At 39.7% G+C, this 55951-nt stretch carries 72 protein-coding genes and 2 other annotated features (1 of these 74 cut by a window edge); of the genes, 3 read left to right on the forward strand and 69 right to left on the reverse strand.

The features are described 5' to 3' along the window. Positions 1 to 294: 294 nt before the first annotated feature. Complete coding sequence (locus ACNHOZ_RS25950) at positions 295 to 519, reverse strand: hypothetical protein (RefSeq protein WP_230683562.1); 225 nt, start codon at positions 517 to 519, stop codon at positions 295 to 297. Between the two features lie 111 nt (positions 520 to 630). Here ACNHOZ_RS25950 and pdaB point away from each other — a divergent pair, with 111 nt between their 5' ends. Beyond that, on the forward strand, positions 631 to 1395 hold the full coding sequence (gene pdaB, locus ACNHOZ_RS25955) for a polysaccharide deacetylase family sporulation protein PdaB (RefSeq protein WP_048022290.1): 765 nt from the start codon (positions 631 to 633) through the stop codon (positions 1393 to 1395). Positions 1396 to 1439: 44 nt separating this feature from the next. On the opposite strand, the gene ACNHOZ_RS25960 is transcribed toward pdaB, so the two are convergent. Continuing rightward, on the reverse strand, positions 1440 to 2060 hold the full coding sequence (locus ACNHOZ_RS25960) for a KinB-signaling pathway activation protein (RefSeq protein ID WP_048022292.1): 621 nt from the start codon (positions 2058 to 2060) through the stop codon (positions 1440 to 1442). Positions 2061 to 2205: 145 nt separating this feature from the next. Here ACNHOZ_RS25960 and gerD point away from each other — a divergent pair, with 145 nt between their 5' ends. Both gerD and ACNHOZ_RS25970 read left to right on the forward strand, forming a co-directional pair. Continuing rightward, positions 2206 to 2835 (forward strand): spore germination lipoprotein GerD, encoded by a 630-nt coding sequence (gene gerD / locus ACNHOZ_RS25965; protein WP_033580786.1) that lies wholly within the window; start codon positions 2206 to 2208, stop codon positions 2833 to 2835. A gap of 187 nt (positions 2836 to 3022) precedes the next feature. Next, entirely contained in the window at positions 3023 to 3931 is a 909-nt protein-coding gene (locus ACNHOZ_RS25970) for a LysR family transcriptional regulator (protein ID WP_014462003.1), read from the forward strand. A gap of 38 nt (positions 3932 to 3969) precedes the next feature. On the opposite strand, the gene ACNHOZ_RS25975 is transcribed toward ACNHOZ_RS25970, so the two are convergent. The 67 genes from ACNHOZ_RS25975 to clpC all read right to left on the reverse strand — a co-directional run. Further along, on the reverse strand, positions 3970 to 5043 hold the full coding sequence (locus ACNHOZ_RS25975) for an Mrp/NBP35 family ATP-binding protein (RefSeq protein WP_014462004.1): 1074 nt from the start codon (positions 5041 to 5043) through the stop codon (positions 3970 to 3972). 90 nt (positions 5044 to 5133) lie between these two features. Next, positions 5134 to 5841: an N-acetylmuramoyl-L-alanine amidase CwlD gene (cwlD, locus tag ACNHOZ_RS25980; protein WP_014462005.1), complete on the reverse strand. Its 708-nt coding sequence runs from the start codon at positions 5839 to 5841 to the stop codon at positions 5134 to 5136. A gap of 70 nt (positions 5842 to 5911) precedes the next feature. After that, positions 5912 to 6334: a DUF2521 family protein gene (locus ACNHOZ_RS25985; protein WP_028412723.1), complete on the reverse strand. Its 423-nt coding sequence runs from the start codon at positions 6332 to 6334 to the stop codon at positions 5912 to 5914. Positions 6335 to 6445: 111 nt separating this feature from the next. Continuing rightward, positions 6446 to 6838, reverse strand: coding sequence for a 30S ribosomal protein S9 (gene rpsI, locus ACNHOZ_RS25990; protein WP_013054959.1), 393 nt, complete (start codon positions 6836 to 6838; stop codon positions 6446 to 6448). Between the two features lie 22 nt (positions 6839 to 6860). Next, positions 6861 to 7298 (reverse strand): 50S ribosomal protein L13, encoded by a 438-nt coding sequence (gene rplM, locus ACNHOZ_RS25995; protein ID WP_013054958.1) that lies wholly within the window; start codon positions 7296 to 7298, stop codon positions 6861 to 6863. A gap of 156 nt (positions 7299 to 7454) precedes the next feature. After that, complete coding sequence (gene truA / locus ACNHOZ_RS26000) at positions 7455 to 8195, reverse strand: tRNA pseudouridine(38-40) synthase TruA (protein WP_013054957.1); 741 nt, start codon at positions 8193 to 8195, stop codon at positions 7455 to 7457. A gap of 18 nt (positions 8196 to 8213) precedes the next feature. After that, positions 8214 to 9011 (reverse strand): energy-coupling factor transporter transmembrane component T family protein, encoded by a 798-nt coding sequence (locus tag ACNHOZ_RS26005; protein WP_048022294.1) that lies wholly within the window; start codon positions 9009 to 9011, stop codon positions 8214 to 8216. Then, positions 9008 to 9877: an energy-coupling factor ABC transporter ATP-binding protein gene (locus tag ACNHOZ_RS26010; RefSeq protein WP_034263658.1), complete on the reverse strand. Its 870-nt coding sequence runs from the start codon at positions 9875 to 9877 to the stop codon at positions 9008 to 9010. The genes ACNHOZ_RS26005 and ACNHOZ_RS26010 overlap by 4 nt, the downstream gene beginning before the upstream one ends. Beyond that, entirely contained in the window at positions 9853 to 10692 is an 840-nt protein-coding gene (locus ACNHOZ_RS26015) for an energy-coupling factor ABC transporter ATP-binding protein (protein ID WP_013054954.1), read from the reverse strand. The genes ACNHOZ_RS26010 and ACNHOZ_RS26015 overlap by 25 nt, the downstream gene beginning before the upstream one ends. A 138-nt stretch (positions 10693 to 10830) precedes the next feature. Beyond that, entirely contained in the window at positions 10831 to 11193 is a 363-nt protein-coding gene (gene rplQ / locus ACNHOZ_RS26020) for a 50S ribosomal protein L17 (RefSeq protein ID WP_013054953.1), read from the reverse strand. A gap of 44 nt (positions 11194 to 11237) precedes the next feature. Next, on the reverse strand, positions 11238 to 12182 hold the full coding sequence (locus tag ACNHOZ_RS26025) for a DNA-directed RNA polymerase subunit alpha (protein WP_013054952.1): 945 nt from the start codon (positions 12180 to 12182) through the stop codon (positions 11238 to 11240). A gap of 180 nt (positions 12183 to 12362) precedes the next feature. Continuing rightward, complete coding sequence (rpsK, locus tag ACNHOZ_RS26030; RefSeq protein ID WP_028412666.1) at positions 12363 to 12752, reverse strand: 30S ribosomal protein S11; 390 nt, start codon at positions 12750 to 12752, stop codon at positions 12363 to 12365. Between the two features lie 23 nt (positions 12753 to 12775). After that, positions 12776 to 13141: a 30S ribosomal protein S13 gene (rpsM, locus tag ACNHOZ_RS26035; RefSeq protein WP_013054950.1), complete on the reverse strand. Its 366-nt coding sequence runs from the start codon at positions 13139 to 13141 to the stop codon at positions 12776 to 12778. Positions 13142 to 13165: 24 nt separating this feature from the next. After that, the gene (gene rpmJ / locus ACNHOZ_RS26040; protein ID WP_003156543.1) at positions 13166 to 13279 is read right to left on the reverse strand and encodes a 50S ribosomal protein L36; all 114 of its coding nucleotides are present in this window, start codon (positions 13277 to 13279) and stop codon (positions 13166 to 13168) included. A 37-nt stretch (positions 13280 to 13316) separates the two neighbouring features. Continuing rightward, complete coding sequence (infA, locus tag ACNHOZ_RS26045; protein ID WP_010285101.1) at positions 13317 to 13535, reverse strand: translation initiation factor IF-1; 219 nt, start codon at positions 13533 to 13535, stop codon at positions 13317 to 13319. 235 nt (positions 13536 to 13770) lie between these two features. Continuing rightward, positions 13771 to 14517, reverse strand: a complete 747-nt coding sequence (gene map, locus ACNHOZ_RS26050; protein ID WP_028412665.1) for a type I methionyl aminopeptidase — start codon at positions 14515 to 14517, stop codon at positions 13771 to 13773. Further along, the gene (locus tag ACNHOZ_RS26055; protein ID WP_013054948.1) at positions 14514 to 15167 is read right to left on the reverse strand and encodes an adenylate kinase; all 654 of its coding nucleotides are present in this window, start codon (positions 15165 to 15167) and stop codon (positions 14514 to 14516) included. The genes map and ACNHOZ_RS26055 overlap by 4 nt, the downstream gene beginning before the upstream one ends. Positions 15168 to 15233: 66 nt before the next feature. After that, positions 15234 to 16526 carry a preprotein translocase subunit SecY gene (gene secY / locus ACNHOZ_RS26060; RefSeq protein ID WP_013054947.1) on the reverse strand — a complete coding sequence of 431 codons (1293 nt, stop codon included), beginning with the start codon at positions 16524 to 16526 and terminating at the stop codon, positions 15234 to 15236. Beyond that, positions 16526 to 16966: a 50S ribosomal protein L15 gene (rplO, locus tag ACNHOZ_RS26065; RefSeq protein WP_013054946.1), complete on the reverse strand. Its 441-nt coding sequence runs from the start codon at positions 16964 to 16966 to the stop codon at positions 16526 to 16528. The genes secY and rplO overlap by 1 nt, the downstream gene beginning before the upstream one ends. A 33-nt stretch (positions 16967 to 16999) precedes the next feature. Further along, positions 17000 to 17182 (reverse strand): 50S ribosomal protein L30, encoded by a 183-nt coding sequence (gene rpmD / locus ACNHOZ_RS26070; RefSeq protein ID WP_013054945.1) that lies wholly within the window; start codon positions 17180 to 17182, stop codon positions 17000 to 17002. A gap of 14 nt (positions 17183 to 17196) precedes the next feature. Then, positions 17197 to 17697 carry a 30S ribosomal protein S5 gene (gene rpsE, locus ACNHOZ_RS26075; protein ID WP_013054944.1) on the reverse strand — a complete coding sequence of 167 codons (501 nt, stop codon included), beginning with the start codon at positions 17695 to 17697 and terminating at the stop codon, positions 17197 to 17199. Between the two features lie 20 nt (positions 17698 to 17717). Then, the gene (gene rplR, locus ACNHOZ_RS26080; protein WP_013054943.1) at positions 17718 to 18080 is read right to left on the reverse strand and encodes a 50S ribosomal protein L18; all 363 of its coding nucleotides are present in this window, start codon (positions 18078 to 18080) and stop codon (positions 17718 to 17720) included. 32 nt (positions 18081 to 18112) lie between these two features. Next, positions 18113 to 18652, reverse strand: coding sequence for a 50S ribosomal protein L6 (gene rplF / locus ACNHOZ_RS26085; RefSeq protein WP_013054942.1), 540 nt, complete (start codon positions 18650 to 18652; stop codon positions 18113 to 18115). A 30-nt stretch (positions 18653 to 18682) separates the two neighbouring features. Beyond that, positions 18683 to 19081 (reverse strand): 30S ribosomal protein S8, encoded by a 399-nt coding sequence (gene rpsH, locus ACNHOZ_RS26090; protein ID WP_013054941.1) that lies wholly within the window; start codon positions 19079 to 19081, stop codon positions 18683 to 18685. A 30-nt stretch (positions 19082 to 19111) separates the two neighbouring features. After that, the gene (locus ACNHOZ_RS26095; RefSeq protein ID WP_013054940.1) at positions 19112 to 19297 is read right to left on the reverse strand and encodes a type Z 30S ribosomal protein S14; all 186 of its coding nucleotides are present in this window, start codon (positions 19295 to 19297) and stop codon (positions 19112 to 19114) included. A gap of 33 nt (positions 19298 to 19330) precedes the next feature. Next, on the reverse strand, positions 19331 to 19870 hold the full coding sequence (gene rplE / locus ACNHOZ_RS26100; RefSeq protein ID WP_013054939.1) for a 50S ribosomal protein L5: 540 nt from the start codon (positions 19868 to 19870) through the stop codon (positions 19331 to 19333). A gap of 31 nt (positions 19871 to 19901) precedes the next feature. Beyond that, positions 19902 to 20213 (reverse strand): 50S ribosomal protein L24, encoded by a 312-nt coding sequence (rplX, locus tag ACNHOZ_RS26105; protein ID WP_013054938.1) that lies wholly within the window; start codon positions 20211 to 20213, stop codon positions 19902 to 19904. A gap of 49 nt (positions 20214 to 20262) precedes the next feature. Beyond that, on the reverse strand, positions 20263 to 20631 hold the full coding sequence (rplN, locus tag ACNHOZ_RS26110; RefSeq protein WP_013054937.1) for a 50S ribosomal protein L14: 369 nt from the start codon (positions 20629 to 20631) through the stop codon (positions 20263 to 20265). A gap of 51 nt (positions 20632 to 20682) precedes the next feature. After that, positions 20683 to 20946 carry a 30S ribosomal protein S17 gene (gene rpsQ / locus ACNHOZ_RS26115; protein ID WP_013054936.1) on the reverse strand — a complete coding sequence of 88 codons (264 nt, stop codon included), beginning with the start codon at positions 20944 to 20946 and terminating at the stop codon, positions 20683 to 20685. A 25-nt stretch (positions 20947 to 20971) separates the two neighbouring features. Further along, a complete protein-coding gene (gene rpmC / locus ACNHOZ_RS26120) occupies positions 20972 to 21172 on the reverse strand; it encodes a 50S ribosomal protein L29 (protein ID WP_013054935.1) in 201 nt (66 codons plus the stop codon). Next, positions 21162 to 21596 (reverse strand): 50S ribosomal protein L16, encoded by a 435-nt coding sequence (gene rplP / locus ACNHOZ_RS26125; RefSeq protein WP_013054934.1) that lies wholly within the window; start codon positions 21594 to 21596, stop codon positions 21162 to 21164. Before rplP ends, rpmC begins: the two co-directional genes overlap by 11 nt. A 2-nt stretch (positions 21597 to 21598) precedes the next feature. Continuing rightward, positions 21599 to 22255 carry a 30S ribosomal protein S3 gene (gene rpsC, locus ACNHOZ_RS26130; protein ID WP_013054933.1) on the reverse strand — a complete coding sequence of 219 codons (657 nt, stop codon included), beginning with the start codon at positions 22253 to 22255 and terminating at the stop codon, positions 21599 to 21601. Between the two features lie 3 nt (positions 22256 to 22258). Further along, positions 22259 to 22600 carry a 50S ribosomal protein L22 gene (rplV, locus tag ACNHOZ_RS26135; RefSeq protein WP_013054932.1) on the reverse strand — a complete coding sequence of 114 codons (342 nt, stop codon included), beginning with the start codon at positions 22598 to 22600 and terminating at the stop codon, positions 22259 to 22261. 19 nt (positions 22601 to 22619) lie between these two features. Next, positions 22620 to 22898, reverse strand: a complete 279-nt coding sequence (rpsS, locus tag ACNHOZ_RS26140) for a 30S ribosomal protein S19 (protein WP_013054931.1) — start codon at positions 22896 to 22898, stop codon at positions 22620 to 22622. Positions 22899 to 22955: 57 nt separating this feature from the next. Continuing rightward, entirely contained in the window at positions 22956 to 23786 is an 831-nt protein-coding gene (gene rplB, locus ACNHOZ_RS26145; protein WP_013081374.1) for a 50S ribosomal protein L2, read from the reverse strand. Positions 23787 to 23813: 27 nt separating this feature from the next. Next, positions 23814 to 24101: a 50S ribosomal protein L23 gene (gene rplW, locus ACNHOZ_RS26150; RefSeq protein WP_028412664.1), complete on the reverse strand. Its 288-nt coding sequence runs from the start codon at positions 24099 to 24101 to the stop codon at positions 23814 to 23816. Beyond that, positions 24101 to 24724 (reverse strand): 50S ribosomal protein L4, encoded by a 624-nt coding sequence (rplD, locus tag ACNHOZ_RS26155; protein WP_013081372.1) that lies wholly within the window; start codon positions 24722 to 24724, stop codon positions 24101 to 24103. The genes rplW and rplD overlap by 1 nt, the downstream gene beginning before the upstream one ends. A 28-nt stretch (positions 24725 to 24752) precedes the next feature. Further along, positions 24753 to 25382, reverse strand: coding sequence for a 50S ribosomal protein L3 (gene rplC, locus ACNHOZ_RS26160; RefSeq protein ID WP_013054927.1), 630 nt, complete (start codon positions 25380 to 25382; stop codon positions 24753 to 24755). Positions 25383 to 25423: 41 nt separating this feature from the next. Beyond that, positions 25424 to 25732, reverse strand: coding sequence for a 30S ribosomal protein S10 (gene rpsJ, locus ACNHOZ_RS26165; protein ID WP_013054926.1), 309 nt, complete (start codon positions 25730 to 25732; stop codon positions 25424 to 25426). A gap of 315 nt (positions 25733 to 26047) precedes the next feature. Beyond that, positions 26048 to 27238: an elongation factor Tu gene (tuf, locus tag ACNHOZ_RS26170; protein ID WP_013081371.1), complete on the reverse strand. Its 1191-nt coding sequence runs from the start codon at positions 27236 to 27238 to the stop codon at positions 26048 to 26050. A gap of 116 nt (positions 27239 to 27354) precedes the next feature. Beyond that, complete coding sequence (gene fusA, locus ACNHOZ_RS26175) at positions 27355 to 29433, reverse strand: elongation factor G (RefSeq protein ID WP_028412663.1); 2079 nt, start codon at positions 29431 to 29433, stop codon at positions 27355 to 27357. Between the two features lie 57 nt (positions 29434 to 29490). Beyond that, positions 29491 to 29961: a 30S ribosomal protein S7 gene (gene rpsG / locus ACNHOZ_RS26180; RefSeq protein WP_013054923.1), complete on the reverse strand. Its 471-nt coding sequence runs from the start codon at positions 29959 to 29961 to the stop codon at positions 29491 to 29493. A 50-nt stretch (positions 29962 to 30011) separates the two neighbouring features. Continuing rightward, positions 30012 to 30434, reverse strand: a complete 423-nt coding sequence (gene rpsL, locus ACNHOZ_RS26185; RefSeq protein WP_013054922.1) for a 30S ribosomal protein S12 — start codon at positions 30432 to 30434, stop codon at positions 30012 to 30014. A gap of 99 nt (positions 30435 to 30533) precedes the next feature. Beyond that, positions 30534 to 30782 (reverse strand): 50S ribosomal protein L7ae-like protein, encoded by a 249-nt coding sequence (locus tag ACNHOZ_RS26190; protein ID WP_013054921.1) that lies wholly within the window; start codon positions 30780 to 30782, stop codon positions 30534 to 30536. Between the two features lie 131 nt (positions 30783 to 30913). Next, positions 30914 to 34507 carry a DNA-directed RNA polymerase subunit beta' gene (gene rpoC / locus ACNHOZ_RS26195; RefSeq protein WP_013081369.1) on the reverse strand — a complete coding sequence of 1198 codons (3594 nt, stop codon included), beginning with the start codon at positions 34505 to 34507 and terminating at the stop codon, positions 30914 to 30916. 62 nt (positions 34508 to 34569) lie between these two features. Continuing rightward, a complete protein-coding gene (gene rpoB, locus ACNHOZ_RS26200) occupies positions 34570 to 38133 on the reverse strand; it encodes a DNA-directed RNA polymerase subunit beta (protein WP_028412662.1) in 3564 nt (1187 codons plus the stop codon). A gap of 245 nt (positions 38134 to 38378) precedes the next feature. Further along, positions 38379 to 38981, reverse strand: coding sequence for a class I SAM-dependent methyltransferase (locus ACNHOZ_RS26205; protein ID WP_034263652.1), 603 nt, complete (start codon positions 38979 to 38981; stop codon positions 38379 to 38381). 112 nt (positions 38982 to 39093) lie between these two features. Beyond that, positions 39094 to 39456, reverse strand: coding sequence for a 50S ribosomal protein L7/L12 (gene rplL, locus ACNHOZ_RS26210; protein ID WP_013054917.1), 363 nt, complete (start codon positions 39454 to 39456; stop codon positions 39094 to 39096). 44 nt (positions 39457 to 39500) lie between these two features. Then, entirely contained in the window at positions 39501 to 40001 is a 501-nt protein-coding gene (rplJ, locus tag ACNHOZ_RS26215; RefSeq protein ID WP_013054916.1) for a 50S ribosomal protein L10, read from the reverse strand. A gap of 40 nt (positions 40002 to 40041) precedes the next feature. Beyond that, positions 40042 to 40185 (reverse strand) — a sequence feature (ribosomal protein L10 leader region). A 65-nt stretch (positions 40186 to 40250) separates the two neighbouring features. Further along, a complete protein-coding gene (gene rplA, locus ACNHOZ_RS26220) occupies positions 40251 to 40946 on the reverse strand; it encodes a 50S ribosomal protein L1 (protein WP_013054915.1) in 696 nt (231 codons plus the stop codon). 110 nt (positions 40947 to 41056) lie between these two features. Then, complete coding sequence (gene rplK, locus ACNHOZ_RS26225; protein WP_013054914.1) at positions 41057 to 41482, reverse strand: 50S ribosomal protein L11; 426 nt, start codon at positions 41480 to 41482, stop codon at positions 41057 to 41059. Positions 41483 to 41647: 165 nt separating this feature from the next. Further along, on the reverse strand, positions 41648 to 42181 hold the full coding sequence (gene nusG / locus ACNHOZ_RS26230) for a transcription termination/antitermination protein NusG (RefSeq protein ID WP_048022297.1): 534 nt from the start codon (positions 42179 to 42181) through the stop codon (positions 41648 to 41650). Between the two features lie 195 nt (positions 42182 to 42376). Next, positions 42377 to 42556 carry a preprotein translocase subunit SecE gene (gene secE / locus ACNHOZ_RS26235; protein ID WP_013054912.1) on the reverse strand — a complete coding sequence of 60 codons (180 nt, stop codon included), beginning with the start codon at positions 42554 to 42556 and terminating at the stop codon, positions 42377 to 42379. A gap of 53 nt (positions 42557 to 42609) precedes the next feature. Continuing rightward, complete coding sequence (gene rpmG, locus ACNHOZ_RS26240; RefSeq protein ID WP_013081365.1) at positions 42610 to 42759, reverse strand: 50S ribosomal protein L33; 150 nt, start codon at positions 42757 to 42759, stop codon at positions 42610 to 42612. Positions 42760 to 42840: 81 nt separating this feature from the next. Beyond that, the gene (sigH, locus tag ACNHOZ_RS26245; RefSeq protein WP_028412660.1) at positions 42841 to 43491 is read right to left on the reverse strand and encodes an RNA polymerase sporulation sigma factor SigH; all 651 of its coding nucleotides are present in this window, start codon (positions 43489 to 43491) and stop codon (positions 42841 to 42843) included. Positions 43492 to 43559: 68 nt separating this feature from the next. Further along, positions 43560 to 44069: an NYN domain-containing protein gene (locus ACNHOZ_RS26250; protein WP_013081364.1), complete on the reverse strand. Its 510-nt coding sequence runs from the start codon at positions 44067 to 44069 to the stop codon at positions 43560 to 43562. A 2-nt stretch (positions 44070 to 44071) separates the two neighbouring features. Further along, positions 44072 to 44815, reverse strand: a complete 744-nt coding sequence (gene rlmB / locus ACNHOZ_RS26255) for a 23S rRNA (guanosine(2251)-2'-O)-methyltransferase RlmB (protein WP_014462034.1) — start codon at positions 44813 to 44815, stop codon at positions 44072 to 44074. Then, positions 44805 to 45230, reverse strand: coding sequence for a Mini-ribonuclease 3 (locus ACNHOZ_RS26260; RefSeq protein ID WP_048022298.1), 426 nt, complete (start codon positions 45228 to 45230; stop codon positions 44805 to 44807). The genes rlmB and ACNHOZ_RS26260 overlap by 11 nt, the downstream gene beginning before the upstream one ends. A 7-nt stretch (positions 45231 to 45237) precedes the next feature. Beyond that, positions 45238 to 46635, reverse strand: a complete 1398-nt coding sequence (gene cysS, locus ACNHOZ_RS26265; protein WP_048022300.1) for a cysteine--tRNA ligase — start codon at positions 46633 to 46635, stop codon at positions 45238 to 45240. After that, entirely contained in the window at positions 46625 to 47281 is a 657-nt protein-coding gene (cysE, locus tag ACNHOZ_RS26270) for a serine O-acetyltransferase (protein WP_025753192.1), read from the reverse strand. The genes cysS and cysE overlap by 11 nt, the downstream gene beginning before the upstream one ends. A gap of 72 nt (positions 47282 to 47353) precedes the next feature. Continuing rightward, positions 47354 to 47577: a binding site (T-box leader), on the reverse strand. 39 nt (positions 47578 to 47616) lie between these two features. Then, on the reverse strand, positions 47617 to 49074 hold the full coding sequence (gene gltX / locus ACNHOZ_RS26275; protein WP_048022302.1) for a glutamate--tRNA ligase: 1458 nt from the start codon (positions 49072 to 49074) through the stop codon (positions 47617 to 47619). Between the two features lie 105 nt (positions 49075 to 49179). Continuing rightward, positions 49180 to 49659, reverse strand: a complete 480-nt coding sequence (ispF, locus tag ACNHOZ_RS26280; RefSeq protein WP_013054903.1) for a 2-C-methyl-D-erythritol 2,4-cyclodiphosphate synthase — start codon at positions 49657 to 49659, stop codon at positions 49180 to 49182. Beyond that, positions 49656 to 50357 carry a 2-C-methyl-D-erythritol 4-phosphate cytidylyltransferase gene (ispD, locus tag ACNHOZ_RS26285; protein WP_063248112.1) on the reverse strand — a complete coding sequence of 234 codons (702 nt, stop codon included), beginning with the start codon at positions 50355 to 50357 and terminating at the stop codon, positions 49656 to 49658. Before ispD ends, ispF begins: the two co-directional genes overlap by 4 nt. A 25-nt stretch (positions 50358 to 50382) precedes the next feature. After that, positions 50383 to 51480 (reverse strand): PIN/TRAM domain-containing protein, encoded by a 1098-nt coding sequence (locus ACNHOZ_RS26290; protein WP_014462040.1) that lies wholly within the window; start codon positions 51478 to 51480, stop codon positions 50383 to 50385. Positions 51481 to 51627: 147 nt separating this feature from the next. Next, positions 51628 to 52707, reverse strand: a complete 1080-nt coding sequence (gene disA / locus ACNHOZ_RS26295; protein WP_013054900.1) for a DNA integrity scanning diadenylate cyclase DisA — start codon at positions 52705 to 52707, stop codon at positions 51628 to 51630. Positions 52708 to 52710: 3 nt separating this feature from the next. After that, positions 52711 to 54087, reverse strand: coding sequence for a DNA repair protein RadA (gene radA, locus ACNHOZ_RS26300; protein ID WP_013054899.1), 1377 nt, complete (start codon positions 54085 to 54087; stop codon positions 52711 to 52713). A gap of 123 nt (positions 54088 to 54210) precedes the next feature. Then, positions 54211 to 55951, reverse strand: partial view of an ATP-dependent protease ATP-binding subunit ClpC gene (gene clpC, locus ACNHOZ_RS26305; RefSeq protein WP_014462041.1) — the 3' portion only. It continues 701 nt past the right edge of the window; 1741 of the gene's 2442 nt are visible here — the last part of the coding sequence; its start codon lies beyond the right edge, outside the window; its stop codon occupies positions 54211 to 54213.

The raw sequence follows: 55951 nt of genomic DNA on the forward strand, positions 1-55951 counted from the left end.
CGCCAGCGTTCATCCTGAGCCAGGATCAAACTCTCCGAAGAAATGTTTGACTTGCTCATTTAAAAAATAAAAATTAACGTTGACGTTTGTCGCTTTGTTCAGTTTTCAAAGTTCAACCGCCGCTCTTGAGCGACTTTCTTATATTAACAAGTTGTCTTTCATTTGTCAACAACTTTTTAATATTTTATTTCTGATGAATTGCGATTGTTTTCCAATCACTCATCAACGACATTTAATAATTTAACATCTGTGCTGTATAAAAGTCAACACTTTTTGAAAAGTTTTTTTGTTTTATCAAAAAATCTTATTTACTTCCCTGCTTTCGCCGAATCTTAGCAAGATCTTTGAAAGGATTTGATACTTTTCTTGAATGTTTCGTTCAAGAACTACATGATTCAAACTTTGTTGAAAAGCAACGTTTGATCTCTTTATTTCTTCTCTAAGTAGTGCTTCTAACTCTAAACACTCCACCTGATTAAATAAACAAATTTTCATTGATTCACCTGCTTTTTGCGACATTGATTCTCACACATCAAAATAAAATCAGTTGTTCTTTTCCTTACCTGTTATTAATTGTAGACAAAACGCATACAAATTAGACAAGTACTACTTATTAAATGAGGTGACAAAATGAATATGTTTTATACTATTCGAGCCAAAAGAATCAAACAGACCATGCTTATCGTAGTTGCTGCGTTTTTTACAAGTTTTTTTCTCTATGCTCAGCAGACGTTTCACTTTCCCGTGTTTTCAACGGATAACGGTCCAAGAGCTGTTTATAAGGCGGATGATAAAAATCCGGAAGTTGCTCTGACCTTTAACATCAGCTGGGGAGATGAAAGAGCTATTCCCATTCTGAATGAACTAAAAAGACAGCATATTGAACATGCTACTTTCTTTTTATCTGCTTCATGGGCTGAACGTCACCCAGATATTGTAGAGCGCATTAAGAAAGAAGGTCACGAAATTGGCACAATGGGCTATGACTATATTTCTTATACAAGCCTAAAACCTAATGAGATTAGACAGGATCTTGCAAAATCAAAGAAAGTCTTTGATTCTCTAGGCCTTAAAGATGTTCACCTTCTTCGTCCTCCTAACGGGCAATTTAATAAAGACATCTTAAAATTAACAGCAGATATAGGATATACTACTGTTCACTGGAGCATTGATTCTAAAGACTGGACAAATCCAGGGGTTGAAAAAATCGTCTCGAATGTTACAAAGCCTTTAGACGGGGGAGATATTATATTGCTGCACGCGTCTGACTCCGCTCAACAAACAGCAAAGGCTATTCCATATATCAAGAATTCATTACAAAATAAAAAAGTCTCAAACGTAAGTATTTCAACATTAATTTCAAATTCAAAAACCCAAGTAAAAGATATCCGCTAAGATTTATTCCCACTGTATATGGAAAGCAAAAGCAGACAAATATGCTATTTGTCTGCTTTTTCTATTCTTGCGTGCGTAAGAAGTTTCGGCAAAATAAGAAGTTGATACATATTACAAATTAGAAGTGGAAACAACATAAGGTAAAGCCAGCTTTCTTCATTCGTCCGCAGCGCTGGGAACCATTCAATTGTCGTTACAACAATCATAAAAAACAGCGCTGGTACAAAAGCCTCTTTATTCGTCTGCTTTTTCTTTGCATACGCCACTAACAACCCTACCGCTAACAAGAAAACGCTTAACAAAATATACTTACCTATGCCTTCTCCCGCTTGTTGAAAGAACTTATATCGAAAATAAGCAACGTCAAATAATACAAATAAAACAAATACAATTTGAACCGATTTCCAAAGAGATGCAGATTTAAAAATTCCCAACCCAAATCGGTGAATAGTTAAATATGCAAAGAACCCCATTTGGCTAATTAAACTAAAAATAAACCCTACGCCTACGAGCCATGTTAAAACAGCAACAATTTCTCCTATCTTTCCTTGTTGAAATAAGTGACCGTATTCCCCCCAGCGCACCGCAAACCCAACAACAGCTGTACTTATACCCCCAACAGCTAACGTGGTTAGAAATAGACGAACCCAATTTCGACTATTCACTTCCATCTCCCCCATAAGTTACAAAATTGTACCTTTTCATAAATTGTACCAATCACGTTTTGAAAAATCTAGAGCTCTTTTATGAATAAAAAACCTTGATTATCTCATATTAAGCGTAAGCATATTAGGAAAGGAGCTCATTACTATGAAAAAGCGACTCATGCTCCTCATTTATATAGGAATGTGTATGCTTTTAGCTACAGCCTGTGCACCGCAAGATGAAGAGAACAATGGTATGGATTATGATCAAACAAAGAAAATGGTTGTTGATATTTTAAAAACAGATGAAGGAAAAAAAGCAGTCGAGGCAATTATGAAAGACCCTTCTGTTAGACAAGATATTTTAATGGATCAAAACGCGATAAAAGATACAATTTCTCAAACCTTAGTATCAGATAAGGGCGTGGAATTTTGGAAAAAAGCCATGGATGATCCGAAGTTTGCTGAAAGCTTTGCTAAAAGTTTGGAAAAAGAAAATAAGACGGTCATCAAACAACTAATGAAAGATCCTGAATATCAAGGAATGCTTCAAGATGTTTTAAAGGATCCGGCTATGGAAAAAGAAGTACTGACTGTTTTAAAGAGTAAAGAATATCGCACTTATTTACAAAAGATTATGACCGAAACGTTTGATAGCCCTCTTTATCAATCTAAAATTCAAGACATTCTTTTGAAAGCCGCTGAAGAAACACAAGGTGGACAAAAACAAAGCAGCGACGATGGCGGTTCTTCTTCCGCTGGATCTGACTCAGGGGGAGAACAGCAACAGCAGTGATTAAATACGCATCTCACATGAGATGCGTATTTAATTATGTCATTTATTTTTATTAAAAAACCTAAATGACTTCTTTATATTTTTTAATACTTAGTATTTTTATTGGAATTGTAAACTTTAATTCTTAGCTTTATGGTAAAATATTAGAAATTAACACAATCGTTTTATAGCAAAAGGAGGGAATTCGATGGAATTTCGCGTTATTAAAACGTTTCAAACCATTGTTCGTTTAGGAAGCTTTCAATTAGCCGCTGAATATTTAAAGTACTCTCAGCCTACCATTACACTGCACATTCAAAAGTTAGAATCCGAACTAGGATTTAAGCTTTTAGAACGAGGAAAAAGCATTAAACTTACTGAAGCAGGTAAAATCTTTTACGAACGGGCAAATATTTTACTAAAGGAATATGAATATCTAAATAATACCTTAAAGGATTATTCAACAGGCGAAGCTGGCACGATCCGTATAGGTGCTGCAGAGCCTACAGCAAGCAGTCGACTGCCTTCCATTCTCTCATTATTTAAAAAAAGATATCCCAACACAGAAATTAGCTTACTCGTTGCAGACGAAAAGCACCTTCATCAACATATACGCAATCAAGAAATTGATTTCGCGATTGGCACTGTATCAGAATCGTTCAGAGATATAGAGTTTGAGGCATTGCTAACGGAAAAACTTGTGCTGCTACTACCATTCAATCATGCGCTAACAAAAAGAAAAACAATCTTTGCAAAAGATTTAATACACGAAACGCTGATTACAGCTGGGCAATCTTCCGTTCAAAAGAAAATTGAGCAGCTAATCTTTGAACGAACAGGACAGCTGCCTGCTAAAGTCCAGTTAGGCACTATTAGCACACTTCAGCATTTTGTAAAAGAAAACTTAGGAATAGCCGTTGTTCCACAAATAAGCGCAACTCTTCCGCCGGATCAAGTGGTGGTTAAAACGATTCATGACTTACATGAGGGGCCTGCAATCGGCATTTTAAAGCACCAGTCTCACACCGTAAGTACAGCTGGAAAAACATTTTTAGCTCTCTTAAAACAAAACCTCGCATTTGACTTAAAAAAGACGCAGATTGAACTCTCTGTATAATAATAAAAAGCACGCGCTCGAACAGCGCGTGCTTTTTATTATTTTCCTGTTGCTGCTTTTTCATTTTCGCAAATAAATGCAATCTTGCTTGCAATCTCTCCATATATTTGACCTAAACGATGCGATTCGTCGTAAATGGAAGGTGCAAAATCTTCTTCATTCCAATCAGGCTGACTTAACGGAAGCTGTCCTAACAGCTCTGTCTGAAGTTCCTCAGCCAGTTTTGGACCCCCGCCTTTACCAAATACATACTCTTTTTCCCCTGTTAGCTGGCTTTCAAAGTAAGCCATATTTTCTACAACTCCAATGACCTCATGATCGGTTTTCAAAGCCATAGCACCCGCTCTAGCTGCAACAAATGCCGCTGTAGGATGTGGTGTTGTAATAATCACTTCTTTACAAGCAGGAAGCATGGAGTGAACGTCTAATGCGACATCACCTGTTCCTGGGGGTAAGTCTAGTAAAAGATAATCTAATTCTCCCCATTCAACTTCTGTAAAGAAGCTCGTCAACATTTTTCCGAGCATAGGTCCTCGCCAGATAACAGGTGAATTATCTTCTACAAAGAAGCCCATGGAAATAACTTTTACTCCGAAACGATCAACTGGAATAATCTTTTCACCTTCTACTACAGGACGTTGTGTGATTCCCATCATGTCTGGGACGCTGAATCCATAAATGTCAGCATCAATTAAACCAACTTTTTTTCCTAAACGAGCTAGAGAAACGGCTAAGTTAACAGAGACTGTTGATTTACCAACGCCTCCTTTACCGCTGGCAATAGCAATAAATTCAGGTGCATTCGGACTAGTTAGTAAGTTGCCAGTATTCGGCTGCTCAGCTCGGTACTGCTGAAGTTCCTCAGGCGTAAACTCAACAAATCGCAGTCCAACCGACTGTACACCTGCTTTTTTTAATTCTTCTACAATTGTGCCTTGCAGGCTCAACTGTTCACTCGTACCTGTTTTTGCAACAGCAATCTTCAGGCTTATATGCTGTTTTTCAGCTTTGATTGTTATTTCTTTAATCGCATCTGTTTCTGATAGTTTTTTATTTAAAAATGGATCTGTAATTTCCCCTACTACTTCTTTTACTTGCTTTTCCGTTAGCATACTCCCACCACCATGTTAAAATCTATTTATTTATACTATCAAGTATATCATACATATTAGATTTTTCTGAATAGAAGGGTGCTATGCTTTTTATTTAGGCTTTTCTCCAGTAAAATACCGGCTGACTCCTTCATAAATGGATTCAGCTAACTTTTTTTGATAGCGTTTCGATTGAAGCATTTTACGTTCTGTAGGATTTGACAAGAATCCTACTTCAACCAAAGCACCGGGTGGCTTAGAATGCTTAAGAAGGTAAAGAGTTTGAATAGCTTTTGCTTCACGGGTCGTATTGTCCAGATTATTTCTTAGCTCTTGTTGAATGAGTTTGGCCACTTGCTCGTTTTCTTTTAGGGATCCGTAATAGAAAGTTTGAGCCCCTCTCCACGCAGAGGATGGAATAGCATTCAAGTGAATACTTAAGTACAAATCAGCGTTGGATTTATTAATCATCGTTAAGCGATTTTTTAAGTCTTCTACTTTTCTGCGACTGTATCCTCTTGTATCTTTGGCCGCTAGGTCTTCGTCTTTTTCTCTCGTCATAATAACAAGTGCCCCTTGCTCTTGCAGATAGTCTCGAAGCATTAACGAAATTTTAAGAGTTATTTCTTTTTCAAGCACCTCATCCTCTCCTACCGCTCCTCCATCAACACCGCCATGTCCAGGATCTAGTACAATAACTTTCCCGCTAAGAGGAAGTGAAAGCGAACCGGATGATGTTCTATGATCTATTTGATATTGTACAATGACAAAAAGAACGAGAAGCGCTATAATTGTGCTCATTATTTTTACTTTAGACATTTTATCCCTTCCCTTCTTGCCTCACCTATTTATTTCTATATGGGACAAGAACGGGAATTATGAGTACTTTTTAATGCAAACGTAAACGGCGTCTTTTTTCTGCGGTTCGATAACCTTCTTTCCACCAGTCTTGCACATATCCTTGACACAAATAATACAGACCATCTTGATAAAGATCTGTTACAGACATGCTAACGGCTCCGTACAATGTATCAATTAAAAGAGACTCTTCTTGCTTACTGTGCTTCTGAACATCTTCGTAGCCTTTACCACGTTTACTCACCCGGGCACCTAATAAAAATGATTCGATAGCAATGTCAAGACAGTACTCCTCCACATGTTCGTCTCCTAGCATATTCCACTGAAACATTGGATGAAAATAACGGCGCAGCCTCTCTTGAAGCAAATCAAACGATAGTTCCCTTAGGACTTTGCGTTCATATTTCATTTCTTTTTCATAACGTTTTTCTTTTAAATATGTAACCTCGTTCACGATAACGCCTCCCTTTTTTACATATTGTCTGCACAAGCCTTCGTCTCATACGCAAACAACAAATAAAAAAAGCCTTGGTCCAAAGACCAAGGCTTGAAACGTAATATAAAATTAACGTTTTGAGAATTGTGGTGCACGACGAGCGCCTTTAAGACCGTATTTTTTACGTTCTTTCGCACGAGCGTCACGAGTTAATAGACCAGCACGTTTTAATGTTCCACGGTATTCAGGGTCTGCTTCTAATAAAGCACGAGAGATTCCGTGACGAATAGCGCCAGCTTGACCTGCATAACCTCCACCATTAACGTTTACAAATACGTCATAGTTACCTACAGTTTCAGTTAAAGCAAGTGGTTGTTTTACTACTTCACGTAGTGCAGCAAATGGAATGTATTCTTCGATTTCACGACCGTTGATTGTTACGCGACCGTTACCTGGTACTAAACGTACACGAGCAACAGAGCTTTTACGACGACCAGTTCCGTAATATTGTACCTGTGCCAAGATAATAACCTCCTCTTATTAATTATCCGCGAAGTTCGTAAACTTCTGGTTTTTGTGCTTCATGTGGATGTGTTTCACCAGCATACACATGTAATTTTTTGAACATTTGACGGCCTAGGCTACCTTTTGGAAGCATGCCTTTGATTCCTAATTCAAGCATTTTCTCAGAGTAGTTAGTACGCATTTCTAATGCTGTACGTTGTTTCAAACCACCTGGGTGCATGCTGTGACGGTAATAAATTTTATCAGTTAATTTTTTACCTGTTAATTCGATTTTTGACGCATTGATAAGGATCACGTGATCACCAGTATCAACATGTGGTGTAAAAGTTGGTTTATGTTTACCGCGTAAGATTGATGCTACTTCACTTGCTAAACGACCTAAAGTTTTACCTTCAGCATCGACAACATACCATTTACGCTCTACTTCGTTTGCTTTCGCCATGAAAGTTGTACGCATGAGTTTCCCTCCTAATTTTCATCATCAATTATAAAATTATTTCAACCTTCTATTTCAACACGATTAATTTCCGGGGCTAACCGTGGGGTTAAAATACATACCATATGATATATTATATCTTTAAGCTACTAATGTCAAGAAAATGTTACACCAGGTTTAGTTGTCATAGAAAACGCGCCATAAATATAGTCCTTGCGAAGGCGCAGTTTTCCCTGCACGAGGACGTGATTTGCTTTCTAGAATATCTTTTATAGCATCTGGTTCAATACGGCCTTGTCCTACTTCTAAAAGCGTTCCAACAAGAATACGAACCATATTATACAGAAAGCCACTTCCAACGAATCTAAACACAAGCTGACTATTCTCTTCATACATATCAATCTTGTAAATCGTACGAATCTTATCTTCCACTTCTGTCCTCGCTGAACAAAAGCTTGTAAAGTCGTGTGTACCGAGTAAATATGTGATGGCTTTTTTCATTTTTGAGTAGTCTAATGGATAAGGGTAATGGTATGCATAAGAACGAGTGAAAGGATTTCGATCTTCGCCGCGCAAAATATGATAGCGATACTCTTTTGAAGTAACGTCATACCGGGCGTGAAAATGTGCATCAACTTCACATACATTCTTCATTACAATATCATCTGGTAGCATTGAATTCAATGCTTTTTTCCACTTATCACATGGAATATTTAGGTTTGTGTCAAAATGAATGACTTGCCCCTGTGCATGAACATTTGTGTCCGTTCGTCCAGAGGCGTAAATCGGAACTTTTTTGTTATGCATTTTCTCTAAAACGGCTTCAATCTCCAGTTGAACTGTTCGCTTATTGGGCTGAACTTGATAACCTGAAAAGTGTGTGCCGTCGTATGCAACTATACATTTTAAACGTTTCATCTTTTCACCAAACAATCTTTACGTTCTAATCAGCACTAAAACAACTGCTACTGCCAGCAGAAGTAAAAGCATAATTGTATCTATGCTTCCCCATTTTAATTGACGATACTTTGTACGCCCTTCTCCGCCTTTATATCCTCTTGCCTCCATGGCAATAGCTAGCTCTTCAGCACGCTTAAATGAACCTATAAATAAAGGAACAAGCAAAGGAACGACAGCTTTCAACCGATCCGTAACGGGACCGCTGCTAAAGTCCACTCCTCGTGCTGTCTGCGCTTTAATAATTTTATCTGTCTCTTCCATCAATGTAGGAATAAAGCGAAGAGAAATGGACATCATTAAAGCTAATTCATGAACAGGAAGCTTGAGCTTTTTAAATGGATTCAACAAGCTTTCCATTCCATCTGTTACTTCAATGGGCGTAGTCGTTAACGTTAGCATCGTCGTAATTAAAATTAAGAACAAGAAGCGCAAGGAAATTAAAACACCTTGAATAAGGCCGCCTTTATAGACAGAAAACCATCCCCATTCAAACAAAAGAGAACCTTCCTTCGTCATAAAAATGTGCAAAAGAAACGTGATGATAATAATAAATAGAACGGGCTTTAACCCTCTTAAAATAAAGGAAACGGGCACTTTACTCATGGCCACTATCACAAGGGTATACACACCTAAAAAAGCATAGCCGATAGGGTTATTTGCTAAAAACACAATTAATACATACGCAAATACGAGAAGCAGCTTGGCCCGAGGATCCATTCGATGGACAACAGAATGACCCGGGACATACTTACCAATAATGATTGAGTCCATCATATTCGTTCACCTTGCTGCATAAGGTGCTGCACTTTCTCTACCACTTCAGAAAAGGTAATAACCGTATCCGATGCTTCAAGCTGAAATTTCTCTTGCAGCTTCAGCATAAAGCGAAGCGATTCTGGAACATCCAATCCATATTCTTTTAGCTGCGTATGCTGACCGAAAACTTCTCTAGGTGACCCTTTCATCGCAATCGTTCCTTTATTCATTACAATTAGCTCATCAGCGTACATAGCTGCATCTTCCATGCTGTGAGTCACGAGAATCGTCGTCAAGCCTTTTTCTTTATGAAGACGATAAATCATATTCATAATTTCTTGACGGCCTCTAGGGTCCAATCCAGCAGTTGGCTCATCTAAAATTAGCACATTAGGATTCATCGCTAGAATACCTGCTATCGCTACACGACGCATTTGTCCACCACTCAAATCAAAAGGAGATCTGGTGAGAATGTCTTCTGGCAACCCCACTAACTTGATAAGCTCTCGTGCTTTTTGCTTTGCTTCTTCTTCCGAAACGCCATAATTCATTGGTCCAAAAGCTATATCTTTTTCCACCGTTTCTTCAAAAAGCTGATGTTCTGGAAATTGAAACACCACGCCTACTTGCTGACGAATAGCTTTTAAATTCTTTTCTTTTCGATTGGCTTTAATAGTGCGCTCACCGATTTGAATTTCACCAGCAGTTGGCTTCAATAAGGCATTCAGATGCTGTATGATTGTTGATTTCCCAGAACCAGTATGGCCAATAACAGCCAAAAATGTACCTGATTGAATGCTTAAATTTAAGTCATGCAGAGCAATTCGTTCAAATGGTGTATTAACTTGATAACGATGCTCTACTTCTTTGAATATAATGTCCATAGTTCGTCCACCAAGTCCTCATCTGTTAAATGAATTTTTGATAAAGGAATTCCTACGGAAGCAAAACGATGGCTTAGTTTAACGGAAAACGGCAAGTCTAGTCCAATATCCGTTAACTTGGAACCTAATGCAAATACTTCGCGTGGAGTACCTGTTGCATAGATCTTCCCTTTGTTCATCACAACGACTCTGTCAGCCATTGCTACTTCATCTAAATCGTGGGTAATTGAAATAACCGTCAGTTGTTTTTCTTCTTTTAATTTTCTAACAGTTTCAAGTACTTCAGTTCGTCCAATAGGATCTAACATAGATGTTGCTTCATCTAGAATAATAACAGATGGCTGTACGGCAATTATACCCGCAATGGCCACACGCTGTTTTTGTCCACCTGATAGCTGATGAGGCTCTTGATCCAGAAAAGCACTCATATTGACCATTTCGATTGCTTCAGGTATACGTTTTTCCATAATTTCAAATGGAATCCCGTTGTTTTCAAGCCCAAACGCAATATCATCTTGAACGGTTGAGCCAACAAATTGATTATCTGGGTTTTGAAACACCATTCCAATCTGCTTGCGCACATCCCATATTGTTTCTTCAGATAAAAGAGTATCGCCCACTCGAACCGTTCCTTTTTCAGGTAGCAAAAGGCCGTTTAGAATTCGTGCCAGCGTCGATTTCCCAGATCCATTATGTCCAGCTATCGCTAACCATTCACCTTTATAAGCAGAGAGAGAAAGGTGATCTAATGTTAGGTCTGCTTCAGGATCGTATCGAAAGCATAAATCTTTTACCTCTAAAGACATTTCTTTCAACGCTATCTTCCTCTCAGCTTTTTCTATTGCAGCATTGCCTACATTGGTTTTTTACGCTATTTACCCGGTTTAAGGTATAAAAAAAGGGCAACGACTAGTTACACACTGTCTCGCCCTTTTCTATCTGTATTAAAAATATTAAACTAATTCAATGATAACCATTGGAGCACCGTCACCACGGCGAGGTCCAACTTTTAAGATACGAGTGTAACCGCCTTGGCGATCTTCGTAGCGAGTAGCGATATCGCTGAATAGTTTTTGTAAAGCGCTTTGACCAGCTTCCTCGTTAGCTACTTCATTACGGATGTAAGATGCAGCTTGACGACGAGCGTGTAGATCTCCACGTTTACCTAAAGTAATCATTTTTTCAACAGTTGAACGTAATTCTTTTGCACGAGCTTCAGTTGTCTCAATGCGTTCACTGATGATTAAATCAGTTGTTAAATCACGAAGAAGCGCCTTGCGTTGTGCGCTTGTACGACCTAATTTACGGTAAGACATGTGAGGTCCCCTCCTTTGTTAAGTAGTTAAACAGGTAGATATAATCAGTCGTCCTTACGTAGACCCAAACCTAATTCTTCAAGTTTAGCTTTAACTTCTTCTAAAGATTTACGGCCTAAGTTACGAACTTTCATCATATCTTCTTCTGTTTTATTAGCAAGCTCTTGTACAGTATTGATGCCTGCTCGTTTTAAGCAGTTGTAAGAACGAACAGATAAATCCAGTTCCTCGATCGTCATCTCTAGAACTTTTTCTTTCTGGTCTTCTTCTTTTTCTACCATGATCTCTGCTTTTTGAGCTTCATCTGTTAAGTTAACGAAGATATTTAAGTGTTCTGTTAGAATCTTTGCACCTAAAGCAACAGCTTTTTCTGGCTCGATGCTACCGTCAGTCCAAACATCCAACGTTAACTTATCGTAATTTGTCATTTGACCAACACGAGTATTTTCTACATAATACGATACGCGAGTAACAGGCGTATAGATTGAGTCAATTGGAAGTACACCAATTGGTTGGTCTTCACGCTTGTTAGCATCGGCAGGATTATAACCTCGACCTGTGCGAGCAGTAAGTCTCATACGGAAATGAGCATCTGACTCAAGTGTTGCAATATGAAGATCCGGATTTAGAACTTCGATATCACTGTCTGCTTGAATGTCAGCAGCCGTTACTGTACCAGGACCTTTAACATCGATCTCAAGTGTTTTCTCTTCATCAGAGTAAATCTTTAACGCTAACTTTTTAACGTTTAAAATGATGTTTGTTACATCTTCAACAACTCCAGGAACTGTTGAAAATTCATGTAATACACCTTCAATTTGAATAGATGTTACAGCTGCACCAGGGAGTGAGGATAATAGGATACGACGTAAGGAGTTACCCAAAGTAGTACCATATCCACGCTCAAGTGGTTCGACGACGAATTTACCGTACTTTCTATCATCGCTGATTTCTACCGTTTCGATTTTTGGCTTTTCAATCTCTATCAATATAAACCCTCCTTCAAAACGTCGAAACCTCGGCTAGACGGCTGATTTCTCAAATGCCTAACCGAAATTCCCTATTAGACAGTTCCCGAATGTGCACAACAAATGGAAAACATTTCGTTGCATGAATAAATTCTACACCATCATCATTATAGACAACGAAATAGAATCTATACATATTAATTATACACGACGACGTTTTGGTGGGCGGCATCCGTTGTGAGGTACAGGAGTAACATCTCTAATAGCTGTTACTTCTAAACCTGCAGCTTGAAGAGCACGGATAGCTGCTTCACGACCAGCACCAGGGCCTTTAACTGTAACTTCAAGAGTTTTCATTCCGTTATCCATAGAAACTTTTGCAGCAGCTTCAGCAGCCATTTGCGCAGCAAATGGAGTGGATTTACGAGAACCTCTGAAGCCAAGTGCGCCTGCACTAGACCAAGCAATCGCATTACCGTGAACATCTGTAATTGTTACAATAGTGTTATTAAACGTTGAGCGAATATGAGCTACACCAGCTTCAATATTCTTTTTCACGCGACGTTTACGTGTATTAGTTTTACGTGCCATCTGTTAATGACCTCCCTTACTAATTATTTCTTCTTGTTCGCTACAGTACGGCGTGGGCCTTTACGTGTACGAGCATTGTTTTTACTGTTTTGACCACGAACTGGTAAACTACGACGGTGGCGGATACCACGGTATGAACCAATCTCAATTAAACGTTTGATGTTTAAAGAAACTTCACGACGAAGATCGCCTTCTACTTTATAGCTATCTAAAATATCACGAATTTTACCTAATTCTTCTTCTGTTAAGTCACGAACGCGAGTATCTTCAGAAACTCCAGCTTCAGCTAGAACTTTTTCAGCAGTTGGACGACCAATACCGAAAATGTATGTTAATGAAATTACTACACGCTTGTCACGAGGAATATCAACACCAGCAATACGTGCCATATGAATAGTGCACCTCCTTATTGATTAACCTTGTTTTTGTTTATGCTTAGGGTTTTCACAAATTACCATTACTTTACCTTTTCTACGGATAACTTTACATTTTTCGCAGATTGGTTTAACTGATGGTCTGACTTTCATGTTTCATACCTCCTTGATAGTACGGAGTGCATAGGTTTTATTTGAAACGGTACGTAATTCTACCGCGAGTTAAATCGTATGGTGACAATTCTACAGTTACTTTATCACCAGGTAAGATTCGAATGAAATGCATGCGAATTTTTCCTGATACGTGAGCAAGTACTGTATGACCATTTTCTAATTCTACCTTGAACATAGCGTTAGGTAAAGTCTCAGCAACTGTACCTTCAACTTCAATTACATCGTCTTTTGCCATTAAAGTGCTCTCCTTTCTTTGAAACAGTAACAAGCTATCATTAAACGACTTAAAAAGAACCTGTTCTGAACATCCGGAGATCGTAATCATTAAATTCAAGATGATTGACGCTAATATACATCTTTACCATTTTAACAGCAATTCAGACGAAAAACGATCATCGTGAATTTAGATAATTACTGTTTACTGTCCAGTGCATCTAGCGAGGAATGGATAGAGATAACATCCTTTAACATTACAATGCTGTCAGAATTTCATATCCCGTCTCAGTAATTGCAATAGTATGTTCGAAGTGCGCACACATTTTACCATCCACTGTCACAACTGTCCAGTTATCAGGTAATGTTTTTACATATCGCATACCAGCATTCACCATTGGCTCAACTGCCAATACCATGCCTGGACGTAGACGCGGTCCTTTATTCGGTGGACCATAATGAGGTACTTGCGGATCTTCATGTAAGTCTTTGCCGACACCATGGCCAACATATTCTCTTACAATCGAAAAGTTACGTGATTCTGCGTACTGTTGAATAGCATGTGAAATATTCGACAAACGCTCACCCGGCTTCGCTTCTGCTAATCCTTTGTAGAGAGATTGCTCAGTCACATCAAGCAGCTCTTGATTTTCTAATGAAATCTTTCCTACTCCATATGTCCAAGCTGAGTCACCATGATAGCCACCGAATTTAGCTCCGATGTCCAAACTGATGATATCCCCTTCATTAAGCTTGCGTTCTCCCGGAATACCATGAACTAATTCTTCATTCACAGAAGCACATACACTGCCGCGAAAACCATTATACCCTTTAAAAGACGGAATTGCATCATGTTGACGAATAAAATTTTCAGCAATTGCATCCAATTCTATAGTCGTTATACCTGGAACGATATGTTTTTTCAACTCTTGATGAGTTAAAGCCACGATTCGTCCAGCTTCACGCATGACCTCAATTTCCTCTGGTGTCTTGCAAATGATCATTGCTTAACCCCAGCAAGTAATTGACGAACATCCTCAAACACAATGTTAATATCTTGATTACCATTAATATTGCGTAGATAACCTTTTTCTTGATAGAAATCAAGTAGAGGTTGAGATTGTTTAACATTAACTGAAAGTCTAGTTGAAACCGTCTCAGCATTGTCATCTGCACGTTGATAAAGCTCTCCGCCACATTTGTCACAAACTCCTTCTTTCGCAGGAGGATTGAATACTAAGTGGTAAGTAGCTCCGCAATCTTTACAAATGCGGCGTCCAGTAAGACGCTCCATTAAAATGCTTTGATCTACATCAATATTAATCACATAATCAATTTGCTTGTTTAGTTCTTTTGTAATTGTTTCAAGAGCTTCTGCTTGGGCTACTGTTCTCGGGAAGCCATCAAGTAAAAAGCCGTTTTCACAATCTTGTTTGTTTAAACGCTCGCGCACAATTCCAATTGTTACTTCATCAGGAACAAGGTTACCTTGGTCCATAAATGATTTAGCTTTTAAACCTAGTTGCGTTCCTTCTTTAATTGCAGCTCGGAACATATCTCCTGTTGAGATATGAGGGATATCGTAATGCTCAACGATTTTTTCTGCTTGAGTACCTTTCCCAGCACCAGGAAGGCCCATTAACACTAAATTCATTTCTTGCTTCCCCCTCAGTATCTTATCCGTTTAATGGGAAAGCAGCCTGCCTCCCACTAAACAGCTTTACTTAATAAATCCCTTATAATGGCGTTTCACTAATTGACTCTCAAGCTGTTTCATTGTCTCAAGAGCTACACCGACAACAATTAACAAACTAGTACCGCCGATCTGAGCAGATGAGGGTAGGTTTGCAATTTTGATGAACAGAACCGGCAACACAGCAATTAACGCAAGGAATATCGAACCGATTAATGTCAGACGATATAACACTTTCGTTAAATAAGCTTGTGTGCTTTTACCAGGACGAATGCCTGGGATGTAGCCACCTTGCTTTTTCAAGTTCTCTGCTACTTGTTCAGGGTTAACTTGAACAAATGTATAGAAGTAACAAAAAGCAATGATTAACGCTACATACACTATCATACCAATTGGCTTAGTATAGTCAAATGTATTCTGAATCCACGTCGTTACATCATTTGGACCGAAAAATGATGCAATTGTTGGTGGTGTGATAATAAATGAAACTGCAAAGATAACAGGAATAACCCCAGCAGCATTTACTTTTAACGGTAAATGAGTGGATTGACCTCCAACAGGATTACGACCAGCTGAACCCTTTGCATATTGAATAGGAATTTTTCGTAGCGCTTGTTGGAAGTAAATAACCCCAACAATAATAGCTAAAACTGCAATCGCAATTAAAACTACCGTTACGATACGAATGAATAATTGATCCCCAACGTCTTCAAATTGCTGTGCATAAATTTGATTTAATGTTGTCGGAATACCAGCTGCAATCCCAGCAAAGATAATGATAGAAATACCATTACCTACGCCTTTTGCAGTAATCTGTTCTCCTAACCACATTAAGAAGGCAGTACCTGCCGTTAACACTGTAGCAATTAGAAGATACGTAGAAATTCCTGGATTAGCGATCAATTGTCCGCCCGAAATATTGTTGAATCCTATAGACATACCTAAAGCCTGGATAAATCCAAGCACAATTGTTCCATAACGAGTTACTTGAGCTAATTTACGGCGCCCAACATCTCCCTGCTTTGACCATTCTGTAAACTTAGGTACAACATCCATCTGCAATAATTGGACGATGATGGATGCTGTAATATAAGGCATAATGCCCATAGCAAGAATGGAAAAGTTTTTTAACGCGCCGCCGCCAAATGTATTCAGAACTCCGAATACATTTAACCCATCTTGCAATTTTAGTACATCCGTATTAACACTTGGTACAGGAATAAATGTACCAATTCGGAAGACAATTAACATTAACAAAGTGAAAAAGATTTTTTGTCTTATTTCACGCACGCGCATTAAATTGGAGATTGTTTGAAACATTAGATCACCTCAACTGTACCGCCAGCAGCTTCGATAGCTTCTTTAGCAGTTGAAGAGAATTTAGCAGCTTTAACAGTTAGCTTAGAGTTTAATGTACCGTTTCCTAGTACTTTAACGCCAGCTTTTGCTTTGCTTACTAAACCAGTTTCGATTAATAATTCTGGTGTTACTTCAGTTCCATCTTCAAAACGGTTAAGAGCTTCTAAATTAACGATCGCGTATTCTTTGCGATTGATATTAGTGAACCCACGTTTTGGAAGACGACGGAATAAAGGAGTTTGACCACCTTCGAAGCCAGGTCTTACGCCACCGCCAGAGCGAGCGTTTTGCCCTTTGTGACCTTTACCTGAAGTCTTTCCGTTACCTGAACCAGTACCACGACCTACACGGTTACGTACTTTACGTGAACCTTCAGCTGGTTTCAATTCATGAAGTTTCATTCCGGAGCACCTCCTTAGAGTGACAATTTATACTTATTGCTCTTTTACTGTAACAAGGTGAGCTACTTTGTTAATCATTCCGCGAATTGCAGGATTATCGTCTTGAACGACAGTTTGATTTAACTTACGTAGGCCAAGTGTACGAACAGTTACACGTTGATCTTCTGGACGACCAATTACGCTACGAGTAAGGGTAATTGCTAGTTTGTTTGCCATTCCATATCCCTCCCTTATCCTAACAGTTCTTCTACAGTCTTGCCACGTAGTTTTGCAACATCTTCAGCACGTTTTAGGTTAGCTAAACCGTTAAGAGTTGCACGTACCATGTTGATTGGAGTGTTTGAACCTAAAGATTTAGATAGAATATCACTTACTCCACCCAATTCTAGTACCGCACGAACTGGGCCACCAGCGATAACTCCTGTACCTTCAGAAGCAGGTTTTAAGAAAATTTGACCTGCACCAAATTGTCCAAGGATTTCGTGTGGAATAGTTGTACCAACCATAGGTACAGTAATTAAGTTTTTCTTCGCATCTTCAATTGCTTTACGGATTGCATCTGGTACCTCTTGTGCTTTACCAGTACCGAATCCAACGTGACCGTTTTTGTCACCAACTACAACTAATGCAGCGAAGCGGAAACGACGTCCACCTTTCACAACTTTAGCTACGCGGTTAACGGTAACAACACGTTCTTCAAGCTCTAATTTATTTGGATCAATACGACGCATGATTTTCCCTCCTTTTACAATTAGAATTGTAATCCAGCTTCACGAGCAGCGTCAGCTAATGCTTTAACACGGCCATGATATAAATAACCGCCACGGTCGAATACTACTTCGTTTACACCTTTTTCTACTGCGCGTTTAGCGACTAATTCGCCAACTTTGATAGCAGCTTCAGTGTTACCAGTGCTTTCTAAAGTCAGGTCTTTATCTAACGTTGAAGCACTTGCGATTGTTACTGAATTTAAATCGTCGATAACTTGTGCGTAAATATGTTGATTAGAACGGAACACGTTTAAACGCGGACGAGTTGCAGTTCCAGATAACTTCGCACGAACACGAGCATGTCTTTTTTTACGAACTTTGTTTTTATCAAGCTTCGTGATCATTTCGGGCACTCCTTTCTTTTACCTAACCGGCATTACTTCTTAGCAGTTTTACCTTCTTTACGACGTACATATTCGCCTTCGTAACGAATACCTTTACCTTTGTAAGGCTCTGGTGGACGAACGTCACGAATATTTGCAGCTAATGCACCTACGCGTTCTTTATCAATACCTTTAATAACGATCTTAGTTTGAGAAGGAACTTCGATTTCGATTCCTGTTTCAGGAGTAATCTCAACTGGGTGAGAGTATCCAACGCTCAATACTAATTTGCTACCAGATTTTTGTGCACGGTAACCTACACCGACTAATTCTAAACCACGTTCGAATCCTTTAGTAACACCTTCAACCATGTTACCTAAAAGGCTACGAGTAGTTCCATGAAGAGCGCGGTGCTCTTTATTGTCACTAGGACGATTAACAACTAATACGTTGTCTTCAACTTTAATTTCGATTTCAGGGTGGAATGTACGAGTTAATTCACCCTTTGGTCCTTTTACAGTTACAGTGTTGCTCTCGTTCGTAACTGTAACACCTGCTGGAAGTTCTAAAGGCTTTTTACCAACACGTGACATAGTTACACCTCCATTCACATTTAAAACTTATTACCAAACGTACGCTAATACTTCTCCACCAGTTTGCTTTTGACGAGCTTCTTTGTCAGTTAAAACACCTTGAGAAGTAGAAACGATTGCGATACCTAAACCGTTAAGTACACGTGGTACTTCGTTAGTTTTTGCATAAACACGTAGACCAGGTTTACTGATACGTTTTAAGCCTGTAATTACACGTTCGTTATTTGAACCGTATTTTAAGAAGATACGGATAATACCTTGTTTGTTGTCTTCGATGTATTCTACATCACGTACGAAACCCTCACGCTTAAGGATTTCTGCAATTTGCTTCTTAATGTTAGAAGCAGGAACTTCAATTTTCTCATGACGAACCATGTTCGCATTGCGGATACGAGTTAGTAAATCTGCAATAGGATCAGTCATTACCATATTAATTTACCTCCTTCCCAAACTTGGGTTTTACCAACTAGCTTTTTTAACACCAGGAATTTGACCTTTATAAGCAAGCTCACGGAAACAAATACGGCAAAGCTTGAATTTACGTAGTACTGAGTGTGGACGTCCACAACGTTCGCAACGTGTATACTCTTGTACTTGGAATTTTTGCTGGCGTTTTTGCTTCGCAATCATTGATTTTTTAGCCACATTTTCGCCTCCTCTGCTTAACGTTGGCAGTTATTACTTCTGGAATGGCATACCGAACTGAGTTAAAAGCTCACGAGCTTCTTCATCAGTGTTTGCTGTTGTAACAATAACGATATCCATACCACGAACTTTAGTTACTTTATCATAATCGATCTCTGGGAAGATCAATTGTTCTTTAACACCTAACGTGTAGTTTCCACGACCATCAAATGCTTTTTTAGATACACCACGGAAATCGCGCACACGTGGAAGTGATACTGATACTAATTTATCGAAGAATTCGTACATACGCTCGCCGCGTAAAGTAACTTTCGCACCGATTGGCATACCTTCACGAAGACGGAAACCAGCGATAGATTTTTTCGCACGAGTTACAACAGGTTTTTGACCAGTGATTTCAGCTAGTTCTTCAACAGCGTTATCTAAAGCTTTTGAGTTAGAAACAGCATCACCGATACCCATGTTGATTACGATCTTGTCGATTTTTGGCACTTGCATTACAGATTCATAATTAAACTTGCTAACTAGAGCAGGAGTAATCTCTTTTGTAAATTTCTCTTTAAGACGGTTCATGTGAACTAAACCTCCCTTCACATTTCATTAATTATTTATCTAAAGTTTCACCAGATTTTTTTGCTACACGTACCTTTTTGCCATCGATAACTTGGTACCCAACACGAGTTGGCTCACCAGATTTAGGATCCAACGGCATTACGTTTGATACGTGGATAGGTGCCTCTTGGCTAACGATTCCACCTTGTGGATTTACTTGAGAAGGTTTAGAGTGTTTTTTCACAACGTTTACGCCTTCAACAAGTACACGGTCTTTCTTTGGGAAAGCTGCAAGTACTTCACCTTGCTTACCTTTGTCTTTACCAGAGATAACCACTACTTTGTCGCCCTTTTTAACATGCATCCTATTCGCACCTCCTTAAAAGGCATTTTGTATTTGTTCTATATATCAATTAGATAACTTCTGGAGCCAATGATACGATCTTCATGAAGTTGTTATCACGTAATTCACGAGCAACTGGTCCGAAGATACGAGTACCACGTGGTCCTTTGTCGTCACGGATGATTACGCAAGCATTTTCGTCGAAACGGATGTAAGAACCGTCAGTACGGCGAACACCACTTTTTGTACGTACAACAACAGCTTTAACAACGTCACCTTTTTTAACAACGCCTCCTGGTGTTGCTTGTTTCACCGTACAAACGATAACATCACCAATGTTTGCTGTCTTACGACCTGAACCACCAAGTACTTTAATAGTAAGTACCTCACGTGCACCAGAGTTGTCTGCAACTTTTAAACGAGATTCTTGTTGAATCATGTACGAAACCTCCCTTCGGATGAATCATTCTTATCCGATCTATCTTAACTATTAGATGATAACAGCTTTTTCTACAACTTCTACTAGACGGAAACGTTTAGTAGCTGATAACGGACGAGTTTCCATGATCTTCACGATATCGCCTAGTTGAGCTGTATTGTTTTCATCGTGAGCTTTGAATTTCTTTGAGTATTTTACACGCTTGCCATAAAGCGAATGCTTTTTGTAAGTTTCAACAAGAACAGTAACAGTCTTATCCATTTTGTCAGAAACTACGCGGCCAGTGTAAACTTTACGTTGGTTGCGTTCACTCATTCTGAAAGCCTCCTCTCAGACTTAATTATTTATTAGCAGCAATCTCTCTTTCACGAACTACAGTTTTCATACGAGCGATCGATTTGCGCACTTCGCGAATACGAGTAGTATTCTCTAATTGTCCAGTCGCTAATTGGAAACGAAGGTTAAACAACTCTTCTTTTAAAGCCTTAACTTTTTGTTCAATTTCAGCAGTGGTAAGGTCACGAATTTCATTAGCTTTCATTAGAATCACCACCAATTTCTTCACGTTTTACAAACTTACATTTTACAGGTAGCTTGTGTGCAGCTAAACGTAAAGCTTCACGTGCAACCTCTTCAGATACACCTGAAATTTCAAACATTACTTTTCCAGGTTTAACAACTGCTACCCAACCTTCAGGAGCACCTTTACCAGAACCCATTCGGACTTCTAGAGGCTTAGCAGTATAAGGTTTAGAAGGGAAAATTTTAATCCATACTTTACCGCCACGTTTCATGTAACGAGTCATTGCGATACGAGCAGCTTCGATTTGACGGTTTGTAATCCAAGAAGCTTCAGTAGCTTGTAAACCGAATTCACCGAAATGTACTTCCGTACCACCTTTAGCGCGTCCACGCATTTTTCCGCGATGTTCGCGACGATATTTAACGCGTTTTGGTAATAACATAATTATTTTCCTCCTTCCTCAGTTTTCTTTTTAGTAGGAAGAACCTCTCCACGATAGATCCATACTTTCACACCAAGTTTACCATAAGTAGTATCTGCTTCAGCGTGAGCATAGTCAATATCAGCGCGAAGTGTATGAAGTGGAACTGTACCTTCACTGTAATATTCAGAACGAGCAATATCAGCTCCGCCTAAACGACCAGATACCATTGTTTTGATACCTTGTGCGCCAGCACGCATACTACGTTGGATAGCTTGCTTTTGAGCACGACGGAATGATACACGGTTCTCAAGTTGGCGAGCGATGTTTTCAGCTACTAGTTTAGCATCTAAATCTGCTCGTTTAATTTCAAGGATGTTAATGTGTACACGCTTGCCTGTTAATTGGTTAAGAGCTTTACGAAGTGATTCTACTTCAGTACCACCTTTACCAATTACCATACCAGGTTTTGCAGTGTGGATCGTTACGTTTAAGCGGTTAGCAGCGCGTTCGATTTCAACTTTAGAAACAGCTGCATCGTTTAAACGTTTAGCGATATATTCACGTACTTTTAAGTCTTCATGTAATAAGTCAGCGTAGTCTTTGCCAGCGAACCATCTTGATTCCCAATCACGGATGACACCGACGCGAAGACCGACCGGATTTACCTTTTGACCCATGAATTATCCCTCCTTCTTTTCTGATACCACGATTGTGATGTGGCTTGTGCGCTTGTTAATTTGGCTTGCACGTCCCATAGCGCGTGGACGGAAACGTTTTAAAGTTGGACCTTCGTTAACAAAAGCGTCAGTAATAACTAAATTGTTAGCGTCCATTTCATAATTGTGTTCTGCATTGGCAATAGCAGATTTTAATACTTTCTCAACGACTGGAGAAGCAGCCTTTGGCGTGTGAAGTAGCACTGCTAGCGCTTCACCCACTTGCTTACCTCGAATTAAATCTACAACTAAACGAACTTTACGAGGAGCAATACGTACTGTTCTCGCGACAGCTTTAGCTTGCATTTAAAAGCCTCCTCTCATATTAGCGTCTTGTTTTCTTATCATCACTTGCGTGACCTTTGTAAGTACGAGATGGTGCGAATTCACCAAGTTTGTGACCTACCATGTCTTCAGTAACATAAACTGGTACATGTTTACGACCGTCATATACAGCAATTGTATGACCAATGAACTGAGGGAAGATAGTTGAACGACGAGACCAAGTTTTTACTACTTGCTTGCTGTCAGTTTCGTTTAACTTCTCAATTTTGTTGATTAAATGGTCATCTACAAAAGGTCCTTTCTTTAAGCTGCGACCCATAAATGAACCTCCCTTCGTGATTGTCCTACGGTTCGTTTGAACCGTAGCTCAATCCCGTTATTTTTTACGACGACGAACGATAAATTTATCGGATTTGTTTTTCTTCTTACGAGTTTTGTAACCAAGTGTTGGTTTACCCCATGGACTCATTGGAGACTTACGTCCGATTGGAGAACGTCCTTCACCACCACCGTGTGGGTGATCGTTAGGGTTCATTACAGAACCACGTACAGTTGGACGAATACCTAACCAACGAGAACGACCGGCTTTACCGATGTTGATTAACTCGTGTTGTTCGTTACCAACTTGACCTACAGTTGCACGACAAGTTGCAAGGATCATGCGTACTTCACCAGAAGTTAAACGTACTAATACGTATTTACCTTCTTTACCAAGTACTTGAGCAGATGTACCTGCAGAACGAACTAATTGTCCACCTTTACCAGGTTTCAATTCGATGTTGTGTACTACTGTACCAACAGGGATGTTAGCTAAAGGAAGCGCGTTACCTACTTTAATGTCAGCTTCAGGACCTGACATAACTTCTAAACCTACTTTTAGGTTTTTAGGAGCAAGGATGTAACGTTTTTCACCATCAGCATAATGAATTAATGCGATGTTAGCTGAACGGTTTGGATCATATTCGATTGTAGCAACGCGTCCAGGTATTCCATCTTTATCGCGTTTAAAATCGATGATACGGTATTGACGCTTGTGCCCACCACCTTGGTGACGAACAGTCAATTTACCTTGGTTGTTACGACCACCTTTTCTCTTGACAGGTGCAAGTAACGATTTTTCTGGTTTGTCAGTAGTAATTTCAGCGAAATCAGAAACTGACATACCACGACGACCATTTGAGGTTGGTTTATACTTTTTAATCGCCATCTCAATTTCCCTCCTTCTCTAGTAATCTTAAGCTTCGAAGAATTCGATTTCGTTGCTCTCTTGAGTTAGTGTTACTACCGCTTTACGACGACGGTTAGTAAGACCACTGTAGCGACCTACACGCTTGAATTTACCTTTGTAGTTCATGATGTTTACTTTTTCAACTTTTACGTCAAAGATTTTTTCGATAGCATCTTTAACCTCAGTTTTATTAGCTTTTACATCAACATCAAACGTATATTTTTTCTCAGCCATTAAGTCTGTTGAACGTTCTGTAATTACGGGGCGCTTAATAATATCACGAGGATCTTTCATTATGCAAGCACCTCCTCTACTTTTTCAACTGCGTCTTTAGTGATTACAAGCTTATCATGGTTCATAACGTCTAATACGCTTAAACCATTAGCTGCAACAACTGTTACACCAGGAATATTACGTGCTGAAAGTGCAACATTTTCGTTAAGATCAGCAGTTACTACTAATGCTTTGCGTTCTACTGTTAGGTTTTTAAGAACTGCTACCATTTCTTTTGTTTTTGGAGCGTCAAAAGAAAGAGCTTCAAGAACAACGATGCTGTTATCTTGAGCTTTAGTTGATAATGCAGACTTAATTGCTAAACGACGAACTTTTTTAGGTAATTTGTAGCTATAGCTTCTTGGAACTGGACCAAATACTACGCCACCACCACGCCATTGTGGAGAACGGATAGATCCTTGACGAGCACGACCAGTACCTTTTTGACGCCATGGCTTACGGCCACCGCCTCTTACTTCAGAACGATTTTTAACTTTAGAAGTACCTTGACGTTGAGATGCGCGTTGCATTACGATCGCGTCGAAAAGTACTTTGTTGTTTGGTTCGATACCGAAAACGGCATCTTGAAGTTCGATCTCTCCAACGTTTTCACCGTTTTGGTTAAACAATGCTACTTTTGGCATTGGTTATTCCTCCTTTCTCGAAGAATTATTATTTAGATTTAACTGCAGATTTAACAGTAACTAGAGATTTTCTAGCTCCTGGCACGTTACCTTTTACTAATAAAAGATTGCGTTCTGCGTCAACTTTAACGATTGATAAGTTTTGCACAGTGATGCGCTCTCCACCCATGCGTCCTGGTAATAATTTACCTTTAAATACGCGGTTTGGAGCTACAGGACCCATTGAACCTGGGCGACGGTGGTAGCGAGAACCATGAGACATAGGTCCGCGAGATTGTCCGTGGCGTTTGATAGCACCTTGGAAACCTTTACCTTTTGAGATTCCTGTTACATCAATTACATCGCCTTCTGCGAAAATATCAACCTTGACTTCTTGACCAACTTCATATGCTGAAGCGTCCACACCGCGTAACTCACGGATGAAGCGCTTAGGAGCAGTATTAGCTTTAGTAGCATGTCCTTTTGCAGGTTTGTTAGATAGTTTTTCACGGATATCTTCGAAACCTAATTGGATTGCTTCGTAACCGTCTGTCTCAGCGTTTTTAACTTGAAGAACTACGTTAGCAGAAGCTTCAATTACTGTTACTGGGATCAAGTCACCATTTTCAGCAAATACTTGAGTCATACCGATCTTTCTTCCTAAGATTCCTTTGGCCATTAGTCACACCTCCTAAGTATCTTTTCATTCTTTATTTTAAATTAAAGTTTAATTTCGATATCTACACCAGATGGTAAGTCTAAACGCATTAATGAATCAACAGTTTGTGGTGTTGGATTCACGATATCAATTAAGCGTTTATGCGTGCGCATTTCGAACTGCTCACGAGAATCTTTATATTTGTGTACTGCACGTAGAATTGTATAAATTGATTTTTCAGTCGGTAATGGAATCGGACCAGATACAGCCGCACCAGAACGTTTTGCAGTTTCTACGATTTTCTCAGCAGATTGATCAAGAATTCTGTGATCATATGCTTTTAAACGAATGCGAATTTTTTCTTTTGCCATTATTTTCCCTCCTTTTTCGCCTATTTTACAATAGACATTCTCCGCGGAAATTTCCCCACACTCGCCATGGCAAAGCGGCCGGGTGTGTCGGCAACCTTCCGCATCATCGCAGTCAAAGACCAACATTTTTATTATACTAAAAATGGGTTCATATTGCAACAATAAAGTTAAAAAACTTTTTTATGTGTCGCACACTTTTTTCATTATATATAAAAGGAGGTCATTTTGCAAGTGTAATAGTAAAAACTATCTTTACCTTTTATCACCAAATAAAAAAGGAGTAGGTTACCCTACTCCCTTTACTGAAACGAGAAATTACTCGCTGATTTTAGCTACAACGCCAGCGCCTACTGTACGTCCACCTTCACGGATTGAGAATTTAGTACCTTCTTCAATCGCGATTGGAGCGATAAGTTCAACAGTCATTTCGATGTTGTCGCCAGGCATTACCATTTCTACGCCTTCAGGTAAGTTACAAATACCAGTTACATCAGTTGTACGGAAGTAGAACTGTGGACGGTAGTTTGTGAAGAATGGAGTGTGACGTCCACCTTCGTCTTTAGAAAGAACGTATACTTCAGCAGTAAATTTAGTGTGTGGAGTGATTGAGCCTGGTTTAGCTAATACTTGTCCACGTTGGATTTCTTCACGTGCTACACCACGAAGTAAAGCACCGATGTTGTCGCCAGCTTCAGCATAGTCAAGAAGCTTACGGAACATTTCTACACCTGTTACAGTAGTAGATTTTGGCTCTTCAGTTAAACCGATGATGTCGATAACGTCACCAACTTTAACTTGTCCACGCTCTACACGACCTGTAGCAACTGTACCACGACCAGTGATTGAGAATACGTCCTCAACTGGCATCATGAATGGTTTTTCAGTGTCACGTTCTGGAGTTGGGATGTACTCATCAACAGCGTCCATAAGCTCGATGATTTTAGCTTCCCAATCAGCTTCGCCTTCAAGAGCTTTAAGAGCAGAACCTTTGATTACTGGTACATCGTCACCAGGGAAGTCGTATTCAGAAAGAAGGTCACGTACTTCCATTTCTACTAATTCAAGTAGCTCTTCGTCGTCTACCATGTCACATTTGTTTAAGAATACAACTAGGTAAGGTACACCTACTTGACGAGAAAGAAGGATGTGCTCACGAGTTTGTGGCATTGGACCATCAGCAGCAGATACTACTAAGATACCGCCATCCATTTGAGCAGCACCAGTGATCATGTTTTTAACATAGTCAGCATGTCCTGGGCAGTCAACGTGTGCATAGTGACGAGTGTCAGTTTCATACTCAACGTGTGCAGTTGAGATTGTGATTCCACGCTCGCGCTCTTCTGGAGCAGCGTCGATCATGTCGTAAGCCATTGCTGCACCTTTACCACTTTTCTTAGCAAGAACAGTAGTGATAGCAGCTGTTAAAGTTGTTTTACCATGGTCAACGTGACCAATTGTACCGATATTGGCATGTGTTTTTGAACGGTCGAATTTTTCCTTAGCCATTCGAAAATCCTCCTTAAAATTCATGTAGTTTATGGTTTATGAGGCCGTGAAAGGGAATGAGCTCCACTTTCACAGCGTACATAAGTAGTTATACTTCAATAAAGAGTGAAAATCAATTATTCACCTTTATTTTTTTTAATAATTTCTTCTGAAATTGATTTAGGAACTTCTTCGTAGTGATCGAAGTGCATAGAATATGTTCCGCGACCTTGAGTGTTTGAACGTAATGCAGTTGCATAACCAAACATTTCAGAAAGTGGAACGAATGCACGTACAACTTGAGCGTTACCGCGTGCTTCCATACCTTCTACACGTCCACGACGAGACGTAACGTCACCCATGATATCTCCTAAGTATTCGTCAGGGATAACAACTTCAACCTTCATCATTGGTTCAAGGATAGCTGGGTTACATTTTGATACTGCGTTTTTAAGAGCCATAGAAGCGGCAATTTTAAACGCCATCTCACTTGAGTCAACGTCATGGTAAGATCCATCAACTAAAGCAGCTTTGATATCGATTAATGGATAACCAGCAAGAACACCGTTTTGTAATGCATCTTCAAGACCAGCTTGAACTGCAGGGATGTATTCACGTGGAACTACACCACCAACGATTTTGTTCTCAAATTCAAAGCCTTTTCCTTCTTCGTTAGGTTCGAACTCAATCCAAACGTGACCGAATTGTCCACGACCACCAGATTGACGAGCGAATTTACCTTCAACTTTCGCACCAGCGCGGAAAGTTTCACGGTAAGCTACTTGAGGAGCACCAACGTTTGCTTCTACTTTGAATTCGCGACGCATACGGTCAACGATGATATCAAGGTGAAGCTCACCCATACCAGAGATGATGATTTGACCAGTCTCTGTATTAGTTTCCGCACGGAAAGTTGGATCTTCTTCTTGTAACTTTTGAAGAGCTGTCGTCATTTTATCTTGGTCAGCTTTTGATTTTGGCTCAACAGATAAAGAGATAACTGGCTCTGGGAATTCCATAGACTCAAGAATTACAAGACTCTTTTCGTCACATAGAGTATCACCAGTAGAAGTATCTTTTAATCCTACAGCTGCCGCGATATCTCCAGCGTATACTTCAGAAATCTCTTCACGAGAGTTAGCATGCATTTGTAGGATACGACCTACACGCTCACGCTTACCTTTTGTAGAGTTTTTGATGTATGAACCAGAGCTTAGTACACCAGAGTACACACGGAAGAACGTTAATTTACCAACATAAGGGTCCGTCATAACTTTGAACGCTAATGCTGAGAAAGGAGCGTTGTCGCTAGACTCACGCGTAACTTCTTCTTCTGTGTCAGGTACGATACCTTGGATTGCTGGTACATCAACTGGAGATGGTAGGTAATCAATTACCGCATCTAGCATTAATTGTACACCTTTGTTTTTGAATGCTGAACCACAGATAACTGGGTAGAATTCAACGTCACAAGTACCTTTACGGATACCAGCTTTTAGTTCTTCAACTGTAAGCTCGCCTTCGTCTAAGTACTTCATCATTAATTCTTCGTCAAGTTCTGCAACAGCTTCTACTAGGCTTGCACGGTATTCTTCAGCTTGCTCTTTGTATTCCTCAGGAATTTCACGAGATTCTGAACGAGTACCTAAGTCATCTTCGTAGAAGTATGCTTTCATTTCCACAAGGTCAATGATTGCTTCGAAGTCATCTTCAGCACCGATTGGCAACTGAATTGGGTGAGCATTTGCACCTAAACGATCGTGGATCGTTTTTACAGAGTACAAGAAGTCAGCACCAATTTTGTCCATTTTGTTAACGAATACGACACGGGGAACACCGTACGTAGTCGCCTGACGCCATACTGTTTCTGTTTGAGGCTCAACACCAGATTGAGCATCAAGAACTGCCACAGCGCCATCAAGTACACGTAATGAACGCTCAACTTCAACAGTGAAGTCTACGTGTCCAGGAGTATCGATGATGTTAACGCGGTGACCTTTCCAAGAAGCAGTTGTCGCAGCAGACGTGATAGTGATACCACGTTCTTGCTCTTGCTCCATCCAGTCCATTTGTGAAGCTCCTTCATGAGTTTCACCAATTTTATGGATACGGCCAGTATAATAAAGAACACGCTCAGTTGTTGTTGTTTTACCAGCATCAATGTGAGCCATGATCCCAATATTACGAGTGTTTTCTAAGGAGAACTCTCTTGCCATCTTAGGTATTTCTCCTTCCATATTATAATTTGTTTTTTTAAAAGTTTCGTTAAAAGATTACCAACGGTAATGAGCAAATGCTTTATTAGCTTCTGCCATTTTGTGAGTATCTTCACGTTTCTTAACTGCAGCACCAGTGTTGTTAGCTGCGTCAAGGATTTCGTTAGCTAAACGCTCTTCCATCGTTTTTTCTCCACGAAGACGAGCATAGTTTACTAACCAACGAAGACCTAAAGTAGTACGACGCTCTGGACGTACTTCTACAGGAACTTGGTAGTTAGAACCCCCTACACGGCGTGCTCTAACTTCTAGTACAGGCATGATGTTTTTAAGAGCTTGGTCGAATACTTCCATAGCTTCTTTACCACTGCGCTCTTGTACTAAATCGAATGCTCTATAAAGAATAGCTTGTGACTTACCGCGCTTTCCATCAAGCATCATTTTGTTGATTAAGCGAGATACAAGCTTAGAATTGTAAATCGGATCTGGTAATACGTCTCTTTTTGCAACAGGTCCCTTACGTGGCATTCTACTTCCTCCTTTCACTTTTAAAAGTTTATCTATTAATTGTTAAGCTATTATTTTTTAGCTGCTTTTGGTCGCTTAGTACCATATTTAGAACGACCTTGCATACGGCCATCCACACCAGCAGTATCAAGTGCACCACGTACGATATGGTAACGTACCCCTGGTAAATCTTTTACACGTCCACCGCGGATAAGTACCACGCTGTGTTCTTGTAAGTTGTGACCAATACCTGGGATATAAGCTGTTACCTCGATACCGTTTGTTAAACGTACACGAGCATATTTACGAAGAGCCGAGTTCGGTTTCTTCGGTGTCATAGTACCCACACGTGTACATACACCACGTTTTTGTGGAGAAGATTGGTTAGTTTGAGCTTTCTTGAAGCTGTTGTAACCTCTGTTTAAAGCAGGTGAGTCAGATTTTTTACCTTTACTCACACGACCATTACGGATTAATTGGTTAATAGTAGGCATTTAATTTTTCCTCCTTTCGCCTTTTGTAAGACCACACATCCAGGTGGTTCATTTTTTAGCAAAAAACAAAGTCTTTGAAACTAAAAGTTCAAAAACGTGTTAACTAATAATTGCAACAGTTGCAGCGTTAACTTCTATCCTACAAGCTTGACCAAGCTTTCGCATAGAAGGGACATACGTATACGGAACGTTTTCTTGCTGTGCCGTTTTTGCCACAATGGATGTGACATAAAAATCAGCGTCTTCAGCAATGATGACTTCCTTTACTGTACCTTTTTTTAATGCTTTCACCGTCTGCTTTGTTCCTACAATAATATGATCAGCCTGTAATACTTTTTCATAAGACATTATCATATCCTCCAAAGTAACAGGTAGTTTATAGGAGCACCTTTGATATAGTATCATTCCCTAGAATGGATGTCAACTAACGTTTCGTAGTTTTTTTTAAAAACATCCATTCTAGAGTAATGATTTTATAATTAGTCGATTGTTACCGTTTCTTCAGCTTGATTTTTGATTGGTTCAGCATTACGATATCTCGTCATACCTGTACCAGCCGGAACTAGCTTACCAATGATAACATTCTCTTTAAGTCCAAGCAACTCATCACGTTTTCCTTTGATTGCAGCATCTGTAAGAACACGAGTTGTTTCTTGGAATGACGCAGCAGATAAGAAGGAATCAGTTTCAAGAGATGCTTTTGTAATACCAAGTAATACAGGACGGCCTGTCGCTGGACGATTGCCTTCAAGTAATACTTTTTCATTAGCATCAGTGAATTGGTGAATATCAAGTAATGAACCTGGTAATACATCTGTATCTCCTGAATCCATTACGCGCACTTTACGAAGCATTTGGCGAACCATTACCTCTACGTGTTTATCTCCAATTTCTACCCCTTGCATACGGTATACTTTTTGCACCTCACGAAGCAAGTACTCTTGTACAGCCGTGATGTCTTTTACTTTTAGTAATTCTTTAGGATCAATTGAACCTTCCGTTAATTCTTGACCACGTGCAATGCGCTGTCCTTCAATAACTTTCAGGCGTGCACTGTACGGAGCTGTGTAAGAACGAGTTTCAATCTCTCCTTGAACAGTAATTTCGTGCTGACGATCGCGTCCTTCAGAAATGCCGGCAATTGTACCTTCAATTTCAGAAATAACGGCTTGACCTTTAGGGTTACGCGCTTCGAAGATCTCTTGGATACGCGGTAAACCTTGAGTGATATCGTCTCCAGCAACCCCACCTGTATGGAATGTACGCATCGTTAACTGTGTACCTGGCTCACCGATAGATTGAGCAGCGATGATACCAACTGCCTCACCCACTTCAACTTCTGAACCAGTTGCAAGGTTACGACCGTAACATTTTTTACATACACCGTGGCGAGTGTTACATGTGAATGCAGAACGAATCCATACTTCTTCAACACCAGCATCCACAATTGTTTCAGCTAGGTCTTCTGTAATTAGTTCGTTTTCTTTCACTAACACTTCGTTTGTTCCTGGGTGAAGTAGTGTTTTTCTTGCATAACGTCCAATTAGACGCTCATCAAGTTTCTCAATTTCTTCTGTTCCTTCTTTGATTGCAACAGCCAGAATACCGCGGTCTGTACCACAGTCGTCATCACGTACGATAACGTCTTGTGCCACGTCAACCAGACGACGAGTAAGGTAACCTGAGTCAGCTGTTTTAAGAGCCGTATCGGCAAGACCTTTACGTGCACCATGGGTAGAGATAAAGTACTCTAATACTGTTAAACCTTCACGGAAACTAGATTTGATTGGTAACTCAATGATACGACCAGACGGGTTGGCCATTAGTCCACGCATACCTGCAAGCTGAGTGAAGTTAGATGCGTTACCACGGGCACCAGAGTCACTCATCATGAAGATTGGGTTGCGTTTGTCTAATGACGCCATCAATTTACCTTGGATAACGTCTTTCGCGCTACTCCATACAGAGATAACACGCTCATAACGCTCATCTTCAGTAATTAAACCGCGACGGAATTGTTTTAGTACGTTATCTACTTTAGCTTGCGCTTCTGTTAAGATAACTTCTTTTTCTCCTAAAACCACGATATCAGCTACACCAACTGTAATACCAGCTTTAGTAGAATATTTGAAACCTAGGTCTTTCATACGGTCAAGCATTTTAGAAGTCTCAGTAATTTTGAAACGTTTAAATACTTCAGCGATAATATTACCTAAGATTTTTTTCTTAAACGGTGCGATAGCCGGTTGATTCTTGATGAATTCCTTCACATCTGCACCTTTTTCAACAAAGTACTTCTCAGGAGTTTTCACTTCTAAGTTTTCTCTTGTTGGTTCGTTAATGTATGGGAACGATTTTGGTAAAATTTCGTTGAAAACTAATTTACCAACCGTTGTAACAAGCAACTGTTGATTTTGTGCTTCTGTAAACGTTTCGTTGTTTAAAGAACCTGCATACACACCTACACGTGTATGAAGATGCACATAACCGTTTTGGTACGCTAATAGTGCTTCATTTGTATCCTTGAACACCATGCCTTCTCCAACTGCCTCTTCACGCTCAAGCGTTAAGTAGTAGTTACCTAATACCATATCCTGTGAAGGTGTAACAACTGGTTTACCATCTTTAGGGTTCAAGATATTTTGAGCAGCAAGCATTAAGATACGTGCTTCTGCTTGTGCTTCCGCAGATAATGGAACGTGAACCGCCATTTGGTCACCGTCAAAGTCAGCGTTATATGCTGTACATACAAGCGGATGAAGACGAATAGCGCGACCTTCTACAAGCGTAGGCTCAAATGCTTGAATACCTAGTCTGTGTAGCGTTGGTGCACGGTTTAAAAGAACTGGATGCTCTTTAATAACCGATTCTAATACGTCCCATACTTCAGGTTGCACACGTTCAATTTTACGTTTTGCACTCTTGATGTTATGAGCTAAACCGCGTTCAACAAGCTCTTTCATTACGAAAGGTTTGAAAAGCTCTAACGCCATTTCTTTTGGAAGACCACATTGATACATCTTTAAGTTCGGACCTACAACGATTACCGAACGGCCAGAGTAGTCAACACGTTTACCTAATAAGTTTTGACGGAAGCGACCTTGCTTACCTTTTAACATGTGAGAAAGAGATTTTAATGGACGGTTACCTGGTCCTGTTACCGGACGGCCACGACGACCATTATCGATTAATGCATCTACAGCTTCTTGAAGCATACGCTTTTCGTTTTGAACGATAATGCTAGGAGCTCCAAGGTCTAATAAACGCTTTAAGCGGTTGTTACGGTTAATTACACGGCGATATAAATCATTTAGATCAGACGTAGCAAAGCGTCCACCATCTAATTGAACCATTGGACGAAGTTCTGGCGGAATAACCGGTAGAACGTCTAAAATCATCCAAGAAGGTTCGTTACCAGAATGACGGAAAGCCTCTAGTACCTCTAAACGTTTAATAGCACGTGTACGACGTTGACCTTGAGCAGTTTTCAATTCTTCTTTCAAAGCATCTACTTCTTTATCAAGATCGATGTCATGCAATAATTTTTTAACAGCTTCAGCACCCATTGCTGCATGGAAAGTTTGTCCGTACTTCTCACGATACGCACGGTATTCTTTCTCTGATAAAAGCTGTTTCTTTTCAAGTGGTGTATCACCAGCATCTGTTACTACATAAGAAGCAAAATAAATGATTTCCTCTAGCGCACGAGGGGACATGTCTAAGACAAGTCCCATGCGGCTAGGAATACCTTTGAAGTACCAAATATGTGAAACAGGTGCAGCTAGTTCGATGTGACCCATGCGTTCACGACGAACTTTTGCGCGCGTAACTTCTACGCCACAACGATCACATACAACACCTTTATAACGAACGCGCTTATATTTTCCGCAGTGACATTCCCAGTCCTTTTGTGGACCAAAAATACGCTCACAGAATAAGCCGTCTTTTTCAGGTTTTAACGTACGATAGTTGATCGTTTCAGGTTTTTTTACCTCACCGTACGACCAAGAACGAATTTTATCTGGCGAAGCTAGACCGATTTTCATATACTCAAAGTTATTTACATCTAGCAAGGAGCCTACCTCCCTTTTAATCTACAGGTTTTTTCCCTTAACGTTTATATGAAAGTAATTCCTTACTCTTTTGTGACAGGATCTTTTTGTCCTTCAGAAAGGCTTTCTTCGTTATCTGCAATAATTGATTCTGTTGGTTGCTCATGGTCCTCTTCTGAGTCCATGATATCAATTTCTTGCTCGTCAGCAGAAAGCATCTTCACATCCATACCTAAACTTTGTAGTTCTTTGATTAATACTTTGAACGATTCAGGTATGCCAGGTTCTGGAATGTTTTCACCTTTAACAATTGCTTCGTATGTTTTCACACGACCTACTACGTCGTCTGATTTCACTGTTAAGATCTCTTGTAATGTATAAGCAGCACCGTATGCTTCAAGTGCCCATACTTCCATCTCACCAAAACGCTGTCCACCGAACTGCGCTTTACCACCAAGTGGTTGTTGTGTAACAAGTGAGTATGGTCCAGTAGAACGAGCGTGAAGTTTATCGTCTACCATGTGAGCAAGTTTGATCATGTACATGATTCCTACTGATACACGGTTATCGAATGGTTCACCTGTTCGACCATCATATAGAACTGTTTTAGCATCACGAGACATGCCAGCTTCTTCAATTGTTGCCCAAACATCTTCCTCACGCGCACCATCAAATACTGGAGACGCAACGTGAATGCCAAGCTTACGAGCAGCCATACCTAAATGAAGCTCTAGCACCTGACCGATGTTCATACGAGATGGTACCCCTAATGGGTTTAACATGATGTCAATTGGCGTACCGTCTGGTAGGTAAGGCATATCTTCTTCCGGTAAAATACGTGAAATTACACCTTTGTTACCGTGACGACCGGCCATTTTGTCACCTTCAGAAATTTTACGCTTCTGAACAATGTATACACGGACTAATTGGTTTACACCTGGTGGTAATTCGTCGCCATCTTCACGGTTGAAGACTTTAACATCAAGGATAATTCCACCGCCGCCGTGCGGTACACGAAGAGAAGTATCACGAACTTCACGCGCTTTTTCACCGAAAATAGCGTGTAGAAGACGTTCTTCAGCTGTTAGTTCTGTTACACCTTTTGGCGTTACTTTACCAACTAAAAGATCTCCATCTTTTACTTCTGCACCAATGCGGATGATTCCACGCTCATCTAAGTTGCGAAGCGCATCTTCACCTACGTTTGGAATGTCACGCGTAATTTCTTCAGGTCCAAGTTTCGTATCACGAGACTCAGATTCATATTCTTCAATATGAACAGACGTATATACATCGTCTTTCACAAGGCGTTCACTCATGATGATGGCATCCTCATAGTTGTAACCATCCCATGTCATGAAACCAACCATTACGTTTCGTCCTAAAGCAAGCTCACCTTTTTCCATTGAAGGACCGTCGGCTAAGATCTCACCTTTTACTACTTCGTCGCCAACTGAAACAATTGGACGCTGGTTGTAACAAGTACCTTGGTTAGAACGAACGAATTTTAATAATTTGTATTGATCTAAGTTACCTTTAACTTTTTGTCCGTCTACTTCTTCATAGCGGCGAACAAAAATTTGTTTTGCTTCTACGCGCTCTACAACGCCAGGGTATTTACAAATCACGGCTGCACCAGAGTCTTTACCAGATACATATTCCATACCTGTACCTACGATTGGTGCTTCAGGATTTAATAAAGGTACTGCTTGACGTTGCATGTTCGCACCCATTAATGCACGGTTAGAATCATCGTTCTCTAAGAATGGGATACATGCTGTAGCGGCAGATACAACTTGTTTTGGTGATACATCCATATAGTCTAAACGATCGCGACGGATAACCGTGTTTTCTCCACGGAAACGTGCAACGACATTTTCATCTAAGAATGAACCATCATCACCTAGACGAGCGTTCGCTTGGGCTACAACATAGTTATCTTCTTCATCAGCTGTTAAGTAGTCAATTCGCTCTGTCACTTTACCTGTTTCAGGATCGATACGACGGTAAGGTGTTTCGATGAAACCGAATTTGTTTACTTTCGCATAAGAAGAAAGTGAGTTGATTAACCCGATATTCGGACCCTCTGGCGTTTCAATAGGACACATACGGCCATAGTGGGAGTAGTGAACGTCACGCACTTCGAAACCAGCGCGTTCACGCGTTAAACCACCAGGTCCTAGAGCTGAAAGACGACGTTTGTGCGTCAATTCGCCTAATGGATTCGTTTGATCCATGAACTGTGATAATTGAGAACTTCCAAAGAACTCTTTAATCGCCGCAATAACTGGACGAATATTAATTAATTGTTGAGGTGTGATTGTATTCGTGTCTTGAATTGACATTCTTTCACGAACAACACGTTCCATACGAGATAAACCGATACGGAATTGGTTTTGTAACAATTCACCTACAGAACGCAGACGACGGTTACCTAAGTGGTCGATATCATCTGTGTCTCCTACTTGATGAAGCAAGTTAAAGAAGTAACTGATTGATGCTAAAATATCAGCAGGTGTGATATTTTTAACTTCTTCTGTTACATAAGCGTTGCCTGATACAGTGATGACTTTTTCACCTTCTGGATCATTTGGCGCATAAATCTTAATAGATTGTAATGTAACATCGTCTTCTACTACTCCACCAACCGGACTATAAGTTTTGAAGTTTACTCCACCTTCAAGCATCGGAATCAAGCGATCTAGCAGACGGCGATCAATCATTGCGCCTTTTTCTGCAATAATTTCACCTGTTTCAGGATCAACTAATGTTTCAGCTAGCTTTTGATTAAATAAGCGATGTTTGATATGAAGCTTTTTATTAATTTTATAGCGACCTACGTTCGCTAAGTCATATCGTTTTGGATCAAAGAAGCGAGATACTAATAGAGACTTCGCATTCTCAACTGTCGGTGGTTCACCCGGACGTAAACGCTCATAGATTTCTAATAGCGCTTTTTCCGTTGTTTCCGTATTATCTTTTTCAAGCGTATTACGGATGTATTCATTATCACCGATTAAATCGATAATCTCTTGGTCAGAACCGAAACCTAGCGCGCGTAACAGCACTGTTACTGGCAGTTTACGAGTACGATCAATACGCACGTATACTACATCTTTTGCATCAGTTTCATATTCTAGCCATGCACCACGGTTAGGGATAACAGTTGCTGTATATCCTTTTTTACCGTTTTTATCAAGCTTTCCACTATAGTAAACACTTGGTGAACGAACCAACTGTGATACGATAACACGCTCAGCACCATTAATTACAAAGGTACCTGTTTCGGTCATCAATGGGAAATCTCCCATGAACACATCTTGGTCTTTTACTTCACCTGTTTCTTTATTAATTAACCGCACCTTAACACGAAGAGGTGCTGCATAAGTTACATCACGTTCTTTAGACTCTCCTACTGAATACTTTGGCTCACCTAAGCTGTAATCAATAAATTCTAGTGATAAGTTACCTGTAAAATCATCAATTGGAGAAATATCTTGGAACATTTCTCGTAAACCTTCATCTAAAAACCATTGGTATGAAGCCGTTTGAATCTCGATTAAGTTCGGTAACTCTAAAACTTCACTAATACGAGCATAACTTCTGCGTTGGCGGTGGCGTCCATACTGAACTAGTTGACCTGTCAACTGATTCACCCCTCAAATCAAGCGTTATTATTCAAAATATATAATAAACCATATGTTTATTATTGAACAAAAGAAAAATGGTCTCTTTAAATAGAAAACCACAATTTCATAAAAACGTACTATTGATTTTATTAGTTTTTCCCATATAATTCAAAATTATACCTTTTATTTTATGTATAACCCGAGCTTATATGGAATATTTATATATTGGCATTTTATAATGCTAACATACTAAAAAATATTAGTCAACATTTTTTAGCACATATGATATAATACCCTTTTTTCTTTTCTACTACTTCTACTTCATTAAATAGAGATTCTAATTTCGCAAGAGCAGATGGCGCTCCTTGCTTTTTCTGAATCACAATCCAAAGTTCTCCTTGGTCAGCAAGGTGATCTAATGACTTTTCTAGAATTTCATGAACAACTTTTTTACCCGCACGGATCGGCGGATTACTAAGAATAGCTGCAAAATTCGTTTCCTTCACATTTTCATAGCAAGAGCTTTGATAGATTGAAACATTTGATACTGAATTAACTTCAGCATTTTTTTGAGCTAGTGCTAATGCACGTTCATTAACATCGACCATATGAACGTTTCTTTGGCTATCCTCTTTTGCAAGAGCCAACCCAATCGGGCCATATCCGCACCCAACATCCAGAAGCGGGCCGGGACTCTCAGGCATTTGAAACGTTTCAATTAACAGGCGCGATCCAAAATCGATCTCTTTTTTTGAAAAAACACCGCTGTCACTCGTAAATGAAAAAGAGGTTCCTCTCAATTCAAATGAAAAGCGCTCTTCATTACTTGCAGACGATGGTGTATTAGAAAAATAATGTTCTGTCAAAATAGAACCTCCTAATCAATATGTTCTTCTTTACTATAAATGAAAAGGATGACAGAAGCAAAAAAGCTCGCTTGTACAAGCGAGCTTTTTTATATCAGTTGTTAAGCAATAATTACTTAACTTCTACAGAAGCGCCAACTTCTTCAAGTTTAGCTTTTGCTTCTTCAGCTTCTTCTTTAGAAATACCTTCTTTAAGAGCTTTTGGAGCGTTATCAACGATTTCTTTAGCTTCTTTTAAGCCAAGACCAGTGATTTCACGTACTACTTTGATAACTTTGATTTTTTGTCCGCCAGCACTTTCAAGTACTAGGTCAAATTCAGTTTTCTCAGCAGCAGCTTCACCAGCAGCACCGCCAGCTACAGCTACAGGAGCAGCAGCAGTTACGCCAAATTCTTCTTCGATTGCTTTTACTAAATCGTTAAGTTCTAAAACAGTCATATTTTTAACTGCTTCAATGATTTGTTCTTGAGTCATTGTTAATTTCCTCCTTGTGATTGTGTTATATATAACAGACTAGATTATGCACCTTGTTCTTCTTTTTGATCTGCCACAGCTTTTGTAGCAAGAGCAAGGTTGCGAATTGGAGCTTGAAGCACGCTAAGCAACATAGAAAGTAAGCCTTCGCGAGATGGTAGTTCTGCAAGTGCTTTAATCTCTTCAACAGATGCAACATTACCTTCAATTACACCAGCTTTGATTTCTAACGCTTCGTGTTCTTTAGCGAAGTTGTTTAAAATTTTAGCTGGAGCAACAACATCTTCTCCACCAAATGCGATTGCATTTGGACCTACTAACGCATCATTAAGATCTGTTAGTTCAAGTTTTTCTACAGCACGGCGAGTTAAAGTGTTTTTGTAAACTTTGAACTCAATGCCTGCTTCACGTAATTGCTTACGAAGTTCAGTAACTTCAGCAACATTCAAACCACGGTAGTCAACGACAACTATTGAGTTACTCGCTTGAAGTTTTTCAGCAATTTCGTCTACGACTTGTTTCTTTTGTTCAATTACGTTGCTCATCTTTACACCTCCTGTAGATTTCCTTCCGTACACTCAGACAAGGTGCAATAAAAAACCTCCATGACAATAAAGACATGGAGGTGTAGTAAGCGAACCATAACGTTTCACTAATTTATCTCACACACCTCGGTAGGAAATTAAGCTTTACAGCACCTACTGTCTACGGTACAAATGTTATTCTTTTTAACAACATTATCTATTATAATCAGGGACTTTCAAAAAGTCAACACCGATTTATTTCCAAATTTATTAAGCAGAGAATGAAGCAGTATCAACTTTGATACCAGGGCCCATTGTTGAAGTAACAGCTACGTTCTTCATGTATGTGCCTTTTGCTGCTGCCGGCTTAGCTTTTACCATAGTTTCGAAGATTGTAGTGAAGTTTTCAACTAACTTGCTCTCTTCGAAAGATACTTTACCGATTGGTACGTGGATGTTACCAGCTTTATCAACACGGTATTCTACTTTACCAGCTTTGATTTCGTTAACTGCTTTTTGAACATCAAATGTTACTGTACCAGTTTTAGGGTTTGGCATTAAACCTTTAGGTCCTAATACACGACCAAGTTTACCAACTTCACCCATCATGTCTGGAGTAGCTACGATTACATCGAACTCGAACCAACCTTGTTGGATTTTGTTGATGTAGTCAGCATCGCCAACGTAGTCAGCGCCTGCAGCTTCAGCTTCTTTAGCTTTTTCGCCTTTAGCGAATACTAATACACGTTGAGTTTTACCTGTACCGTTTGGTAGTACTACTGCACCACGAATTTGTTGGTCAGCTTTCTTAGGGTCAACTCCTAAACGGAATGCTACTTCTACAGTTGCATCAAATTTAGTTGTGTTTGTTTTCTTTACTAATTCAATCGCTTCTTGTACTGAATAAGTTTGTGTACGATCTACAAGCTTAGCAGCTTCAACGTACTTTTTACCTTTTTTAGCCATTTTTGTTTCCTCCTTATGTGGTTTTAACGGAATAACCTCCCACTAATAAAGGTTGCGAGCATAGGAAAACTTCCATTTCTCGCAACCTTCTAACACCCAATCAAATGGAATTAGTCTTCAACTACGATTCCCATACTGCGCGCTGTACCTTCTACCATGCGCATTGCAGATTCAACGCTAGCAGCGTTTAAGTCAGGCATTTTAGTTTCAGCAATCTCACGCACTTTGTCACGCTTGACTGTTGCAACTTTATTACGGTTTGGTTCACCAGAACCAGACTCAATACCAGCCGCTTTCTTAAGTAGTACAGCAGCAGGTGGAGTTTTCGTAATAAATGTAAATGAACGGTCTTCAAATACCGTGATTTCAACAGGAATGATAAGACCAGCTTGATCAGCTGTGCGAGCGTTAAACTCCTTACAGAAACCCATGATGTTAACACCGGCTTGACCTAATGCAGGACCAACTGGTGGCGCTGGATTTGCTTTACCTGCAGGAATTTGTAACTTAACAAGTTTAATTACTTTTTTAGCCACGAGACACACCTCCTTAAGTCCGTGATGTGGTAATAGGGCGATGCCCTCCCACTCAATGTTCTTTATATATAAAATAAAGAAATAGTTGTTTTAGTCTCTAGTTTTGAGACATACTGACTTATGAAATATTAACATTAAACTTCATGAATTGCAAGGTCTTACAGATTATATTTTTTCAATTTGTGTAAAGTCTAGCTCTACTGGCGTTTGTCTTCCGAACATATCGACATGAACCTTAACTTTACGTTTATCTGTATCAATTTCTTCAATGGTACCTTCGAAGTTTGCAAACGGACCTTCTTGAACCAATACTGTTTCTTTTAGTTCAAAGTCAAAGTCAGCATGATGCTCGTCCATGCCCATTTGTTTTAAGATCATTTCTACTTCTTCTGGTAGAAGAGCAGTTGGCTTTGATCCAGAACCTGCTGAACCTACAAAGCCCGTAACGCCAGGTGTATTACGAACTACATACCATGAATCATCTGTCATGATGATTTCAACTAACACGTACCCTGGGAATACTTTTTTCTTTGTAATCTTTTCTTTGTTGTTCTTAATTTCTCTTTCTTCTTCTTCAGGAACAACAACGCGGAAAATTTTATCTTGCATACCCATTGTTTCTACGCGCTTTTCTAAATTTGTTTTTACTTTATTTTCATATCCAGAATAAGTATGGACTACATACCAATTTTTCTCCATTTCTGAGGACTATACGTCCTTCCCTCCCAGCTCACTATAAAATAAGATGTCCTAATCTATTGCACAGACAACGCACTAGGAAAATAGTTGACTCCTAGCACAATCATTCTTAAAGCAAATTAAAAAACCCGTCTCCGGGCTTTTCTGAAAAAAACATAATTTAGCTTTATTATACCATGATTTAAGTCAATTTATTCAAGGGATTAAACGAATAAGTGACGAAATTCCGTAATCAACTACTACAAAAAAGAGTGTCATAAATACAACTGTAGAAATAACAGTAATTGTATAACGAGTTAGCTCATTTTTTTTAGGCCAACTTACCTTCTTCATCTCACGCCCAACATCACGCAAGAAATTTCCTACACGGTTCATGTTTGTAACCTCCAATAAATTAAAAGGGGTATTAGTCTGTGCAGATTATTGATCTACTTTGTTTCACGATGAATCGTATGTGCGTTACACGTTTTGCAAAACTTCTTCATTTCTAAACGCTCTTCGTTTTGCTGTGTGTTTTTCATAGTCGTATAGTTACGACTAGCGCATTGCACACACGCAAGTACAACTTTTTTACGCATAATGTCAACCACCTATAGAGTGATAATGTCTATAAAAAAGTATCACAGACTTTCTTAGCATGTCAATATGAGGATAGAAGGCTACATTGTGATTTCACGAATCTCGAGGTAGCGCTCTAATTTCCTCTTCACACGCTGAAGTGCATTATCGATGGATTTGACGTGGCGGTTTAACTCTTCTGAAATCTCTTGATAAGATTGACCATCTAAATAAAGAACGAGAACTTTTCGCTCAAGATCACTTAACAGTTCAGCCATCTTTAATTCAATATCATCAAACTTCTCTCGATTAATGAGCAACTCTTCTGGATTTGCTACTTTTGTCCCCGAAATAACATCCATTAAGGTTCGGTCGGACTCTTCATCATATATTGGCTTGTCCAATGATACATAAGAGTTTAATGGAATATGTTTTTGCCTTGTTGCGGTTTTAATAGCGGTAATAATTTGCCTGGTAATGCAAAGTTCAGCAAAAGCTTTAAACGAAGTTAGCTTATCTTCTCTAAAATCTCTAATTGCCTTGTATAACCCTATCATACCTTCTTGTACAATATCTTCACGGTCTGCCCCAATTAAAAAATACGACCGCGCCTTTGCTCGCACAAAGTTTTTGTATTTATGAATCAAATACTCTAATGCGTCAATATCGCCTTTATGCACAAGATCGACAACTGTTTCATCCTCTTGTTGTTCGAAATGAGCATGCAGTTTTCTCCCATAAGTATCGCCCATATCGATCCCCCCGACCGCACAGTAGATAGAAATATTATACAGTAGCTAATTCCGTACCGTCAATAACCTCACCGCTGTCCCCGGCGCCATTTTTCGAAAATTTCGGCTACTTGATTGGAAAGTTGAATGCGTGCCGCTGGCTTTTGATTTTGAATAGACTTCACATCAAGATTAATATGTTTCTCAATTTGCTCAATTTCGTTGTACAATTCTCGAGCAGAAATTCTAAGCGCACCTTGTCCAAAGATTGCCCACTGCTCCGTAAAATCAGATGTAGCAACATGAATCTGTGTCTTTACATTGTTTAGCTCTTGAGCCAGCTTTTCAATGTACTCATCCGCTGTTTCATTTTCTCGTGTAAATACAACGTCAACCTTATGATTTTTTGCCTTCTTTTCAATTCCTTCGACCATATGAGCATCGAAGACAATAATGACACGATACCCCATATATGCTTGATACTCTGCCATCTTTTCAATTAACAGGTCTCGAGCACCCGCTAAATCATTATCTCTAAGCTTTCTTAGGTCGGGCCACGCACCTATCATGTTATAACCATCCACCAGTAGAATATCCATTTTTATTCACCTAGAGGATGGCGTTTTCGGTAAACCTCATACATGAGAAGACTAGCTGCTACAGATGCATTTAACGATGTAACATGCCCAACCATTGGAAGCTGTACAAGAAAGTCGCATTTTTCACGAATCAAACGACTCATGCCTTTTCCTTCACTTCCAATCACTAACGTAAGCGGCATACCTCCATCTAAGTTGCGGTAATCGTCACTTTCTTTCGCATCCGTTCCGACAATCCATACGCCTCGATCTTTTAATTCATCAATCGTCCTTGATAGGTTTGTTACCCTTGCTACAGGAATATGTTCAATCGCTCCTGTAGACGCCTTTGCTACAGTGGCCGTTAATCCAACTGAACGGCGCTTTGGAATAATGATACCGTGTGCGCCAACGGCATCGGCTGTTCGCATAATAGAACCTAAATTATGGGGATCTTCGAGCTCATCTAACAGAAGGAAAAACGGACTTTCATTACGTTTTTCCGCTAAGTTAAATAAATCATCTAACTCTGCATACTGATAAGCAGCAACTTGTGCAGCTACTCCTTGATGAATACCGTCTACCATTTGCTCAATTTTCTTTTTCGGTACAAACTGCACCAATACACCATTACGTTTTGCTAACTGCGTGATTTGCCCCATAGAACCGCCTTGCGATCCTTCGGCAATCCATAGTTTGTTAATGTCACGCCCAGACTTTAGGGCTTCTAGGACCGGATTACGTCCAATGATAAATTCATGTTCCATGATTCATTCCTCCCTCTCCTTCATCGACGAAAGAGATAGCTTTAGTAATAAGTTCCGTCATTCTTTCTTCTTCACCTAAAAGATACAAATAGCCTACGACCGCTTCAAATGCTGTACTGTAGCGATACGTTTGCACATCTGTGTTTTTAGGGACTGTACCAGACTTTGCATTGCGTCCTCGGCGCAGTACACCTTCTTCTTCTTCAGTAAAAAAATTTTCATTTTTAAAATAATATACGATTTGTGCTTGTGCTTTTGCTGATACGTATTTTTTAGCTTTATTATGAAGCTGGTTAGGGCGTACTGTCCCTAACACCAGCAGGTGGCGGCGAACATGTAAATCAAACACCGCATCACCCATATAAGCAAGAGCTAAGCTATTTAGCTGTTTTACATCTAATTTACTGCTGCTCATAACACTATTATCCTCTTTTCCATCTTGTTCCTTGCGCCGTATCTTCTAAAATAATATTTTTAGCCTTTAATTCATCTCGAATTTGATCTGCTAATTGGAAATTACGATCTTTACGAGCTTGAATACGATCTTGGATCAATTGATCAATTTCTTCGTCTAGAAGTTCAGCTTCTCCAAACGCAATGCCTATTGCAGCACCTAGTTCTTTAAACTCTTTAATAAAGGCTTCAATTACATCTGTAGACGTTGTTTGTTCTAATAAATACAAGTTAGCTTGCTTTGCTAGCTCGAACAGAACAGAAATGGCATTTGCCGTATTAAAATCATCATCCATCTCTTCAACAAAGGTTTCGCGGAGCTCTTTTAGCTTTTCGAACCATTCTGAAGCATCTTCTTGAAGATTTGTTGCTGCCTCTAGACGGTGAGTTAAGTTGCCGTAAGCTGTTTGCAGACGCTCAAACCCTTTGCGCGTATTCTCTAAGATTTCTTCGTTATAGTTAATTGGGTGACGATAGTGAACAGATAAAATAAAGAATCGAAGTAGAGAAGGATCATGCTTTTTAATAATGTCATGAACTAACACGAAATTCCCTAGTGATTTAGACATCTTTTCATTATCAATATTGATATATCCGTTATGAAGCCAGTATTTCGCAAACGATTTCCCAGTGAGCGCTTCTGATTGAGCAATTTCATTTTCGTGATGAGGGAAAGCTAAATCCTGGCCGCCTGCGTGGATATCAATTGTATCACCTAAATACTTGCGTGCCATCGCCGAGCATTCAATATGCCAGCCTGGTCTTCCTTGACCCCAAGGGCTATCCCATGCAATCTCTCCATCTTTGGTTGCTTTCCAAAGAGTAAAGTCTAATGGATCTTCTTTCTTTTCTCCAACTTCGATACGAGCACCGGATTGCAATTCATCAATGGACTGATGTGATAATTTTCCGTATCCTTCAAATTTACGCGTACGATAGTATACGTCGCCCTCTGACTCATACGCACAGCCTTTTTTCACCAGTTCATCAATGAATTCAATAATGATATCCATATTTTCAGTTACGCGTGGATGCACATCGGCATGCTTGCATCCAAGAGCTGACGTATCTTCAAAGTAGGCATCGATAAAGCGGTTTGCGATCGTTGGAACATCTTCTCCTAACTCTTTTGCTGCCTTAATTAATTTATCATCCACATCTGTGAAGTTTGAGACATACTCCACGTCGTAGCCTCTAAATTCTAAATAGCGGCGCACCGTATCAAATACGATCGCAGGACGTGCATTTCCAATATGAATATAGTTATACACGGTCGGTCCGCACACGTACATTTTGACTTTGTTTTCTTCTAGCGGTACAAACGTCTCTTTTTGACGTGTTAACGTGTTATATAGCTTAATTGCCATGGTGAATCTTCCCTTCTTTTAATTCCTTTAATTGATTTTGCAGGTGTAAAATTTCTTTCTCTAGCTGTTTGAAACGCTCTGCATCTGGATCTGGCAAATCTTGATGATTCAAATCTTTTGGAATCCGGACGCCATTTTGAATGACGACTCGGCCAGGGATACCAACAACCGTTGAGTTTTCTGGGACGTCATTTAACACAACTGAGCCTGCTCCAATTTTGGAGTGCGCATGAATCGTAATCGATCCTAGCACTTTAGCACCTGTTGCAATTAAGACATTGTCTTCAATCGTCGGGTGACGCTTTCCTTTTTCTTTCCCTGTTCCTCCGAGTGTTACTCCTTGATATACTGTTACATTATCTCCAATTTCGCACGTTTCCCCAATAACAATTCCCATTCCGTGGTCAATAAAAAAGCGGCGGCCAATTTTCGCACCCGGATGAATTTCAATCCCTGTGAAGAATCGGCTAATTTGTGAGATTACACGTGCCAGAAAAAACCACTTTCTTTTAAAAAGCCCGTGAGCGAATCTATGTGCCCAAATAGCATGCAACCCTGAATAGGTCAATATCACTTCAATATAACTTCTTGCTGCAGGATCTTGTTCAAATATGGCCTCAATGTCTTCCTTTAACAACTTTAGCATCATCTCACCCCAATTCCGCTATTCCTCTATCTACTCATTGATTGTATAAAAAAACGCCCCTATGTCAAATGACACAGAGACGTATATACGCGGTTCCACTCTGTTTGGATCAACAAACAATCCCAACTCTTCTCTCATAACGTGAAAGTAACCGCTTTTGCCTACTTACTTAGTAGCATTCAACAAAAGACTCAAAGGCGCACTTCAACAAGTTTTGTCATAGGTTACTTTCAGCCGGTGATAACCCTCTCTGATATGCAATGAACTTGCCTACTCTTCCTTCTCAACGATATCCATATTTGATTATTTTATCATATGGGCAAAATAGAAATTTGTTAACTATAAATGCTTTCTAGACGAGCTAAAACTGTTTCTTTCCCTAAAAGAGAAATAGCTTTTGGAAGCTCGGGACCGTGTGTTTCGCCTGTTGTTGCTACACGAATTGGCATAAATAGTTTTTTACCTTTTTGACCTGTTGCTTTTTGTACAGCCTTTGTTGCTGCCTTAATTTCATCAGCGCTGAATTCTTCTAAGGAAGAAATCTCTTCAGCAAATGCTTTTAACACTTCCAGTACTTGTTCTTCAGAAAGTACTGCTTTTGCTTCTTCACTGTAATCAATTTCTTTCTTAAAGAACATTTCAGTAAGTTCAACAATCTCAGCGCCAAAGCTCATTTGTTCTTGGTATAGAGCGACTAAGTCACGTACCCATTGTTCTGTTTCTGCATCGCGCGTTTCTTCAACTTTTCCAGCTTTCACTAAGTGAGGAACTGATAAAGCTACTACCTCGTCTAAATCCAATTGTTTCATGTATTGGTTGTTCATCCAACGTAATTTGCTTGTATCAAATAGTGCTGGAGATTTTGATAAACGAGCTGGGTCAAAAATTTCAATAAACTGTTCTTTAGAGAAAATTTCTTCTTCCCCCACAGGTGACCAGCCAAGCATTGTAATAAAATTAAATAGTGCTTCTGGCAAGTAGCCTAATTCTTTATATTGCTCGATAAACTGAATGATTGACTCATCACGTTTACTTAGCTTGCGACGATTTTCATTTACGATTAACGTCATATGACCAAATACAGGAGGCGTCCAGCCTAAAGCTTCATACACAAGAATTTGCTTCGGTGTATTGGAAATATGGTCATCTCCGCGTAGAACATGTGTCATCTTCATTAGATAATCATCAATGGCTACAGCGTAGTTATATGTTGGTGTACCGTCTTTTTTCACAATAACGAAATCACCAATGCCTTCAGACTCAAACGATACTTCATCTTTGACAATATCATTCCACTTAATTTCTGTGTTACTAGGAACACGGAAGCGAATGCTCGGCTCACGGCCTTCTGCTTCTAGTTCAGCACGCTGTTCAGCTGTTAAGTTACGGCACTTACCTGAATAGCGCGGCATTTGACTGTTCGCCTGCTGTTCTTCACGCTCTTTTTCAAGCTCTTCTGACGTACAGTAACAGTGATAAGCTAATCCTTTTTCAAGAAGTTCTTCCGTATATTTTTGATAGATTTCCGTACGTTCAGACTGGCGGTAAGGACCGTACTCCCCGCCTACGTCGATACTTTCATCCCATTCAATACCTAACCATTTTAAATAGCGCAGCTGACTTTCTTCGCCGCCTTCGATATTACGCTTTTGATCTGTATCTTCAATACGGATAATAAATTTACCGTTTTGATTTCGTGCAAATAAATAATTAAATAGTGCTGTTCTTGCATTCCCTATATGAAGATGTCCAGTTGGACTCGGGGCATAACGAACTCTTACTTCGCTTGACATAACTAAGATGACCTCCAATTTAATATTACTTATAGTATGTATTTATATGTTTTAGACATGTTCTAATTTTATCACCAAATAGGTATCTGTCAAAGTCAACTGTTTTTATTTTTGATAAACTAAAACGGCTGCTTGGGCAGCGATTCCTTCTTCACGTCCCGTAAAACCTAACTTTTCTGTTGTTGTTGCCTTGACGTTAATTTGAGAAATGCTTGCTTCTAACAGCTGCGCAATACGCTCTCTCATTGGTTCAATGTAAGGAGCCATTTTAGGTTTTTGCGCGATAATCGTGCAATCTACATTGCTTAATTCATAACCTTCATCTTTTAGTAGTTTCCATACGTGTTGAAGAAGCTTTGCTGAATCAGCATCTTTAAATTCAGGGTCTGTATCCGGAAAATGCTTTCCGATATCTCCTTTAGCCGCCGCTCCTAATAAGGCATCTGCGATTGTATGTAACAGCACATCTGCATCTGAGTGGCCTAATAATCCTTTTTCATACGGAATTTCTAAACCGCCGATGATTAAAGGTCTTCCTTCTGCAAATTCATGTACGTCGAAACCTTGTCCTACTCGAATGTTCATTTTTCCACTCCTTCAGTCCTGTTTAGCTTTGTTAATATAGCTTCTGCATATAACAAATCTTCTGGTGTTGTTAGTTTTATATTATCGTAATTTCCCTCTACAATCGATACTTTTTGTCCTGCTTTTTCTACTAAGCTTGCATCATCGGTGCCTAAGTATTCATTTGTTTTTGCTTTTTCGTGTGCATCTATTACTACATCAAAAAGAAAAGCCTGCGGCGTTTGAATAGCCCACAAGCTAGAGCGCTCAACTGTTTCAATGACAGTCCCCTGTTCCACACGCTTAATTGTGTCTTTTACTGGAACAGCCAGTACAGCAGCCTTATCACTAGCAGCTTTTTCTACTAACTCATGGATTGTGTTTTGTTGAACAAATGGTCGAGCGCCATCATGAATTAATACCATCTGAGCCTGCTTTAGACTTTTAAGGCCGTTATAAACGCTATGTTGGCGTTCATCGCCTCCAACTGTCAATGATTGAACCTTTTGAATTGGATATTCAGCTAATAACTCTTCAAAAATCGCCACTTCTTTTTCGTTTACAACTAGTACAATTCCACTGCACCAAGGATCTTGTTCGAATTTTTGCAGCGTATGAATGATAAGCGGAACGTTTTGAATAGTTAAAAATTGTTTGTTCCGCCCCGCTTTCATTCGCTTCCCCTGCCCTGCAGCTAAAACGATAATTTCATACTTCATAGGTATACTCCCTTTACCTGTTACGTCACAGTGCTTTTTCTAATAACTTGGGTTTCGCAAAAATCATACGGCCTGCTGAGGTTTGGAGTACGCTCGTCACCAGTACATCAATTTGCTTTCCAATGTAATTTCTTCCTTCTTCTACCACGATCATTGTACCGTCATCAAGATAGGCAATACCTTGATTATGCTCTTTACCGTCTTTTATAACCAACACATTCATTTCTTCTCCCGGAAGCACAATTGGCTTAACGGCATTTGCTAAGTCATTAATATTTAAGACGCCGACATTTTGAAGTTCACATACTTTATTTAAATTAAAGTCGTTTGTAACGACCAACCCAGAAGTCAGCTTTGCCAATTTGACCAGCTTACTGTCCACTTCTTGAATGTCTTCGAAATCGCCTTCATAAATTTCTACCTTCATTGCCAGTTCCTTTTGAATACGGTTTAGAATATCTAGACCTCGTCTACCTCTGTTTCGTTTTAGAACATCCGACGAATCAGCAATATGCTGAAGTTCCTCAAGCACAAAGCGCGGAATAACAATCGTTCCGTCTAAAAATCCTGTTTGACAAATATCTGCGATACGACCGTCAATAATAACGCTTGTATCTAAAATTTTAAGAGACTTTAGTGATTCTTCATTATCTGCTTCTTCTTCTTGCCCTTTTTTCTTCCCAATTCGAGATGGCATGGAAAACACGTTCACAAGCTCATCGCGTTTTTTAAACCCGACTTGAAACCCTAAGTAACCTAAAAGAATACTTAGAAAGATTGGTAAAATGGTACTTACTACTTGAAGTTGAATTCTGCCTAAAAAAGCTCCGACCAAGTAGGCTACAATAAGCCCTAAAATCAATCCTAAGCTACCAAAAAGTACATCCGTTACAGGCGCCTTCAGCAACGCCTCTTCCACTCGGCGAATTAATTCAACTATATAATCAACAATCCAAAACGTGACAAGGAAAAACAAAATAGCTCCCAGTATTGCATCGACGTAAGGTTTTTCTAGAAATGCTACATCTTGCAGATTTAATAATTGAATAAGTTCAGGTATAAAAAAGACGCCCAATGTACCACCTGTAATAATAAAAAATAACTGTACAAAACGTTTTAACACGCCTTCACCTCCCTTTATCATTATAAACAGTTTACAATGATTGAAACCTGTTATTTAACCAAAAAACAGAATTTGTAAACAAACTGTCACTTTTTTTGTATTTTCACAATATCTTAATGAATCAAACATTTAATGTCAATTAATATCCTATAGCTGACGGTTTGTAAGATGCTGCTCTTTTAGTCTTTTTAGGCCTTCTCTAATTTTCCGTGCTCGAATTTCACCGATGCCTTCTACCTCATCCAATTCTTCTACCGACGCATCTGCTATCGTTTTTAAATCCCCTAATTCATCAATGAGATTTTCAATAATAATCGATGGAAGTCTTGGAATTTTATGAAGCATTCGATACCCTCTAGGAATAACGCTGTCTTCAAAGCTTGTATACATAGGATATCCCATTAAGCGAAGGAGCGTTTGGTCATCGAGAAGAACATTATTTGACGGCTGCTGCATGCGTTCAATTACTCGGTAAGGGTCAAAGCTGAGGTCATACATATAATCTTTGATTAATAAAGTTGCTTCTTCCTCTAAGTGAGAAAGCAGTTCATTCATTTGGAGACGAATTAGCCTTCCTTCTGTTCCTAACTCGCTAATATAGCTTAAAATTTCATTTTTAATACGCAAAACCATTTCTGTACGATGAAGCGACTGCAGCACATCTGTATGAGTTACTTGCTCTTCAAACTCTAATGCACTGAGACTTGTAATCGATTCATCTAATACCGCCTTGTACTTTTCAAGGGTTCCAAGCGCTTGATTCGCTTTTGCTAAAATAACGCTAATGTCTTTCAATACATACTGCAGAGACCCTTTGTAAAGCGTAATCACATTCCGTCTTTGTGAAATGGCTATCACCAATACACCTGACTGCTTAGCTACGCGCTCCGCTGTACGGTGACGCATTCCTGTCTGTGAAGAAGGGGTAGAGGGATCTGGCATGAGCTGAGCATTAGCAAACAATATCTTGCTTCCGCTGTCGTTTAAAATAAGCGCTCCATCCATTTTGGCTAACTCGTATAAATGCGCAGGTGTAAATGCACAATTAATCGAAAATCCTCCATCTACCATCTTTTTGACTTGTTCATTGTAGCCCATAACAATTAAGCCGCCCGTCTTTGCCCGCAAGACGTTATCGATACCGTCACGAATAGGGGTTCCTGGTGCTACAAACTGCAGAATTTCTGATATTTGTTTTTGACTAACTGTTGTTTTTTCTCCTTCCACTGCTTATCCTCCTAATGTATATTGCAGAGCCTCCGCTACTGTTGATACCCCAATCACATCAATACCATCTGGGACTTTCCATCCTCCTAAATTTTTCTCCGGAATAATAATTCGTTGGAACCCTAATTTTACCGCTTCTTGAACGCGCTGTTCAATTCTAGACACTCGGCGTACTTCGCCTGTTAATCCTACCTCTCCTACAATAACATCTGTAGCGCTAGAAGCAGCATCTCTGAAGCTTGAAGCAATGCTAACGGCTACAGCTAAATCGATTGCTGGTTCATCTAATTTCACTCCACCTGCTACTTTTAAATAAGCATCTTGATTCTGCAGCAGCATTCCTACACGCTTTTCTAAGACAGCCATGATAAGCGAAACGCGATTATGATCTACTCCTGTCGCCATTCTTCTAGGGTTTCCAAAGCTCGTTGGACTGATTAGCGCCTGCAGCTCTACTAATACGGGTCTTGTCCCTTCCATTGAAGCGACAACAACCGAACCCGCTGCTCCCTGAGACCGTTCTTCTAGAAAGATTTCAGATGGATTCAATACTTCTTCTAGCCCACTTTCTTTCATTTCAAAAATGCCCATTTCATTTGTAGATCCAAATCGGTTCTTAACCGCTCTTAATATACGATACGTATGATGGCGCTCTCCTTCAAAATAAAGAACCGTATCTACCATATGTTCAAGAAGTCTTGGACCCGCAATGGCCCCTTCTTTCGTTACATGACCCACAATAAAGATGGCAATGCCATTCGTTTTAGCAACACGCATTAGTTCAGCCGTACACTCTCGCACCTGTGAGACGCTTCCTGGCGCTGATGTCACATCAGCATGGTAAATGGTTTGAATTGAATCAATCACCACAAAATCAGGCTGCATGCTTGAGATGGCCTCTAGTATTAATTCTAAGTTTGTTTCTGCGTGAACATAAAGCTCTTCAGCTTTTACACCTAGCCTGTCCGCTCTTAACTTCGTTTGTTTGGTTGATTCCTCTCCCGAAATATATAGTACTTTATTTTGTTTCATTGCTAACTGCGCGGAGGTTTGCAAAAGTAAAGTAGACTTTCCGATACCCGGATCTCCCCCTATTAAAACGAGTGACCCTCTGACAATACCGCCTCCTAATACACGGTTTAACTCTGCAGAAGGTGTAAAAATCCGTGGTTCTGTTGTAGATTCAATCGCTGTAATTGACTGAGGTTTTTGAACTTTAGAAGCAGTAGCTCCGGAAAAAGCTCCTCGGCGTGATGATTTCGTTTCTTCCATTTCTTCCACCATCGAATTCCAGCTTCCGCATCCAGGACATTTCCCCATCCATTTTGCGGATTCATATCCGCAATGCTGACATGCAAATTTTGTTTTTCGTTTCGCCATTATGTTATCAATCTCTCCGTTCATTCAATCGATTTCTATCTCTATTGTACACTATTTCCTAAGCTAAAATAAAAAGGGAGGCATACGTGTTTTTTCGTATGCCTCGTCTTGGTTTGAGTAAATTTAGCTGATGCTGCTTGGAGCGGAGGATTTAACAACAAATTCTCCTTTGTCTACATCTAGCGTCACTTTCTGACCTTTTTGAACAACCCCTTTTAGCAGCTCTTCAGATAAACGGTCTTCAATATGTTTTTGAATTGCTCTACGAAGTGGACGAGCGCCGTATTCTGGGTCAAAACCTTCCTCTGCAATCTTATCAATTGCTTCTTTTGTTAATTCAAGATCAATTTCTTGCTCTTTTAAGCGTTTTGTTAACTGGTCCGCCATTAATTTAACGATTTCAGCTAAGTGAGGTTTCTCCAATGAATGGAAGACGATAATTTCATCGATACGGTTTAGGAACTCCGGACGGAATGCGCGCTTCATTTCCGCCATTACTTTTCCTTTCATATCTTTGTAGTCTTGGCCTTCTGCTTCTACTGTGAACCCTAAGTGCTTGCTTCGTTTTAATGTGTCCGCACCTACGTTTGATGTCATAATTAAAATCGTATTACGGAAATCAACTGTACGGCCTTTTGAATCTGTTAAGCGTCCATCTTCTAACACTTGTAATAAAATGTTAAATACATCCGGATGTGCTTTTTCAATTTCGTCTAAAAGAACAACTGAGTAAGGTTTTCTTCTTACTTTTTCCGTTAACTGGCCGCCTTCTTCGTATCCAACATATCCTGGAGGTGAACCTACTAAGCGTGAAGTAGAATGTTTCTCCATGTACTCAGACATATCGATACGAATCATTGCGTCTTCGTCGCCAAAGATTGACTCCGCTAATGCGCGTGCAAGCTCTGTTTTACCAACCCCTGTTGGTCCTAAGAAAATGAATGAACCAATTGGGCGTTTTGGATCTTTCAAGCCTGCTCTAGCACGGCGCACAGCTTTTGCAACTGCTTTTACCGCTTCTTCTTGCCCAATTACACGAGAGTGAAGAATCTCTTCCATGTTTAGCAGTCTTTCTGTCTCTTCCTGTGCCAGTTTAGAGACCGGTACACCCGTCCAGCTAGATACCACCATCGCAATATCTTCTACGGTTACAGCTGAGTTTTCTTTACCTTGCTGCTCTTTCCAAATTTTCTTTGTGTCTTCTAATTCTTCGCGTAGGCGTTGTTCTGTGTCGCGTAAAGATGCTGCTTTTTCAAATTCTTGACTTTGAACAGACGCATCTTTTTCATTGCGTACTGATTCTAATTTTTGCTCTAATTCCTTTAAATTTGGCGGCGTTGTAAATGAACGTAAACGCACTTTTGAACCAGCTTCATCAATTAAATCGATTGCTTTATCCGGTAAGAAACGATCTGAAATGTAGCGATCTGATAGTTTCACCGCTTGCTCGATTGCCTCATCAGAAATAGATACTCGGTGATGCGCTTCATAACGGTCACGAAGCCCTTTTAAGATTTGAATAGACTCTTCCAACGTTGGTTCATCCACTTGAATTGGCTGGAAGCGACGCTCTAACGCTGCATCTTTTTCAATATATTTTCTGTATTCATCTAAAGTCGTAGCACCGATACACTGAAGTTCTCCACGAGCAAGAGACGGTTTTAGAATATTAGAAGCATCGATAGCACCTTCTGCACCACCAGCGCCAATTAATGTGTGTAACTCATCGATAAAGAGAATGATATTACCTGCTTGACGAATTTCATCCATTACTTTCTTCAGGCGATCTTCAAATTCTCCGCGATATTTTGTACCAGCCACGACCGTTCCCATATCCAAAGTCATAACGCGTTTGTCACGTAAA

It is taken from the genome of Priestia sp. D51 (genome assembly GCF_053345675.1).

Excerpts from the sequence above, each read along its gene's own strand:
- rpsK (WP_028412666.1), bottom strand. The coding sequence starts at position 12,752 with ATGGCACGTAAAACTAATACACGTAAACGTCGCGTGAAAAAGAATATT.
- rpsE (WP_013054944.1), bottom strand. The coding sequence starts at position 17,697 with ATGCGTCGTATTGATCCAAATAAATTAGAGCTTGAAGAACGTGTTGTT.
- gltX (WP_048022302.1), bottom strand. The coding sequence starts at position 49,074 with ATGTCAAGCGAAGTAAGAGTTCGTTATGCCCCGAGTCCAACTGGACAT.
- ispF (WP_013054903.1), bottom strand. The coding sequence starts at position 49,659 with ATGAACATTCGAGTAGGACAAGGTTTCGACGTACATGAATTTGCAGAA.
- tuf (WP_013081371.1), bottom strand. The coding sequence starts at position 27,238 with ATGGCTAAGGAAAAATTCGACCGTTCAAAAACACATGCCAATATCGGT.
- rpmD (WP_013054945.1), bottom strand. The coding sequence starts at position 17,182 with ATGGCAAACAAACTAGCAATTACCCTTACTCGTAGCGTAATTGGTCGT.
- ACNHOZ_RS26005 (WP_048022294.1), bottom strand. The coding sequence starts at position 9,011 with ATGATGGACTCAATCATTATTGGTAAGTATGTCCCGGGTCATTCTGTT.
- rpsC (WP_013054933.1), bottom strand. The coding sequence starts at position 22,255 with ATGGGTCAAAAGGTAAATCCGGTCGGTCTTCGCGTCGGTGTCATCCGT.
- ACNHOZ_RS26260 (WP_048022298.1), bottom strand. The coding sequence starts at position 45,230 with ATGAGCAGCAGTAAATTAGATGTAAAACAGCTAAATAGCTTAGCTCTT.
- cwlD (WP_014462005.1), bottom strand. The coding sequence starts at position 5,841 with ATGTCTAAAGTAAAAATAATGAGCACAATTATAGCGCTTCTCGTTCTT.
- cysE (WP_025753192.1), bottom strand. The coding sequence starts at position 47,281 with ATGCTAAAGTTGTTAAAGGAAGACATTGAGGCCATATTTGAACAAGAT.
- rplB (WP_013081374.1), bottom strand. The coding sequence starts at position 23,786 with ATGGCGATTAAAAAGTATAAACCAACCTCAAATGGTCGTCGTGGTATG.
- sigH (WP_028412660.1), bottom strand. The coding sequence starts at position 43,491 with ATGGGCGATACTTATGGGAGAAAACTGCATGCTCATTTCGAACAACAA.
- rpmJ (WP_003156543.1), bottom strand. The coding sequence starts at position 13,279 with ATGAAAGTCAGACCATCAGTTAAACCAATCTGCGAAAAATGTAAAGTT.
- pdaB (WP_048022290.1), top strand. The coding sequence starts at position 631 with ATGAATATGTTTTATACTATTCGAGCCAAAAGAATCAAACAGACCATG.
- rplP (WP_013054934.1), bottom strand. The coding sequence starts at position 21,596 with ATGTTATTACCAAAACGCGTTAAATATCGTCGCGAACATCGCGGAAAA.
- radA (WP_013054899.1), bottom strand. The coding sequence starts at position 54,087 with ATGGCGAAACGAAAAACAAAATTTGCATGTCAGCATTGCGGATATGAA.
- ACNHOZ_RS25970 (WP_014462003.1), top strand. The coding sequence starts at position 3,023 with ATGGAATTTCGCGTTATTAAAACGTTTCAAACCATTGTTCGTTTAGGA.
- rplQ (WP_013054953.1), bottom strand. The coding sequence starts at position 11,193 with ATGTCTTACCGTAAATTAGGTCGTACAAGCGCACAACGCAAGGCGCTT.
- rlmB (WP_014462034.1), bottom strand. The coding sequence starts at position 44,815 with ATGGAACATGAATTTATCATTGGACGTAATCCGGTCCTAGAAGCCCTA.
- truA (WP_013054957.1), bottom strand. The coding sequence starts at position 8,195 with ATGAAACGTTTAAAATGTATAGTTGCATACGACGGCACACACTTTTCA.
- rplX (WP_013054938.1), bottom strand. The coding sequence starts at position 20,213 with ATGCATGTTAAAAAGGGCGACAAAGTAGTGGTTATCTCTGGTAAAGAC.
- rplL (WP_013054917.1), bottom strand. The coding sequence starts at position 39,456 with ATGACTCAAGAACAAATCATTGAAGCAGTTAAAAATATGACTGTTTTA.
- rpsQ (WP_013054936.1), bottom strand. The coding sequence starts at position 20,946 with ATGAGTGAACGCAACCAACGTAAAGTTTACACTGGCCGCGTAGTTTCT.
- rpmG (WP_013081365.1), bottom strand. The coding sequence starts at position 42,759 with ATGCGTAAAAAAGTTGTACTTGCGTGTGTGCAATGCGCTAGTCGTAAC.
- ispD (WP_063248112.1), bottom strand. The coding sequence starts at position 50,357 with ATGAAGTATGAAATTATCGTTTTAGCTGCAGGGCAGGGGAAGCGAATG.
- ACNHOZ_RS25950 (WP_230683562.1), bottom strand. The coding sequence starts at position 519 with ATGTCGCAAAAAGCAGGTGAATCAATGAAAATTTGTTTATTTAATCAG.
- nusG (WP_048022297.1), bottom strand. The coding sequence starts at position 42,181 with ATGGAGAAAAATTGGTATGTAGTCCATACTTATTCTGGATATGAAAAT.
- rpsL (WP_013054922.1), bottom strand. The coding sequence starts at position 30,434 with ATGCCTACTATTAACCAATTAATCCGTAATGGTCGTGTGAGTAAAGGT.
- rpsM (WP_013054950.1), bottom strand. The coding sequence starts at position 13,141 with ATGGCACGTATTGCTGGTGTTGATATTCCTCGTGACAAGCGTGTAGTA.
- rpsG (WP_013054923.1), bottom strand. The coding sequence starts at position 29,961 with ATGCCACGTAAGGGACCTGTTGCAAAAAGAGACGTATTACCAGATCCG.
- rpsJ (WP_013054926.1), bottom strand. The coding sequence starts at position 25,732 with ATGGCAAAAGAAAAAATTCGCATTCGTTTAAAAGCATATGATCACAGA.
- gerD (WP_033580786.1), top strand. The coding sequence starts at position 2,206 with ATGAAAAAGCGACTCATGCTCCTCATTTATATAGGAATGTGTATGCTT.
- rplD (WP_013081372.1), bottom strand. The coding sequence starts at position 24,724 with ATGCCAAAAGTAGCATTGTTTAACCAAAACGGTGAAAACGTTGGAGAG.
- ACNHOZ_RS25975 (WP_014462004.1), bottom strand. The coding sequence starts at position 5,043 with ATGCTAACGGAAAAGCAAGTAAAAGAAGTAGTAGGGGAAATTACAGAT.
- rplE (WP_013054939.1), bottom strand. The coding sequence starts at position 19,870 with ATGAACCGTCTTAAAGAGAAATTTACAAAAGAGATTACTCCTGCTCTA.
- ACNHOZ_RS26250 (WP_013081364.1), bottom strand. The coding sequence starts at position 44,069 with ATGGATATTCTACTGGTGGATGGTTATAACATGATAGGTGCGTGGCCC.
- rplV (WP_013054932.1), bottom strand. The coding sequence starts at position 22,600 with ATGCAAGCTAAAGCTGTCGCGAGAACAGTACGTATTGCTCCTCGTAAA.
- ACNHOZ_RS26010 (WP_034263658.1), bottom strand. The coding sequence starts at position 9,877 with ATGGACATTATATTCAAAGAAGTAGAGCATCGTTATCAAGTTAATACA.
- fusA (WP_028412663.1), bottom strand. The coding sequence starts at position 29,433 with ATGGCAAGAGAGTTCTCCTTAGAAAACACTCGTAATATTGGGATCATG.
- rpsH (WP_013054941.1), bottom strand. The coding sequence starts at position 19,081 with ATGGTAATGACTGATCCTATTGCAGATTTACTAACTCGTATCCGCAAT.
- rplR (WP_013054943.1), bottom strand. The coding sequence starts at position 18,080 with ATGATCACGAAGCTTGATAAAAACAAAGTTCGTAAAAAAAGACATGCT.
- rplJ (WP_013054916.1), bottom strand. The coding sequence starts at position 40,001 with ATGAGCAACGTAATTGAACAAAAGAAACAAGTCGTAGACGAAATTGCT.
- infA (WP_010285101.1), bottom strand. The coding sequence starts at position 13,535 with ATGGCAAAAGACGATGTAATTGAAGTTGAAGGTACAGTTGCTGAGACT.
- ACNHOZ_RS26190 (WP_013054921.1), bottom strand. The coding sequence starts at position 30,782 with ATGTCTTATGAAAAAGTATTACAGGCTGATCATATTATTGTAGGAACA.
- rplF (WP_013054942.1), bottom strand. The coding sequence starts at position 18,652 with ATGTCACGTGTTGGTAAAAAGCCTTTAGAACTTCCAGCAGGTGTTACA.
- cysS (WP_048022300.1), bottom strand. The coding sequence starts at position 46,635 with ATGGCAATTAAGCTATATAACACGTTAACACGTCAAAAAGAGACGTTT.
- rplO (WP_013054946.1), bottom strand. The coding sequence starts at position 16,966 with ATGAAACTTCATGAATTGAAACCAGCTGAAGGTTCACGTAAAGTACGT.
- map (WP_028412665.1), bottom strand. The coding sequence starts at position 14,517 with ATGATCATTTGCAAGACACCAGAGGAAATTGAGGTCATGCGTGAAGCT.
- rplC (WP_013054927.1), bottom strand. The coding sequence starts at position 25,382 with ATGGCCAAAGGAATCTTAGGAAGAAAGATCGGTATGACTCAAGTATTT.
- rplM (WP_013054958.1), bottom strand. The coding sequence starts at position 7,298 with ATGCGTACAACTTTCATGGCGAAAGCAAACGAAGTAGAGCGTAAATGG.
- secY (WP_013054947.1), bottom strand. The coding sequence starts at position 16,526 with ATGTTTCAAACAATCTCCAATTTAATGCGCGTGCGTGAAATAAGACAA.
- secE (WP_013054912.1), bottom strand. The coding sequence starts at position 42,556 with ATGAACCGTGTAGGAAATTTCTTGCGTGATGTTGGGCGTGAGATGAAG.
- rplN (WP_013054937.1), bottom strand. The coding sequence starts at position 20,631 with ATGATTCAACAAGAATCTCGTTTAAAAGTTGCAGACAACTCTGGTGCA.
- rpmC (WP_013054935.1), bottom strand. The coding sequence starts at position 21,172 with ATGAAAGCTAATGAAATTCGTGACCTTACCACTGCTGAAATTGAACAA.
- ACNHOZ_RS26055 (WP_013054948.1), bottom strand. The coding sequence starts at position 15,167 with ATGAATTTAGTGTTAATGGGCCTTCCTGGTGCTGGGAAAGGTACTCAA.
- rplW (WP_028412664.1), bottom strand. The coding sequence starts at position 24,101 with ATGAAAGATCCTCGTGATATTATTAAGCGCCCCGTAATTACAGAACGT.
- rplA (WP_013054915.1), bottom strand. The coding sequence starts at position 40,946 with ATGGCTAAAAAAGGTAAAAAGTACGTTGAAGCTGCTAAGCTTGTAGAT.
- rpsS (WP_013054931.1), bottom strand. The coding sequence starts at position 22,898 with ATGGGTCGCAGCTTAAAGAAAGGACCTTTTGTAGATGACCATTTAATC.